The organism is Vibrio sp. RM-69-4, assembly GCF_024743775.1.
GTDB lineage: Bacteria > Pseudomonadota > Gammaproteobacteria > Enterobacterales > Vibrionaceae > Vibrio > Vibrio anguillarum.
On record NZ_JAMQXI010000031.1, the window covers coordinates 57,672 to 104,555 of the forward strand.

At 44.5% G+C, this 46,884-nt stretch carries 39 protein-coding genes (1 of these 39 cut by a window edge); 18 read left to right on the top strand and 21 right to left on the bottom strand.

Annotated elements, in window-relative coordinates:
- The 3 genes in view from NB504_RS03270 to NB504_RS03280 are tightly spaced (each overlapping or abutting the next) and all read right to left on the bottom strand, a layout consistent with a single transcriptional unit that may run on beyond the window.
- Nucleotides 1-678: the 5' portion of a sigma-54 dependent transcriptional regulator gene (locus tag NB504_RS03270; RefSeq protein WP_094167572.1), read on the bottom strand. It extends 591 nt beyond the left edge of the window; 678 of the gene's 1,269 nt are visible here — the first part of the coding sequence; the start codon lies at nt 676-678; its stop codon lies off the left edge, out of view.
- Nucleotides 668-3,016 (bottom strand): ATP-binding protein, encoded by a 2,349-nt coding sequence (locus NB504_RS03275; RefSeq protein WP_258428265.1) that lies wholly within the window; start codon nt 3,014-3,016, stop codon nt 668-670. The genes NB504_RS03270 and NB504_RS03275 overlap by 11 nt, the downstream gene beginning before the upstream one ends.
- Nucleotides 3,013-4,365 carry an ABC transporter substrate-binding protein gene (locus NB504_RS03280; protein WP_258428266.1) on the bottom strand — a complete coding sequence of 451 codons (1,353 nt, stop codon included), beginning with the start codon at nt 4,363-4,365 and terminating at the stop codon, nt 3,013-3,015. Before NB504_RS03280 ends, NB504_RS03275 begins: the two co-directional genes overlap by 4 nt.
- Nucleotides 4,366-4,640: 275 nt before the next feature.
- Between NB504_RS03280 and NB504_RS03285 the strand changes: the two genes are divergently transcribed.
- Both NB504_RS03285 and pyk read left to right on the top strand, forming a co-directional pair.
- Complete coding sequence (locus NB504_RS03285; RefSeq protein ID WP_026028333.1) at nt 4,641-6,020, top strand: MFS transporter; 1,380 nt, start codon at nt 4,641-4,643, stop codon at nt 6,018-6,020.
- A gap of 187 nt (nt 6,021-6,207) precedes the next feature.
- A complete protein-coding gene (gene pyk / locus NB504_RS03290) occupies nt 6,208-7,671 on the top strand; it encodes a pyruvate kinase (RefSeq protein WP_019280880.1) in 1,464 nt (487 codons plus the stop codon).
- Nucleotides 7,672-7,814: 143 nt separating this feature from the next.
- On the opposite strand, the gene torS is transcribed toward pyk, so the two are convergent.
- On the bottom strand, nt 7,815-10,712 hold the full coding sequence (torS, locus tag NB504_RS03295) for a TMAO reductase system sensor histidine kinase/response regulator TorS (protein ID WP_258428267.1): 2,898 nt from the start codon (nt 10,710-10,712) through the stop codon (nt 7,815-7,817).
- An 88-nt stretch (nt 10,713-10,800) separates the two neighbouring features.
- Here torS and torT point away from each other — a divergent pair, with 88 nt between their 5' ends.
- Together torT and NB504_RS03305 are read left to right on the top strand one after the other, a co-directional pair.
- Nucleotides 10,801-11,802: a TMAO reductase system periplasmic protein TorT gene (gene torT, locus NB504_RS03300; RefSeq protein ID WP_258428268.1), complete on the top strand. Its 1,002-nt coding sequence runs from the start codon at nt 10,801-10,803 to the stop codon at nt 11,800-11,802.
- A gap of 52 nt (nt 11,803-11,854) precedes the next feature.
- Entirely contained in the window at nt 11,855-12,310 is a 456-nt protein-coding gene (locus NB504_RS03305; protein ID WP_029189757.1) for a methylglyoxal synthase, read from the top strand.
- 103 nt (nt 12,311-12,413) lie between these two features.
- Here NB504_RS03305 and helD read toward each other — a convergent pair whose 3' ends face one another.
- Nucleotides 12,414-14,477, bottom strand: coding sequence for a DNA helicase IV (gene helD, locus NB504_RS03310; RefSeq protein WP_094149880.1), 2,064 nt, complete (start codon nt 14,475-14,477; stop codon nt 12,414-12,416).
- Nucleotides 14,478-14,659: 182 nt separating this feature from the next.
- Here helD and yccS point away from each other — a divergent pair, with 182 nt between their 5' ends.
- From yccS to NB504_RS03340, 6 genes are all read left to right on the top strand, one after another.
- Entirely contained in the window at nt 14,660-16,813 is a 2,154-nt protein-coding gene (gene yccS / locus NB504_RS03315) for a YccS family putative transporter (RefSeq protein ID WP_017048776.1), read from the top strand.
- A gap of 138 nt (nt 16,814-16,951) precedes the next feature.
- Nucleotides 16,952-17,176 (top strand): hypothetical protein, encoded by a 225-nt coding sequence (locus tag NB504_RS03320; RefSeq protein ID WP_013867905.1) that lies wholly within the window; start codon nt 16,952-16,954, stop codon nt 17,174-17,176.
- A gap of 67 nt (nt 17,177-17,243) precedes the next feature.
- A complete protein-coding gene (locus NB504_RS03325; RefSeq protein ID WP_013867906.1) occupies nt 17,244-17,543 on the top strand; it encodes a hypothetical protein in 300 nt (99 codons plus the stop codon).
- A gap of 87 nt (nt 17,544-17,630) precedes the next feature.
- Nucleotides 17,631-18,890: a hydroxymethylglutaryl-CoA reductase gene (locus NB504_RS03330; RefSeq protein WP_170899231.1), complete on the top strand. Its 1,260-nt coding sequence runs from the start codon at nt 17,631-17,633 to the stop codon at nt 18,888-18,890.
- Between the two features lie 185 nt (nt 18,891-19,075).
- Nucleotides 19,076-20,620 (top strand): glycerol-3-phosphate dehydrogenase, encoded by a 1,545-nt coding sequence (glpD, locus tag NB504_RS03335; protein ID WP_019282224.1) that lies wholly within the window; start codon nt 19,076-19,078, stop codon nt 20,618-20,620.
- A gap of 143 nt (nt 20,621-20,763) precedes the next feature.
- The gene (locus NB504_RS03340) at nt 20,764-21,429 is read left to right on the top strand and encodes a flagellar brake protein (protein WP_019282225.1); all 666 of its coding nucleotides are present in this window, start codon (nt 20,764-20,766) and stop codon (nt 21,427-21,429) included.
- 17 nt (nt 21,430-21,446) lie between these two features.
- Here NB504_RS03340 and luxQ read toward each other — a convergent pair whose 3' ends face one another.
- The 6 genes from luxQ to NB504_RS03370 form a co-directional block, all read right to left on the bottom strand.
- Nucleotides 21,447-23,993, bottom strand: a complete 2,547-nt coding sequence (gene luxQ, locus NB504_RS03345) for a quorum-sensing autoinducer 2 sensor kinase/phosphatase LuxQ (RefSeq protein WP_258428269.1) — start codon at nt 23,991-23,993, stop codon at nt 21,447-21,449.
- A gap of 15 nt (nt 23,994-24,008) precedes the next feature.
- Complete coding sequence (locus NB504_RS03350) at nt 24,009-25,109, bottom strand: autoinducer 2-binding periplasmic protein LuxP (protein ID WP_258428270.1); 1,101 nt, start codon at nt 25,107-25,109, stop codon at nt 24,009-24,011.
- A 224-nt stretch (nt 25,110-25,333) separates the two neighbouring features.
- Nucleotides 25,334-26,485, bottom strand: coding sequence for a conjugal transfer protein TraF (locus tag NB504_RS03355; protein WP_017046397.1), 1,152 nt, complete (start codon nt 26,483-26,485; stop codon nt 25,334-25,336).
- A gap of 95 nt (nt 26,486-26,580) precedes the next feature.
- Nucleotides 26,581-26,904, bottom strand: a complete 324-nt coding sequence (locus NB504_RS03360) for a GIY-YIG nuclease family protein (RefSeq protein ID WP_013867913.1) — start codon at nt 26,902-26,904, stop codon at nt 26,581-26,583.
- Nucleotides 26,905-27,558: a YceH family protein gene (locus NB504_RS03365; protein ID WP_013867914.1), complete on the bottom strand. Its 654-nt coding sequence runs from the start codon at nt 27,556-27,558 to the stop codon at nt 26,905-26,907.
- A 57-nt stretch (nt 27,559-27,615) separates the two neighbouring features.
- The gene (locus NB504_RS03370) at nt 27,616-27,819 is read right to left on the bottom strand and encodes a hypothetical protein (RefSeq protein ID WP_026028336.1); all 204 of its coding nucleotides are present in this window, start codon (nt 27,817-27,819) and stop codon (nt 27,616-27,618) included.
- Nucleotides 27,820-28,009: 190 nt separating this feature from the next.
- Between NB504_RS03370 and NB504_RS03375 the strand changes: the two genes are divergently transcribed.
- Both NB504_RS03375 and NB504_RS03380 read left to right on the top strand, forming a co-directional pair.
- A complete protein-coding gene (locus NB504_RS03375; protein ID WP_010319897.1) occupies nt 28,010-28,327 on the top strand; it encodes a DUF496 family protein in 318 nt (105 codons plus the stop codon).
- Between the two features lie 307 nt (nt 28,328-28,634).
- The gene (locus NB504_RS03380; protein ID WP_013867916.1) at nt 28,635-28,886 is read left to right on the top strand and encodes a YgjV family protein; all 252 of its coding nucleotides are present in this window, start codon (nt 28,635-28,637) and stop codon (nt 28,884-28,886) included.
- 149 nt (nt 28,887-29,035) lie between these two features.
- Here the strand turns inward: NB504_RS03380 and glpK are convergent, their stop codons facing one another.
- Both glpK and NB504_RS03390 read right to left on the bottom strand, forming a co-directional pair.
- Nucleotides 29,036-30,556, bottom strand: a complete 1,521-nt coding sequence (gene glpK / locus NB504_RS03385) for a glycerol kinase GlpK (RefSeq protein WP_258428271.1) — start codon at nt 30,554-30,556, stop codon at nt 29,036-29,038.
- 52 nt (nt 30,557-30,608) lie between these two features.
- Nucleotides 30,609-31,463 carry an MIP/aquaporin family protein gene (locus NB504_RS03390; protein WP_010319894.1) on the bottom strand — a complete coding sequence of 285 codons (855 nt, stop codon included), beginning with the start codon at nt 31,461-31,463 and terminating at the stop codon, nt 30,609-30,611.
- A gap of 529 nt (nt 31,464-31,992) precedes the next feature.
- On the opposite strand from NB504_RS03390, the gene glpA reads away from it, so the two are divergent.
- From glpA to glpC, 3 genes are read left to right on the top strand one after another with little or no spacing between them, the layout of a single operon-like run.
- Entirely contained in the window at nt 31,993-33,642 is a 1,650-nt protein-coding gene (gene glpA, locus NB504_RS03395) for an anaerobic glycerol-3-phosphate dehydrogenase subunit A (RefSeq protein ID WP_013867918.1), read from the top strand.
- Nucleotides 33,639-34,952, top strand: coding sequence for a glycerol-3-phosphate dehydrogenase subunit GlpB (glpB, locus tag NB504_RS03400; protein ID WP_258428272.1), 1,314 nt, complete (start codon nt 33,639-33,641; stop codon nt 34,950-34,952). Before glpA ends, glpB begins: the two co-directional genes overlap by 4 nt.
- A complete protein-coding gene (gene glpC, locus NB504_RS03405) occupies nt 34,949-36,175 on the top strand; it encodes an anaerobic glycerol-3-phosphate dehydrogenase subunit GlpC (protein WP_194663682.1) in 1,227 nt (408 codons plus the stop codon). The genes glpB and glpC overlap by 4 nt, the downstream gene beginning before the upstream one ends.
- Nucleotides 36,176-36,264: 89 nt before the next feature.
- On the opposite strand, the gene NB504_RS03410 is transcribed toward glpC, so the two are convergent.
- On the bottom strand, nt 36,265-37,356 hold the full coding sequence (locus NB504_RS03410; RefSeq protein ID WP_064626233.1) for a ketoacyl-ACP synthase III: 1,092 nt from the start codon (nt 37,354-37,356) through the stop codon (nt 36,265-36,267).
- Between the two features lie 189 nt (nt 37,357-37,545).
- On the opposite strand from NB504_RS03410, the gene trxC reads away from it, so the two are divergent.
- Nucleotides 37,546-37,980, top strand: a complete 435-nt coding sequence (gene trxC, locus NB504_RS03415; RefSeq protein WP_194575178.1) for a thioredoxin TrxC — start codon at nt 37,546-37,548, stop codon at nt 37,978-37,980.
- A 193-nt stretch (nt 37,981-38,173) separates the two neighbouring features.
- Nucleotides 38,174-39,334 (top strand): MFS transporter, encoded by a 1,161-nt coding sequence (locus tag NB504_RS03420; RefSeq protein WP_017047243.1) that lies wholly within the window; start codon nt 38,174-38,176, stop codon nt 39,332-39,334.
- Nucleotides 39,335-39,350: 16 nt separating this feature from the next.
- Here the strand turns inward: NB504_RS03420 and NB504_RS03425 are convergent, their stop codons facing one another.
- Nucleotides 39,351-39,755, bottom strand: coding sequence for a nitrous oxide-stimulated promoter family protein (locus tag NB504_RS03425; RefSeq protein ID WP_405054801.1), 405 nt, complete (start codon nt 39,753-39,755; stop codon nt 39,351-39,353).
- A 97-nt stretch (nt 39,756-39,852) separates the two neighbouring features.
- On the opposite strand from NB504_RS03425, the gene NB504_RS03430 reads away from it, so the two are divergent.
- The gene (locus NB504_RS03430; protein WP_010319684.1) at nt 39,853-40,053 is read left to right on the top strand and encodes a DUF2986 domain-containing protein; all 201 of its coding nucleotides are present in this window, start codon (nt 39,853-39,855) and stop codon (nt 40,051-40,053) included.
- Here the strand turns inward: NB504_RS03430 and NB504_RS03435 are convergent.
- The 6 genes from NB504_RS03435 to NB504_RS03460 form a co-directional block, all read right to left on the bottom strand.
- Complete coding sequence (locus NB504_RS03435) at nt 40,042-40,515, bottom strand: NYN domain-containing protein (protein WP_010319683.1); 474 nt, start codon at nt 40,513-40,515, stop codon at nt 40,042-40,044. The genes NB504_RS03430 and NB504_RS03435 overlap by 12 nt on opposite strands.
- Before the next feature lie 63 nt (nt 40,516-40,578).
- Complete coding sequence (cobA, locus tag NB504_RS03440) at nt 40,579-41,334, bottom strand: uroporphyrinogen-III C-methyltransferase (protein ID WP_019283178.1); 756 nt, start codon at nt 41,332-41,334, stop codon at nt 40,579-40,581.
- Nucleotides 41,335-41,402: 68 nt separating this feature from the next.
- Complete coding sequence (locus NB504_RS03445; RefSeq protein WP_094167933.1) at nt 41,403-42,215, bottom strand: formate/nitrite transporter family protein; 813 nt, start codon at nt 42,213-42,215, stop codon at nt 41,403-41,405.
- Nucleotides 42,216-42,357: 142 nt separating this feature from the next.
- Nucleotides 42,358-42,693 (bottom strand): nitrite reductase small subunit NirD, encoded by a 336-nt coding sequence (gene nirD / locus NB504_RS03450; RefSeq protein ID WP_047689635.1) that lies wholly within the window; start codon nt 42,691-42,693, stop codon nt 42,358-42,360.
- 2 nt (nt 42,694-42,695) lie between these two features.
- A complete protein-coding gene (gene nirB, locus NB504_RS03455) occupies nt 42,696-45,284 on the bottom strand; it encodes a nitrite reductase large subunit NirB (RefSeq protein WP_258428274.1) in 2,589 nt (862 codons plus the stop codon).
- Between the two features lie 606 nt (nt 45,285-45,890).
- Nucleotides 45,891-46,757, bottom strand: a complete 867-nt coding sequence (locus NB504_RS03460; RefSeq protein WP_088728983.1) for a hypothetical protein — start codon at nt 46,755-46,757, stop codon at nt 45,891-45,893.
- Between the last annotated feature and the right edge of the window lie 127 nt (nt 46,758-46,884).

A 46,884-nucleotide genomic window follows, 5' to 3' on the forward strand; every position in this document is an offset into this window, starting at 1 on the left:
TTCGATGTGGTCTATTAGCAATGTACCGTTTTCACTTGCATCTAATTTTTGTTCAATCTGTGTGAGCGTGGTCGCTGATGAAACGGTTAATTCCACCAGCGATGAAGAATGATTACCCTGTGTCAGTTGGTGGATGAGATATGCAATAGTATGCCGTCCAACACCCGATTCTCCACAAATAACAACATGACTGTTGAGCATTGAATACTGAGCAACATGGTGGCGAATTTGCCCCATTTGAGCGGATTTTCCGATGAGTTCGCATTTGATTGAGTTGGCCATAGCCGTTTTTTGTTGTACAAAATGACGACGAATATCGAGATTTTTCTTCACTAAGCTCAATAACTCCGCAGGATTGATTGGCTTTTCAAGAAAATCGCATGCCCCTATTTTGACCGCCTCTACCGCCATAGGAATGTCTCCGTGGCCAGTAATGACAATCACAGGAATATGCTCATCAATCGATTTAATCGCTTTAAGCAATTCAATGCCGTTCATTTGTGGCATATAGACATCAAGCAATATCACTCCAGCCCAATCAGAATGGATAAACTCACACGCTTTGGTGGGGTTAAGAAGTGCTTTTGACGGCAAATTAGCTATCGACATAAGATGCGAATATGAGTCAAGGACATCTTGGTCATCATCAATCAATAAAACAGAATAATTATGATTCATAAGGCAACTCCAGCACGACCATTGCACCTCGACTGACTGTCGAGGCAAGATAAATTTGACCCTTTATTTTTCCTATGAGCGAGCGGCAAATATTCAGCCCTAAGCCCAAACCTACTTCTTTGGTCGTGGTAAAGGGCGTAAAGAGTTTTTCAACGACATCATGAGCAAATCCAGCCCCTGAATCGCATACTGCAACAACGTGATGCGTTGGCGTACTCGACAGCAATATCACGTCAACTTTTTTGTGCTCACATCCCACAACCGCTTCACAGCCATTTACCAACAAATTAATCAATACCTGTTCCAAGCCGATTTGATCTGCAATGACTTGAATTGGTTGATGAATATGGCTTTGCAATACTATCTGTTGACGTTTCGCTTTCGTTTCAACCAACAACATAGCCTGACCGATAACATCAGTAATCAAGACAGGGGTAAGGGTTTCATCACTGCTACTTTTACGAGAAAAATGACGTAACCCATTGATGATTTTGCCCATTCGCTCTGTTAAATGTTCAATATGATCGATGGAATGTCTGATTTGCTCTGTTTTCTTCTGCTCTAAAGCAAGGTTTACGCTATAGAGATAAGTCGACATCGCGCTTAATGGTTGATTCAATTCGTGCGCTAAACTGGTCATCGTTTGCCCGACCACCGCCATTTTAGCGGCTTGTACTAACTCACTTTGTGTTTTTTTAAGATGGTTTTCGGTCCGGTGGTGCTGCTCAATTTCAGCGAGTAACTGATGATTTTTTTCACGTAATGAATGAGTTTTTGCTCGAACTCGCTCTTCTAATAATCGATTAGCGTGCTCTTGATCGGTAACATCCGTAATCGTGATGATAACTTTATCGCTTAAACCGTGGGTATACTTACGTAAATACAAGCGCAAGTAATAAGGTTTATTTACATCGCCTAACGATAACGTAATGACATCTGCACCATTTTCGATCAACTTAGCCTCTGGGTTAAACAGTGCTTGCAACTGCGATTGAGTTGACGTTGAAAAACAGAGCCAAAAGGCTTTCGGGTCCTCATTCTGGTCTATATTCAAGCGAACACGAGCGCTTAAGTTAGCCGATTCAATATAACCATCCAAATCACAAGTGATTAAACTCGCTTGCGTATTGTTAATCAAACTCAGTGCGTTGGTTCGGTCCATTTCCTCCACTTTTTTACCATACTGAACCAATTTTTCACTGATCCGGCCAATTTCATCTCTGCCGTCTACCACAATAGGGTGTGATAGATCATTATGAATGATGGCATCTAAACTGTCGCTAAGGCGGTTAAGTCGGCCCACAATCCGACGATTGATGAAATAGTAAGTCAAAAACAAACTGATAATGATCGATAAGCTAAAGCAGACAAACAGAATACGGTTACCATGAGAAACCAGTTCCGTGGTCTCTTTTTTCGCTTGAACAAACGACTCATCGGCGTTGGCGACCAACATCGCAATATCAGTATGTTGGTGGAGAAGCTGTTGCTGAACTTCAGCTCGAATATCATCAAGCTGGGCATTTAAACGCACCATAGAACGTAAGTTTTGATGGAAAGAGCCATTCAAACTCAATACATCCATTAGCTCACTGAGTAATTGTTGATAGGCGATGGTTGCAGGTTGTGAAAAAATCGGCGCACTCTGTGCGTACAGTTCTTCAAGACGGAACTGTAGTACTTTCATGCCATTATTCACTTGGCTAATATGCTTAGATTGGATGAGCTCTTTTGCGAACATAAACGTTTGAGCCTCACCATCTAGGATAGACTGGACAGCCCCTAAACTCGCAAACAGCATGTCGCTTTCATTACCTTTCATTTTACGCTCTAGCTGCCACTGTATTTCTTGGCGCAGCGGAGTCAACTCAGAACCAATATCTTGATGTAGCCATTGGATCTGCTCTTGAAGTAACTCAATTTGACGACTTTGATCAATCCGTTGCCCGACCAAAAGACCGAATTGCTCACTAAGATTACGTAGCCGTTGATATCCAGCAAGCAACCGTTGCTGCTCGCTGTTCAATTCAATCTCGCTTAATATTTTGCTGATCGTCGTTAAATCGTTATCCAAACGTTGCCGTTGCTCATCCAACTCAACTTTGTTACGCGTATTTGAGATGATTTCGATCCGTCTTTTAATTTCCGAACTACTGCTTTCGAGCAGATAACTGGCATTATATTTAGGAACACTTTTATCAAGCAGCTCGCTCACTTGATTATCTAAACTATTCCATGTTCCCCATGCGATGATGCTGACAATCGTCAACAGCAAGGTACTACACGCAAAGGCTAAAACCAGTCTCGCGCCAATCGTGTTGTATTTCGGAAAAATCATGGCGTATCGACCCGGTCCAAGTTTTTTAGATCGGACAAAGCTTCTTCTAAGGTTAATGCCAACTGCATCTTCCAACGATGCGTCAGTTCCGCTACTTGCATAGAAATGGCGGCGGAGTGTGTCTCATACTGCGCCTCATCAACACTGATTTTTTGCCATGACTGATATACCACGGCTAACTCTGTTTCGGTCACAGGTAAAGAGAACACTCGAGTTTCAATATTTTCAATGAGCTTCAGAGCGGGTTCATTGTGTGCGTACTTGGTTTTAGCATGATTGATTGCGAGCCAAGTGTCTTTTAACTGAGGTAAGCGTTTGGTAATCGCAATTTCAAACAATAAGTTAACTAACTCCTCACGATGTGTAATGGATGCCATGGACAACTGTGTATATGCCTCATTAAACAGGGATTTATCGTTTATCGCATGTTTAGAAAAATTATTGCTATCCATATTCGTTTGTACCGCTTTTGACATCAATAAATCGATGAATGCCTTCGCATATTGATCATTTTCACGCAGGCTCACTTGGGCGACGTATGTGGGCATTAGGGTAAAACTTTCATCATAGCGAAATTGAACGTGCTCAAATTTTCGTTCTAATATGCTGGCATAGCTATCAATCGTTGGGCCTATCCCAAATTGCCCTTTGGCTACATAATCACTCACACCAAAACTGCGTGAGGAAATTGTCCCTAAATTTGCCCCCACGTTCAGTAAAATCCGCCACCCTTGTTGCCAACCATATTTAGCAAGAATGCTCTCGACCATTAACTGAGTAGTACCCGAACGTGTTGGGGTACTCATCGTGATGTGGTCAAAATAGATAAAATTAGCCAGATCGGTGAACGACGTAGGCATCGGTAAATGATGTAAGCTGAGATAGTCACGATTCCATACCAAACCAGCGCCAGAATAGCCTATCGTCACGACTTTATCGGTTGGCGGTAACATATAGGGTTTTAACCATTCTGGTGGTTGCAAATGGGCAGGTAAGGTTGCGAGCTTATTGCTATTTGCTAAATGCTGCATTAAAAAAGGCGATGAGCTCAGCACTACATCAATATTCTGGATATAGCTTTTATTAAGCAGTTGAATACTCGATTGTGCTCTACGGTGGACAACTTGCACATCAACCTCTTGATACTGTTTGCTGAACTCTTCAATAAGAGGTAGCAAGGGTTCACGTGAAAATGTGGTCAGTATGACTAACTCATTCTCTTTTGCATAAGCGGTATTGATAGCCGCCGCTATCGATCCTAGTAGCACCATCCATTTGCACCAGCGTAATAAGGTACAAGAACGGGAAACCGCTTTTAAATCATAAAACCCTAAAAATTGTGCGTTCACTCAAAACTCTACCGTTTAGCTAAAAATAAATTATTAAACATTTGTGTCAGTTATGACGCAAAACAGCGTATTACAATTTCAATTTTATCAGCAAAACATAATTTACCCTTCGCTGAATTCCCATTTTTGACCCATTCACACTCTCAATTTGAGTCATTTCTGCCTCAAATTGGCACTTTTGAGCCCCATACCCATTTGTTTGAAGATGCATTCCGACAACGAAACAACCCTATTTAGTAATAACCCTATTTAGTATTTGATGAATGGAGAGCTCCATGCTTAACTTTTTTAAAACTCGCCCAGATCTACCGCTATCGGATAGCTCTGAGGGCGCAATGCAATCGCGTTTCAAAAGTTTTCAATGGCAAGTATTCTTAGGCTTAGTCTTTGGATACGCCATGTTCTATGTAGTTCGTATGAGTTTAGGTGTCGTTAAAAAACCGATGCTTGATGCCGGCATCGTATCGATAGAAGAACTCGGGATCATGGGATCAGCCTTCTTCTTCACCTACGCATTTGGTAAGTTTTCGAACGGTTTCCTTTCTGACTACGCCAACATCGGCCGATTTATGTCGTTCTCACTACTGCTTTCCGGTGCCACTGCCATATTCATGGGGTTGAACACCACGGCATTCTTCTTTGTGTTACTTTGGGCCGTCAATGGTTGGTTCCAATCGGTGGGTTCTGCGCCTTCTTGCGTCTCGCTTTTCCAATGGTTCTCACCTAAACAACGCGGAAGCCGTTATTCAATTTGGGGAGGATCTCGAAATATCGGCGAAGGCATCACTTGGATCCTAACAGCAACGCTAGTGAGTTATTTAGGCTGGCAAGCAGGTTTCATCGGTGCGGGCATTGCTGCCATCATCGCTGCATTGATTATGTTCTTTGTACTGAAAGATCGTCCGCAAACCTATGGTTTACCTGATGTTGCAACAGCATTTGGTGAAGAGCCCGAGTTCAAAAAAGCCAACGATCCAAAGGAAACACGTCGCGCTCAACTGTTCATTTTGAAGCAGCCGACTGTCTGGCTGATTGCCGCTGCTTGTGCCGCGATGTATATCTCTCGCTATGCGATGTCTTCTTGGGCGGTGTTATACCTACAAGAAACCAAAGGCTATTCACTGATTGATGCTGGTTTTGCAATGTCCACTTACCCTATTGCAGGCCTCGCGGGCGCTATTTTGTCTGGTATCATTTCAGATAAAGTATTCAACGCTAACCGTCATATCCCAACGCTACTTTACGGATTTGCCAACATTGCAGGTATGTGCTTGATGTTCTTCGGCCCCGATAACCGTATGGTAGATGCTGTTGCTCTAGGCTTAATTGGTTTTGCGATTGGTGGGCTTGTCGTATTTCTTGCTGGCCTAACGGCTTGTGACTTAATGCCTAAAAATGCCGTCGGTGCCGTAAAGGGCTTTATTGGTTTGTTCTCTTACTTAGCCGCTTCGGCTCAAGAACTGGTGTCTTCATCATTGATTAAAATGACGGAAGTAGATGGCGTAACCAAATATGACTTTACTCAAGCACAATATTTCTGGTTGGCCGCTGGCGTGATTTCTTTACTGCTTGCGACTACGGTATGGAATGCCAAGAAAGTAACGGATATTGATGCTCCTACGGGCCAGATACTGGAAACGAAACCAAGTCTCTAATCTATAACACCCTTGATACAGGGGGGATAATCCTCCCTGTTATTTTCTTATTTTCATTCTTATTTTCTATATCCAAATCACTTGAAAAATCGACCAAATGTCGGCCGAGAGCAATGGACAAGTGCAATTTGCACCACCATAACTTCAAGTAAAATGGCTATAGCGAGTGTCGTTATAGGATACCACTATGTGTAAAACAAAAATCGTTGCAACGCTTGGCCCTGCAAGCCAAAGCCGTGAGATGATCACCAAGCTCATTAATGCTGGTGTTAACGTTGTACGTTTAAACTTTTCTCACGGCACCGCTGACGAGCATATTGAACGCGCGATGTTAGTACGTGACATTTCACAAAAGCTTGGTGTCAGTGTCGGCATATTAGTCGATTTACAAGGACCTAAGATCCGTATTTCCTGTTTTGAAGACGGTGCGATCACTCTAAAAGCGGGTGACTCATTTATTCTCGATGGGCTTCACCCCACAATGGCTGGTAACCAAGAACGTGTGGGCTTAGATTACCCGCAGCTGATTCAAGACTTGAAGTTGGGTGATACTTTACTGCTTGATGATGGCCGAGTACAACTCCGGGTCGAAGAACTCAACAAACCACAGCAGTGGGTAAAAACTCGCGTCATAAACAACGGTAAGCTGTCTAATCGCAAAGGCATTAATTTGCTCGGTGGTGGCCTCTCCGCGCCGGCACTGACGGACAAAGACAAACGAGACATCATCACTGCCGCGAAACTCCAAGCCGATTTTCTAGCCGTCTCATTTCCACGTAATGCCCAGGATTTACATGAAGCGCGCCGGTTAGCGGTACAAGCCGGATGTCATGCACACATTGTCGCCAAAGTAGAGCGAGCCGAAGTGGTGAGCGATCAAAAAAATATGGACGCGGTCATCAATGCATCCGACGTAGTGATGGTTGCTCGTGGTGATTTAGGCGTTGAAATCGGTGATGCTCGCCTACCCGGCGTACAAAAAGCGTTGATTGCGCGCTCAAACTATTTAGGCAAACCCGTTATCACCGCAACACAAATGCTGGAGTCGATGATTGACAACCCGCTGCCAACACGCGCAGAAGTGCTTGATGTAGCAAACGCGATTATTGATGGCACTGACGCTATTATGCTATCAGCAGAATCAGCGGCGGGAAGCTATCCCATTGAAGCAGTAGAAGCGATGGTGCGTATCGCTCATGGTGCAGAACAAGAGTTAGGCTGTGCGCAAAATTCATGGGATAAACTGCATCATTTGTGCAGCGATGCGGGCAAAAGCTTCGCGCTTTCCTCCATGATATCGGCGACTAAGGTTCATAAAGATCTTGGGGTCGCCATTTTAACTCAACAGGGAGAAACACCCCTGTTGATGTCTCGCTGTCAAAGCCAAGCTACCATTTGGGCACTCTCCGACAGGCCTGAACTGCTGCGTAAATTAACCATTTTGCGCGGCGTTACACCAACCTATATTCCATCATTAGCGACACAAGCGGATTTGCTGTCTCAGCAAGTGCTTAACGCTCTGGCACAAGACGCGGCTAACCGCCATATTTCATCCATTTTGATGACACAATTAGAATCGATCGAAGGCGTGGGTAATATTAACGTCTGTCGTTTATTGACGTTGCCAGTAGTAAAAGAATTAGCCGCGTAGAATGTAGGGTTCTGCGCCGCTAATCATGAGATCATTAAAATTATTCAGTGATCTCAACACCTCCCCCTAAAAAACCTTGCTCCACAGGGAACTTGGCCTGCGCTTGTCGCAGGCCCTTTTTAATGATGCCAACAGCCAATTATTTATATAAACAGTAACCTGAGTGAATGAATGGATTGAGCGGCTAAGGCTTCTAATTTCGCTTGTAGCTCTTGATACGTTTGCGCAGAGTCAGCACTTTTCTCAATGACTAAACACAGATCAAACAAGGCATGCAAACCTAAGCTGCCAGCTGAACCTTTCAATTTGTGTGCTAACGACTTAACGATCTGAGCCTGTTCCCTAGACTGGCGAAACTCGTGTAGGTATTCATGCGTGCAATCGGCGAACAGCTCAATGATTTCATTCATCTTGTCACGCCCTAGCACCTCAATATCCGCGAGTAGGATCCGCTCGTCCATAATCGGACGAGCGGATTTTTGGCTATCAGAGGTTACGTGCGTAGGCACAATCAACTCAACGGGTAAGGTATTGTGTTCAATACGTTGCTGGACAAGTTGTGCAAGATCTTCTTTGACTAAAGGTTTGGGCAAATAGCCATCAAAACCAGCTGCTAAATAGCTTTCCACCTCTTCATTAAACACATGAGCCGAAATAGCAATCATCGGTGTGGGGCGTAGATGCGAATACTGTTCACGTTCGATAAGTTTGAGCTGCGCCAACAGCTCAACACCATTAACGTCAGGTAGATTAATATCGAGCAGTGCAATATCAAACCTATACTCACTAAACAGAACCCGAGCTTCAGCGCCTGTTTTCGCGGTGAGCACATTATGACCGAGACTGGCCAAAAACCCCTCAGCAACCATGCAGTTGACAGGGTTATCCTCCACCAGCAAGATGTTGGCCTCTCGCGTCGCGGCTATCGGCCTTTTAACCACTGCATTCACTGCCTCTCCTCGCTGTAAAGGAACAGTAAACTCAAAACGGCTTCCTTTGCCTAAATCTGATTCAAGCTTAAGCTCGCCGCCCATGGCTTCAACAAGCCGTTTGCTGATAGCCAAACCAAGCCCAGTACCGCCTTTGTAACTTTGCTCACTGGAAGCTTGAGTAAACGCATCAAACAGCCTGATTTGATCCTGTTCACTGACTCCAACACCGGAATCCGACACTTCAAATGTCACTTGATTAGACATTTCAGCATCAAGACTGACATAAATATCCACATAACCTTGATCGGTAAATTTGATGGCATTACCCACAAGGTTCGTCAGCACTTGACCTAAGCGAGTCATATCACCCACCCAAAAAGAAGCAACATCCAGTTCAATCTGCTTGGTAAATTCAAGCGACTTTTCTTCAGCACGTCCTTTCATCAGTTGGTAAACATCGTCCACCATTTGATGCAAATTAAAGTTGGCATTGCGAATTTCTAAGTGTCCGGCCTCAATTTTTGAATAATCCAGCACATCATTCAAAATGGACAACAAGGTGTGGCCGCTGCGGTTAATCACGTCCACATACTGGCGCTGTTGAACGGTTAATGGCATCTCTTGTAATAAACGAGCCGTGCCTAATACGCCATTCATTGGTGTGCGGATTTCATGGCTCATGGTGGCCAAAAATGCCGATTTAGCGCGGCTGGCTTGCTCGGCTAAGTTGCGAGCTTTGGCATGATTCAACACTTCCATATTGAGTTTCTCATTGGTGTGTTGTAATTGTTCTGTTCGCTCGGTAACCACTTCCTCTAAGTGCTCTTTATGTTCTTGTAACGCCTCTCTCGCCTGCGCTTCACTTTCCGCCACCACTTTAAGAGACTGCGCGGTATTGCGAGCCGTGATGATCGCCTGCCCCATTTGCGCCAGTTCATCCTCTCCTTGGACTGCCACTTCAACCTGCAGTTGCCCTTTTGCGATGGATAACAGTGCCGATGAATATTCGGCTAAACGTTTTACCACCGACAGATAGACGACCTTCCACATAATGAAAGCTGCAATGAGAAGACCAACCAAGGTTAATAAGGTCAATGTATACTGTGCCATGTTCAAGGTTGTAGAGAGCTGCTCAACAGCGCGGGTCGTTGTACGATTGGAGTCATCCACTAAGCGGCTGACGGTAGTATTGAGATCTGAAAACTGTACTAAGGTGTTTTGTGTGAGCGATTTCGCGACCTGTTCGTTATCATAACGTTGCTGCAAAACACTAAAAACCACTTTGCGCTTTTCTAACTCATTAAGCAGCTCTGTCATTTGCTTCGAACGCGCCGGGTCTTCTACCGCGCGTACTCTGCGCTGCATGATGGTGAGGTTATGCAAAAACTCTGTTTGGATTTGTTGGATTCGCTCAACATCGGTAACCGTGCGTGTCTCTTCGATGTGACTGAGCATTTTGAACGCCAGCAAATGAAGCTCATGCAAGCGCTCTGAAAGATCGAGGTCAACTTCCACTAAAGCGTCTAACGCTTTGTACGCTTGTGATGTTTTATCGGCTTGCAGCAAGTCATAAATGTGCGTCACATTCGCCACTGCGATGGTACTGGTATTGAGCACTTGAGTGCGCGTCAGCTCTTCCAATTGCAGCGCCAGTTGTCGCATCTCTTCCACTCGAACACTTAAGTCATGTGCCAGATACAACTTACGCTCAACCGTAATACCAAGCTGAGCCAATGTATCGATAACGCTTTGAACATCATTTTCTAGGCGCGTCAGCAGTTCTGAATCAAAGGAATCGGCACCCAACTGCTTGATGTGATTAAGCAAAGATTGAAGCTGATCGAAAAGCGCTTTGCCATACTGCTGGCGCTCTTGCTCTGTTTTAGAGTTGGTTAACATTTGCACAGACGTAATGATTCGTGTGCTTAACTCCGACACTTGACGCGCTTCCAGCATCGAAGGAATGGCAGAATTCACCACATTACGTTCGGTTTTAGCCACCAGCGAAAAACCAAACACGCCGATCAACGCCGATAACAAAACGAGCAGGGCCATTGCCGAAAAGGACAACATTAATTTTCGGCCAATACTGGCTTTGGCTAACAACATGGCACCCAACCTCAAACATTACTTCTTAAGCAACACGGAATGGGCTATATTTTGCAGTGTTTACTCACGTTATGCCAACGAATAGCGAATGCAATTGATCTTAAACCTTATTTCCCCAACGCTTTTACTGCTGATTTTAAGCTTGATTAGCAGCACAACATTCGCCGAACCCCATAAGAAAGTCTGCGCTTTATACCCTCACCTCAAAGATTCCTATTGGTTATCAGTCAACTATGGAATGGTTGACGAGGCGAGAAAACAGAAGTTGAATTTACGCGTGTTAGAATCGGGTGGTTATCCTAATCACGAACGACAAAAAGAACAGCTTTCATTGTGCGTTCGTTGGGGCGCTGATGCGATCATTCTCGGTACAGTTGCGCCGGATCTTTACACAACGGACTTAAGTACATACGTCGCTTCTACGCCTGTGTTTGCAACGGTTAATCAACTCATTCTGAATCAGCAGCAGTCTGCGCGGCTACAAGGTCAAGTGGGTGTCGATTGGTATTGGATGGGGTACTACGCGGGAAAATATCTTGCTGACAAGCACCCACAAGGCAGTGGTAAAACTAAGATCGCTTTACTACTTGGTCCAAAAACAAGTGGAGGAACAAAACCTGTTAGCCAAGGTTTTTATCGCGCAATACAAGGTAGTGATATAAACGTAGTCGAAAACTTATGGGCAGATAACGATAAAGAGCTGCAGCGTAATTTAGTGCAGCAAGTGATGGAGTATCCCGAACTTCGCTATATTGTGGGCAGCGCCGTCGCGATTGAAGCGGCGATCAGTGAATTGAGAACCTCAGGGATGACAAACCACATCGGTTTGGTGGCAACCTATTTAAGTCATGGCGTCTACCGCGGGCTACTGCGTGGCCGAGTCGAATTTGCGCCAACGGATAAAATGGTCGAGCAAGGCAGGCTTTCCATTCAACAAGCTGCGGCTTTTTTCAATCAGCAACCTTATGAAAAAAAAGCTGCACCGATTATCGAATCCTTAACGCCTATGTCACTCAATCCGCAGATAATTGCAGATTCGTTATCTCCATCTGAATATAGGCCGACTTTTAGCGTAAAAGAGATTGAATAAAAGTGGCGATTTCGCTATTTAACATACTGATTTGAATCATAGGGACTCTTCAATGCAAACAACGACTCGGACTATGCCTGCGCATAAGCATGTCGCTCTCGTCGCTCACGACAACTGCAAACCGGAACTACTTCGCTGGGTAAAAGAAAATAAAGAAAAACTACAGCGCCATTTTTTATACGCGACAGGAACCACTGGCAGCATGCTCAGCAAAGAGACTGGCCTTGCTATAAAAAGCATGATCAGCGGTCCGATGGGTGGCGACCAACAAATTGGCGCGTTGATTTCTGAAGGCAAAATTGATGTATTGATCTTCTTCTGGGATCCACTCAATGCCGTACCGCATGATCCCGATGTAAAAGCTCTGCTACGAATTGCCAGCGTTTGGAACATTCCAGTTGCCACAAACCGCGCCAGTGCTAAATTTTTGTTCTCTTCACAGTTGATAGAGCAAGAGGTCGATATCGAGATCCCTGATTACCAAGCTTATCTAGCTGAACGCATGTAACCTATAACCTTCACATACGCACAGAGACACACAGTCAAAATCCAAATCACCACATAAGACAACTTGATCGCCTGCGTGAACGCATCCTCTTCCAAAGGATGCGTTATTTCTGCTTCACCACTGGGTAATCCCCTGATAGCAATTCGCGAACAAAAACCGAGCCACTGCCCGAGTGCGTGATCCACACTTTCTCTTTAGCGCGGGTCATTGCAACGTAGAATAAACGGCGCTCTTCGGCGTAGGGGAAATCATCATTCGATTGGCTCAATGCACTATCGATATGCAGCGCTTTCACTCGAGCCGGAAACTGCCCCTCATCAACACCGAGCACAATCACAAAATCGGCTTCTTTACCTTTACTGGCATGACAAGTCATAAATTCTATATTGAGTGAGCGGTAATGCTTTTTCCAGTCGTTAAGAAGTTCTGGTTTATGGTAATGGTTTCGTCCAAGCAATAGCACAGATTGCGTACTATTCGCTTGGCGATTGAGTTGATCCAAGATCTTTTCAATGTTGTTGCTTGGTGCAATAAAAACTGATTTTTGCTTTTGCTGCTTGAAGCTGTTAAGTGTTTTTGGTAACTGATTCGGATTGGCTTGAATAAACTGGTTAGCCACCGCACCCAACTGATCATTAAAACGATAAGTCGTATCCAGATAATGAACCGTCGAGTGTGGGAAGCGCTCACTAAACCCAGTCGTAAGATCAACGTCAGAACCAGCAAATTGATAGATTGACTGCCAATCATCACCCACTGCAAACAAGTTACACGCTCCTGGCTGCTGCTCACACAAAGATTGGATCAACGCCAATCGCTGTGGTGAAATATCTTGGTATTCATCGATCATGATGAATTTCCAATTCGATTTAAATTTGCCCTTTTCAACGTATTCCGTTGCGCGGCTGATCATCATATTAAAATCGATTTGATTTTGCTCTTTGAGCATTTGTAACCAAGCTTGGTAACATGGCCAGCACAAAGAGAGCTCACTGTTCAGCCTTGAATAGTCTGGATGGTCAATCAAACGTTGTTGCAGCTCCTTTTTCCCAAGACCAAGCATAGCCAGTTGCTCAAGCTGCTTTTCCAACCATGCAATCAGCTTTGGGTTTTCAACATGGCTGCCCAGTTCATCATCACCAGCTAAATAAGCAATTGGCCATTTAGATAAATGCTTCTGCCAACGCTTAAAATTGGTCGGCGTCATCCAATGTTTCTTCAACCAATCAATACACCATGCCAACTTTAAGTTACTGTCTAGAGCCACTGGCGAAATGATCGCTTCTCGCCCTTCGACCTCGTTTAAAATTTTCAGCCCTAACTGATGGAAGGTATTAACGCGAACGTGTTCCGCCGCCATGCCGATTTTGCTATCTAATCGCTGTTCCATCTCTTTCGACGCATCGCGACCAAAAGCCACCAGTAGAATTTCGTGGGCCTGTGCAAGGTGACTTTGGAGTAGATACGCAACACGCGCCGTCAAAACGCTGGTTTTGCCCGAACCTGCACCCGCTAGAATGAGGTTGTGATCATCATTGAGTAGCACTGCGTGTTGCTGCGACAAATTAAGTGGAGAACTTTCGACTTGAGAGAATAAGACTTCCCAGTTTTGACGTTCCAATTCAAGCCAGTGTTGATTTCGTTGGGCAAGGGACGCCGAGCGATCCGTAAGCCAAGGCGAGAGCTGAGCAATAGCATCAGGTAGCCGTTGACGTGCTTCGGCTAATTTCATGTCCATCGTCGAAAAATCAGCTTCCACTTGCAAAGCCCAAACATCCAATAAGGAGTGCGGCAAAAAAGAGGGTAAACGCTTCAAGCGATTGAGCTCTTGCTCCCAGCGAGGCAGATACTGACTCAACTGCACACATTGACGATTGTGCCATTGTTGATAAGCCGCTACCGCCGTATGGGCAAACTGTCGGCACTCGGGCCAAGGCAAACCTTGCACCAACCATGATTGCTGAACGCCTTCATCTTCATGCGCAAAAAACTGCAATGCTCCCCAAAACAAACCACGCTTAACACGGACTTTACCGTTCCAAACCGTGAACGGGATCCGCTCTTCGCTGACAGCCGAGGAGATAATCAAACGCTGTTGGTCAAGTTCAACTTGGTTATATTCGTCTTGAATGAGAAATTGTGCAGGCTTATTTGCGCTCAGCTGCATGGTTTTATGCTCTTTTATAAGAATGTGAATATGATATACCAATCACAGTGGGCATTGAAAAATTAATGTCAAGATTGCTGTTGTTGATTTTGTAATCAAGTAGACTTTTTTCTTTATCTTGATCAGAGTGTTAATCAACGCTTCTGCTACACTATGGTTTTCTTTTTGGATGTTGAAGTATCGTGCCGCTCTCTAGCAAAATTCGCCTTTATTGGGCGAATAAAACTGTCAATTACAGCATTCTCATTTTGATCACTCTATTAGGCGTGGTCATTCCTGCGTGGCACTACAACCTCAATACTTGGATTACGCCACTGATCCTTGGCGTGATTGCCGCAGCACTGGCTGAAAGTGATGACAGTTTCAGTGGACGGTTAAAATCCCTCACTCTGACATTTATCTGCTTTGCTATCGCTGCATTTTCCATCGAACTACTTTTCCATACCCCGCCACTGTTTGCGATTGGGTTATTTATCTCCTCGTTTGGTTTTATCATTCTTGGCGCAATTGGCCCACGTTATGCCAGCATCGCCTTTGGCTCCTTACTTATCGCCATCTACACCATGTTGGGTGCACACCAAAGCGTGAATTTGTGGTTTCAACCCGTTTTGCTCCTGACGGGTGCCGCTTGGTATTACTTCATGTCGATGATTTGGCATATGTTTTGGCCAATGCAACCAGTACAGCAAAGCTTAGCGAATGTTTTTTTGCAATTGGCCAATTATCTTGAGTCCAAAAGCCATCTCTTCCATCCCGTATCGAACTTAGTCCCTCAGCCATATCGAATTGCTGAAGCCAATTTAAACGCGGCAACGGTTACCGCACTCAATCAATGTAAAGCCACTTTGTTGAGTCGTTCAAAAAGAGGCCATATTGATGGTGCCAGCGACCGATTTCTCAACATCTATTTTATGGCACAAGATATCCATGAACGTGTCAATTCAAGTCATTATCGCTATCAAGAGCTTGCCGAACACTTTGGCCGCTCAGATGTGCTGTTTCGCTTTAAACATTTATTAGAAACACAGGCTAAAGCCTGCCGTGAAATAGCCCAATCGATTCAGTTAGGGCGAAGCTATCAGCACCATTCAGAGTCAATCATGGCTCTGGATGAATTGCAAAGCTCATTAAACTACCTACAAGAACAACAACGCCCTGACTGGCGAGTGTCACTAGCGCAATTAGGTTATCTTTTCAATAACTTAGCAACAGTAGAAAAGCAACTCAATAACGTTAACAACCCTGATGCTAACAAGCTCGAAGAGGGTATGTTGTATGATACAGAAGCCCACACTCTTAAAGCCATGTGGTTACGGGTGAAGGCAAATCTGCATAAAGATTCCATGCTATTTCGTCATGCGCTGCGTATGTCTATCGCACTCACTATCGGTTACGGAATCATCCAAGGTTTTGGTATTGAACGAGGCTATTGGATTTTACTCACGACACTGTTTGTTTGTCAGCCAAACTACTCAGCCACTCGGCAAAAACTGACGGCCCGAATCATTGGCACGTTATCGGGGCTGTTTTTAGGCGTGCTGCTATTAACCTTGTTCCCATCGCCAGAAAGCCAATTGGTCTTTATCGTACTATCAGGTGTGATGTTTTTCGCCTTTAGACTAAACAACTACGGCTATGCGACTGGCTTTATTACTCTTTTAGTGCTGTTTTGCTTTAATCAATTGGGTGAAGGTTACGCCGTGGTACTGCCTCGGCTTGCCGATACTCTGATTGGCTGCGCATTGGCCGTCGCAGCGGTAGTGCTGATCCTCCCTGACTGGCAATCAAAACGATTACATAAAGTCATGGCGGATGCGATCGATGCCAACAAAGCCTATTTGGGACAGATTATTGGTCAGTACCGCATCGGTAAAAAAGACAACTTGAGCTATCGCATCTCACGGCGCAATGCCCACAACCAAGACGCAAATTTAACCGCAGCGATCAGTAATATGCTGGCAGAACCGGGTAAATATCGCGCGGCAATCGATGAAAGTTTCCGTTTTCTGACACTGAACCATGCACTGCTCAGCTATATCTCTGCTCTTGGCGCCCATCGGACACGCATCGAAGATGAAGCAACGCACCAACTGGTACTTGAAACTCACCGAGTGATCCACCAACACCTAGATGTGTTGCATAAACAACTTTATGAACATTGTGATGAATGCGATACCAGCGACATTGACGACGCAGGCTTAGAGAAACGCTTAGCCGAATGGCGTGAAGAAGATGAAAGCTCGGTAAGAATGGTCTTACAACAGCTGCACCTTATTTATCGCATGCTACCTGAGCTTCACTCTCTCGCAAGTAAGTTTGCCGTCCGTGTAAACTAGCGATTGTCGTAATAATGAGAGCGGCTCAATTTCGGGCGCCTCTCACCTTTCTCTTGTTATAACTTGACATTTTTCGGACAAAAAATCGCCACATCGAGAATAATCTCAGACTAAGTATTTTCTTACAGGTGTAAGGCCATGAAAGGACATCAAACTTACCGCGGTGAGAAGGCAGCGCATTTTTTACTGAGGCATGAGTCGATGACGCATAATCAATTTGAGTCTTTAAAATCACAATTACAGCATTTAACACCTCAACAACTGCGTTTATTACAAGGCGAGATAAAGCACTCTTTGGAAAATGAATCGAATAATTTACTCACTGATGATGAGCTGAATGTGCTTTCGAGCCTCTTTTCCTAGTCACGAATTTCTTCTTGTGCAAAAAGTAAACGGAGCCTAAACTTTAGACATCGACGAGGGTAAGCTTATGTCTATATCTGGTGTTCATTCTGGCTATCAACTGATCAATCAGTCAAATAAAATGGCTGAGGATGCGGCTCGTGAGCTCAATATGGAAAAAGACATCTCTCCTGTTGATAAAGCGGACAAAGCGCTTGCTTTTAATAAAGTTGAGTTTGATAAAGTTGTTGCTAAAGCTGAAGAAAAACCTGAAGAAATTGATAGCCTACTAAAATTGAACCAAGCTACACAATATAACCGCATTGGCACCAATATTATCCAACGAGATCAAGACATGCTGGGTTCAATATTGGATATCCAAGCCTAACTCTTCACACAACTTGCAACACAAGCAAATATTGTGTTTATGTGCATGGTTAGTACAATGCCCGCAAATTCTTTACCATGATTCGCTATGCCTAAGCTAAACCTGCATCGAAGAGATTATGTTTCTATTTTGGGTGGTGATATATCAGCCCAGCAGCTAGAGCAAATACTCCAACCCAAGCTCACTTCTCCAACGCTCAAATTAACACCAAGTCCGTATTTAACCGCAAAAAATGTAGAACGCCGTTGGCAAGTACTTAACACGCGAACGAACAAAAGTGCGCTTTTAGATGACTCAACAGAGCAAGATATGCTCAGCTACCACAAAAATATTGAGCATTTTATTGGCACAGTCAAAGTTCCAGTTGGGATCGCAGGGCCATTACGAGTCAACGGACTGTTTGCCAAAGGTGATTATCTCGTCCCGCTAGCTACAACCGAAGCCGCTTTGGTTGCCTCTTATCATCGTGGTGCAAAACTGCTCACTGCGGCAGGAGGTGCAAGCGCCATGTTGTTAAATGAAGGCGTTACTCGCACGCCAGGCTTTGCATTTTATAACTTAATCGAAGCTGGGCAGTTTGTTGCGTGGATAGTGACTCAATATGACCACTTTAAACAAGTTGCAGAAAACACGACAGCACACGGAAAACTGTCAGACATTAATGTCAATATTGAAGGGAACCATGTCTACCTCGTGTTTGAGTTTTTAACTGGCGATGCATCAGGGCAAAACATGGTCACTATTGCCACCAATGCCGTGTTCCAAACCATTCTGGCGAATACTCCTGTGCAGCCTGAATACGCATTCCTTGATGGCAACCTATCGGGTGATAAAAAAGCCACTAGCCAAACACTGCGTAGTGTGAGAGGAAAAAAAGTGACTGCCGAGGTGCATTTATCTGCCGAACTCATCCATAAACATCTGCATACGACGCCACAGTCTATGATGCAATTTGGCCAAATGACGACTGTTGGTGGGGCATTAAGCGGCTCGATAGGCATTAACGCGCATTACGCTAATGCACTCGCTGCTTTGTATATTGCCTGTGGGCAAGACGCCGCTTGCGTTGCTGAATCGGCAATTGGTATGACACGCATGGAAGTGGACAAAAATGGTGGTTTGTACGCCAGTGTAACCTTACCCAATTTAATGTTAGGGACCGTTGGTGGCGGTACAGGGTTACCGAGTCAAAAAGCATGTTTGGATATTCTCGGTCTGCACGGTACTGGTCATTCGCAAGCGTTAGCCGAAGTGGCAGCATCACTCTGTCTGGCTGGTGAACTTTCTATTGTCGGTGCGTTCTGCGCTGGCCATTTTTCACGCGCCCATCGCAAACTCGCTCGTTAAGGTATTGCCTCTCACAATAAAAAAGGCGCTACGTATTCACGTAACGCCTTTTTTATTGGTTAAGTGAGCATATGCATTAGAAAATAATGATCGAGATCAAAATAAAAAAACAAAAAACTAACTATTTCGACTAAAAAATGGTTTCATACGAACATTACAGAACAAAAACGAAATAGGTACGCTCAATGAACAACCATTCTGTTTGCAACTCGATTGAAGCCGAAAACAATGTGCTCGACATTATTGTTGTCGGTGGCGGTATCAATGGGGCAGGCATCGCCGTAGATGCTGCTGGCCGAGGGCTGAAAGTTGGCCTGTATGAAGCAAAAGACTTTGCTAGCGCTACCTCTTCTGCGAGCTCAAAATTAATTCATGGTGGGTTGAGATACCTAGAACATTATGAATTTCGTTTAGTCGGTGAGTCATTGGCTGAACGCGAAGTACTGTTGCGCAAAGCGCCTCACATTGCAAAACCAATGCGATTTCGTCTACCACACCGCCCTTTTCTAAGACCTGCTTGGATGATTCGTGCCGGACTTTTTCTTTATGACCATTTAGGCAAACGCACCTCACTACCTGCCAGCAAAAAAATAGCCCTTAACGCGGGTGTGGTGACTAAAAATGAGATGAAAATGGGTTTCGAATACTCAGACTGCTGGGTCGATGATGCTCGTTTAGTGATACTGAATGCGATGCAAGCACGTGAACTCGGTTCCGAAGTAAAAAACTATTGCCGCGTTGAATCAGCTCGTCGTGTTGACGAGTTATGGCATGTGACTTTGTTTGATGAAAAAACACAAACTCGTTTTACTCGCCGCAGTCACGCGCTTGTCAACGCAACAGGTCCCTGGGTTAAACAGTTCATTGATGAGCAGATTGAAATTACTTCTCCCTACGGTATCCGGCTTATCAAAGGATCACATATTATCGTGCCGAAAATTCACGATGAAGAGCAGGCGTATATTTTACAAAACGAAGATAAACGGATCGTCTTTGTGATCCCCTATCTTGATCACTATTCAATGATAGGCACCACCGATGTCGAATACCGAGGTGATCCTCGTCAAGTGAAAATTAGCGTCGAAGAAAAACAGTACTTATTGGATGTGGTGAATAAGCACTTTATCCATCAGCTCACATTAGATGATATTGTGGCTGACTTCAGCGGTGTACGCCCGCTTTGTGATGACGAGTCTGACTCACCACAAGCCATTACTCGGGACTATACACTCTCATTGGATCAACAAGCTGATAATGCGCCACTACTTTCTATTTTTGGTGGAAAGTTAACCACTTATCGCAAGTTAGCTGAATCTGCTATGGGTCAATTAAAACCATTTTTTAATCAAATGTCTGACAGTTGGACTGCAAACAAACCACTGCCTGGTGGAGAAGCCTTTTATCCAGCACAGCTCAAACAGCAGCTTGAGCAGCGCTTCCCAGATCTTGATAAAGCGACCATTAACCGCTGGATCACTAATTATGGTAGCCGAGTTTCGGTGATGCTCGATAATGTTCAAAGTAGTGCTGATCTGGGTAAACATTTTGCGTTTGGGCTCTATCAATGCGAAGTCGATTATCTCTTACATTATGAATTTGCTTCTTCATGTGAAGATATACTATGGCGCAGAAGTAAACTCGGCTTAACATTTAACACTGAACAAATTGATCAGTTAAATGATTATATCGACCAATCATCAACTTGCGAATGTCAACGCATCAGTGCTTAACACAAGATGTAGCCACTAGAATTAAACTTGAGAAAAGCTCTTAGAAACATGATCTTCTGAGAGTTTTTTACTTTTTCTTAGTAGGTGACGTAAAAATCACGGGGTATAGTAAAGCTATATTTCCGTAACGACGATGCCACTCAATGCCAATTCCGAATACTAACAGCGACGATCTCATCAAACTCCTTAAGCCATGCATGAAAATCCTCGTCACTATTGAATTCGGACCTGAGGATTCTTACAGCTTTTCAACGACAATTGTCGGATGCAAACGTGAAAGATACGTACTGATCGATATGCCCGTTAAAGCTCGTGAAGACTTGGTGATGCGAAAAATAGTTAATATCCAAATCATTTTGCGTGGGATTTGTGACACTGAATTAGGTCATATACTCGCGTTCAAAACCTCGATTATTCGTAGTATTTCTAAACCGTTCGGATTACTGTTTATCAAGTTTCCTAAGCACTTTGTGACCAAACCAATCCGTGAGCACGAGCGCTATAAACTCTCTTTGCCAGCCGTTATGCATGAAGGAGAGCATCAATTTAAAGGGAAATTGATCGACTTTTCTATTTCTGGCTGCGCGCTATTTATTCCTGGCTTGCACCATTTAGAAAAAGATATGTTTATTGAGATAAAGTCCACACTCTCCCCACTTCTACCACAAGATCTCGCTTGCCAAATCGTCAGTGTGCGTCAACAAGGTAAAGGAATGTTAGTAGGCGTTAAATTTCTTGAATCAATTGCAATGACAGCTGCATTGAAAAAAGAAATATTAGAACGCGCTTTTATGGCTGGTAGCGTATAAGAATGTTGCGCGGTGCTTTATTTCTGCCGTTTTTGGAAGTGACAAAAAGCCTCATGCAATGCTTTCTCTTTGATAGGTTTAACTATCACATACTCTGCACCTGCGGCCATAAATGCTTCGTTAGTCGATTGCATACCATCAGCTGTACACGCATAAATAGGTACATCCATCATCAACTCATGTTTGATCAAATGTGTTGTTTCAACCCCACCTAAGTAAGGCAGTTGGTTATCCATTAAGATAAGATCCACTGGATGATCTTTCACATAATCAATCGCCTGTAGACCATCCTCTACTCTTGTCACTTCCATACCGTATTTTTTGCAAAATGCTTGAGCAATAAAAGCGTTGGTATGATTATCTTCGACTAGCAACACTTTGATTGGTTTTTCAAACATTTCATGTGGCGGCGCGCGCTCATAAGATGGTATATCCTTCCCGCAGTCACTGACGACAACCAGCGGGAGTTCAACAGAAAATGTAGTACCTACTCCAAATTGGCTTTTCACGTTTACGGCACCACCAAGCATCTCAATTAAGCTTTTGACAATCGCAAGCCCCAAACCACTACCGCCGTATTCTCGTGTGGTGTTTGATTCTACTTGAGTAAAAGGCTCAAAAATAAGCGCGAGATCTTGCTCTCTGATGCCGATACCTGTATCACTAATCGAAATAAACAATTGGTGGTTATTCTTTTGCTGGAACTCAATGCTAATCAACCCATGATGGGTAAACTTAGTCGCATTATTTAATAAATTAAACAGAATTTGGTTCAGGCGAACTTGATCGCTATGGATCATCATATCAGGCGGAATATTGCTCTTTAGGCTGAACTCAATCTCTTTTTCGGCACATAATGGCCGATAGATACTTTCCACGGCAGAGATGACCTCAACCAGCTTAAAGTCAGACTCTTGAATTCTAAACTGTCCTTGCTCTATCTTTGAAAAATCAAGGATATCATTCAGCACCGCCAATAAATGTTCACCACTGCTGCATAACACATTCACTTGTTCAAGTTGCTCATGGTCACTGATTTCACGCTTAAGTAATTGAGAAACACCTAAAATTCCATTCAATGGTGTTCTCAGCTCATGGCTCATTTTTGCAAGAAATTCAGCACGAATACGCGCCGACTCTTCCGCTTCTTGCCTTGCGAGTCGGCTCTGTTTGGCCGCCTCGGCGATTGTCGTAATATCTTGCCCTTGAGTGATGATTGACTCAATTCTCTGCTCAAAAATAATGGGGGATAAATTCCAGCGAAAAACCTTATTGCCAACTTCAACGTTTATCTCTCGGAACGTTTCTTGTTCAACCGCAAGGCGTATCTTTGGCTGCAGTTCTTGCTTTAATGCATCAAGAATGCATTGCTGTTGATCATTGCGACGCATGAAATATTTCTTTGCTGATGGGTTCATTTTGATGATATCACCGTCGATACTCCATACTATGATGGGCGAAAGTGAAAAATTGAACAGATCTTCAAATTGTTTTTCTTGCTCAGATAAACGTTGAAATGTGTGTTCTAGCGTTCTGCCGAAGTGATCAAATTCATAGATTTTAGAACCAGAAAAAAGCTCATAACTCCCAGCTTCTGCAGCTTTGTGGGTGTAATTCATCAAGCTACTGATTTCATTTTTCACTCGCTGCTGTAACCACCAACGTGTCAAAATAGAGACTATCACCATCGCAAAAAGAGCAAAAATCATCCAAAAAAAATAATTTTCACGTAATTGCAATACGTTCTCATTGCTCTGCACACTGAGGACGTTAATATAAATTGGTACGCCTTCTATGGTTAACGCGGTACGGCTTACCATGTAATCGGCAAAACTATAGGCGTCAAAATTATCTTCTAAAACATCACGTTCCGTGTAGGTCTCATCACCATTAATTGTTGAGGCTAAGACCTTTTCACCCGTCGTCATCACGAGATTTTCTGAGTTACTCCCTTCACGTAATGTTTCTGCCAGCACGTAATTGTTGTTAAGTACGGTAGCAAGATGCAAAAAACCAATCACCTCTCCGGACTGCGAGTCAATAACGGGAGTACGTCTGACCATTAGGTAGGCATAGCCCAATTGAGAGGGCGATTTGATCATATGCCAGTTATGACTTAACGCGACTTTACGAGACATGTTTACCAGCTCGTTTTGTTCAATACCATAAAACTGAGCATTGCCATCTTCCCACATCAGGCTGTCAGAATCAGAAATGAAACGAATGTCAGGCGTGTTGGCTACTTCTAGCTGGTCAACTCCAAAAAAGAACTGATCAATGCTGTCATTATCGCCCTTACGAATTGCTTTAACTAAACCTGCATTTTTTGCGCTGCTATCTTGGTTTATCTGCAGTAATGAAAGACGGAAGTTAAAGAGGTTCTGGATGAGACTAGAGGTTTGAGAAGCCGTACGTTGCACTTCTTGAGCAATGATTTTGCTACTGATCTGATAACTTTGAAATAAAACGCTGAGCGTCAATGCGCCAATCACCGCAATCATTGATTTGGTGATCACGGTAGCTATCTTTTGTTTTTTCTTGACGGTGCTTGACCTTAAACTCATTGATGGCTCGATATATCAATAGTCAGAGTAACGAAATGCTCGTTTTTTGAGCTTTTCAATATACGCTGAAGAGACCTCTTTGGTTACCAACTCAAAATCACCTGAGTAAACCGTAGGTACAGGCTTTCCTTCAAGATCCCACTTAATGGCTTCCGCCATAGCAACACCGGCATCATCATTGATGCGCATGATAGTCACATCAAGTGTGCTATTTTGCAGCGCGTCCAATTCAGCCTCACCACCGCCCCAGCCGTTTAACGTAATATCTTCTCTATTTTGCTGCTGCAACGCATCCATGGCACCGAGTGCAACATCAGTAGAGCATGCGTAAATAAAATTAATATCTGGCGTTTGTTTAAGAATACGCAAAGTTGCATCAAATGCACTATCTCGTGTCGCTTTTGTATAAAACGAAGAGGCCAAGTGATATTTGCTGTCTCGACTCATTTCTTGGATAAAACTATCGCCGCGTGCATCGCTAACATAACCTTCAGAATAATAGAGGACGGAATAAGCACTATTCTTTGGCGCCGACTTTTTGTAGTAATCCACCAGTTTCATTGTGCCAATTTCATGATCAAACCCCACGTACATAAAAGGCTGACGATCTCCCCAACTTTTTACTGGCGTAGTGATATTTTGCAGAATAATTTTGGTTTGATTTGAACTTAACAGCTGCTCGATAAATTTACGGTGGCGGATGGTATCAAGCGTAAACACCAAGTAATCGGATTTGTTTCTGATCGCTTCCATCAACGATAAACTTTGTTGGCGAATATCGACATTCGGACGAGTGAATACTTGGTTAATTTGGTATCTAATCCCAAGTTCATCTAAACGCATCTCAAAGGCTTTGATATTGCGCGCCCAATAATCGGAAACTTGTTGACCTGGATAAACAACAGAAATATGAATAGGTTTATCTTGCTCTATTGAGAGTACAGCGGGAGGTTGACGCACTGCCTGTATCATCTGGTCGGTAAGAGCCTGTTGCGCAGGATGAAGATCTAAAAACTCTTGATATCGCCAATAACCATTTAAAACTTGCGCTGCAGCCTGAGTGGAGGCTGCCAAACTGACACTGAACACAAATGAAAGGAGCAGGATTTTTCTCATGGCATTCTCATTACACTAACTTCTGGATTTAATGACACACAATGGCTGATTTCGCACTCATCATATTCTCGGACTACCCAATGAAGGATCAAACAAGTAGCCCGTATATCATCTTGATTATTAAGTATGTTCCTCATAAATGATAGTGCAAACCACTAAAAAAGCTGACTTGCACTCATAACCGCTCATTTACTAAACAAAAGCATCAGAATGCTTTCCTATACTTAAAAGGTGAAAGCTAAATTTCCAGAAATGCCAAATTGATTATCTCCAGCATAGTTTCCTGCAAGATCGAAACTGACAAGATCTCCGGGGCTGATGCCAATGCCAAACGTCACGGCGTTGTCCAAAGTATCTTCTAAATCGATTTCATAACCCGCACGAAGCTGTGCCCATCCCCAAGCATTACCTTCTAAGCCAAAGCGTAGGTATTGTGTATCATCTTTTTGGTCTTGGAAACGACTCTGCTTTGTTGCATCTAAATCGATTGCAGCAGTGAAAAACTCAGTGACATATCCACCCGAGATTGTGACTTGCGTATCCAAATCATACGAGCTTAAACCATCAATGGTTTTTAATTCTTGAGCAAAAAGATCCTTTACCGCAACACCCACTCGAAAATCGTTAATTAACCACACAGCCCCTAAATCAAGATTGAAGGCATTATCGTTCGTTTCGCTTTTGTCATAATCAGCAAGATCGAATTCTTTTACCGAAACATTTTGCTTATAGGTTCTTAATTGTTGAATTTTTGGCGTAATGCCAAATGAAAATTGTTGACCACGAATGTTGTATATTTTGGCCAGTGCTAGGCCAAATTCTGAGTAACCAAATGCAATCAGATCAACGGTTGAATTTTTATAACGATTCTCAACGTCGGTGCCGCTACTGCCTGTATTTGCCGCAATATCAGAACGTGCAATCACCTCCGCGTGCCCACGCGCAAAAATATTAAGTGAAACTAGATCGAGAGGAATTGCTATCGCCATACCAATGCCCGCCGATGCAGCAAGAGGCTTGTCATCGGCAAGCTGGTCCAAATACTGATTGAGCTTATCAATATCACTTTGATTGGGTGTACCGGAATTTTCAAACGCTTTGATGCTATCTTGCAGGTCATCAATGGATTTTAGGCTTTTGTCTGGGTCTCTAGCCGCACCACCTACCGCAGGGAAAAGCACGCCAAACGTGTCATTATTCCGATACACGGCCACCAAAGCAGGATTATAGAATGGGGCTAGCAGATAATCGGCCGTTGTTACGCCAGTATTCCCCATTCCATTACCACGTGCGTCAGCTATCGTGTTCGCCGCTTGCGCAGAAGCACAAGCCAACAAGAGCAACGAGACCACTGACCATTTGTTGTAACTGTTCATATTGCAACCAACCTTGTTGTTATTATTCCCTAAACAAGGTTAATACAATTTTTTACATTGCACATGAAATTGGCGAATAATGCCGCTGACCAAACCTAATCGTCACCAAAATCATCCATGCCACTAACAGAGAAATGAACATTCTCTTGCCCTGCCACCAACTGTTCTTTTTGCAATTTGGTCAGTTTTTTAATCGCTAGCTCAGTTTTTAAAGCGAGGCTTTTACCGCCTTCTACACGTTGAGACCAAACCAATAATAACGGCCCTTTACCTCGTAACGCTTTTGCACCCTTCCCTGTTTGGTGTTGTACAAAGCGTCGTTCAACATCCGTTGTAATACCGCAATACAGTGCTTGATGGCGGGTTCGAACCAAATAAACCCACCAGTCCGGGCTATCTTTGTGGGAAACCTTATTCACTTACAGTAAGCTTTCCACCAAAGCGCGTAACTCGGCGACTTCATTTTTTAATGCGTGAACCTCCTGTTCAAGCTGATCAATACGAGCAGTCGCCCCACCTTCCGGAGCATGAGCAAAGGTTTGCTCTAAACTTTCAACGTCAACCTCTCCAGAAAAGAGATGTTGATAACGCGACTCTCGCTTACCCGGTTCACGCGGCAGCTTCACCACCAGCGGGCCTGATTCACGGTTGGCTAAACCGTCTAAAATAGTTTCGACTTCTTTTACATCGGTAAAACTGCATAATCGGTTAGTGCGAGTACGCAACTCTCCCGGCGTTTGTGGCCCACGCAGCAGCATGCAGCACACCAAACCAAGCTCTTGATTTGAAAGCTTTAAATCGCCAAATTCGGTGTTGCAGAAACGGTGCTGATATTTGCTCACTCGGCTATTAAAACCACTTTCATCACTCATCAGGTGACGAGCGATCAAGCCCTCAGCGGCATCTTGAACCTCAGCTTCGGTTAATGACAGCACTGGCTCACGGTTACTTTTTTGGTTACATGCGGTGGTCAAGCTGTTGAGCGTTAATGGGTAGTAATCAGGCGTGGTCACTTCTTTTTCAATTAAGCAGCCAATAATTCGTGCTTCTAGGGGAGAGAGCTCAATGTTCATTATAATTTCCTTTTTTCTAAGCGGAGTTTCCTAATCGAGGCCACAATCGATGTTGCATTAGTGTTCTAACAACAGTGAAATTCGGATGATTTTCCCATTGCTATCAATCATCACAATCTTTGCACGGTTTAACTCTAACTCGGTCATCTCCAGCTTCTCACGTTCGCTAATATAAGCTTCACGCAATTTAACACTGTGATGCAGTTCAGCGTTTGCAGGTACATCTTTTCTTTTAGGTACTAAAATTTCTGAAAGTTGCATCTCTAAATACCATAAGATAGCGATTTGAAAGGTACATGATATAGCGCCTATCCGTACCAATACAATCACTCATGACTAGAGTGATTATTTCTTAATCAAGAGTGAGTCAGGATTGATCTAAAGGCTGTTATGAATCAGCTCGATATGATTTAATCAATGGCATTGACATTCAAGTTGGGAAAAGGAACCTATGAGTATCGTATTTGAAATTGTTAACCAAGCTCGCCGTAAAAATAAACTGAAACGTGAACTGCTAGATAACGAGAAAAAAGTTCGTGATAACCGTAAAAGAGTTGAATTGCTTGAAAACTTACTCGATTACATGAAACCGGATATGACCCACGAAGAAGTCATGGCGATCATCAATAACATGAAAGCCGATTACGAAGATCGCGTCGATGATCACATCATCAAAAGCGCAGAAATTTCAAAAGAGCGCCGTGATATTAGCCGTCGTATTCGCGAGCTGACCGATAAAGATAAACAAATGACTCAAGGCAAAAAGTAAAATTGATGCCGACCATCTTCGAAACCCGTCTTAAGACGGGTTTTTTTATGACCAAAACATTCACAAAACAAATCAATATTTCTATCAACAAAAAGTGCGATAAATTTTATGTGATAGACATTAAACGTTTGCGTAATCGCTAACCTTCACCGAACCTAGTTTTGAGTCTTTTATCACATATTAGCTATTGTTATATTTATACACAGTAAATCAATTATGACCATTCGAGGCACGGAGCTTCCTCACTTATCTCACGGCGAGAAGATTGGTACCGACATCGTTCGGCATATATTAAGAGGGTCAAATTATGGAAATGAATGTGGTTGAAATTTTGGGCTATGCAGCTTCGATCATGGTGGCAATCTCGCTGACAATGAAAGATATCGTTAAACTGCGTATTCTTAATTTTGTTGGTTGTGCACTGTTTACCGCTTACGGACTAATGATTGATTCATGGCCTGTAGTGCTCACCAACGGTTTTATCGCCTGCGTAAACATCTACTTTTTAGCAAAGATGCAACGAGAAAAAAAAACGGCTGACGCCAAAAGCGCTGCATGATAAACCCAAAATAATAAAAATTGACGTGTAAAAAAATGCTCTGCCACGATGACAGAGCATTTTTTATCGATAAATCAGAGAGCAAAAGCATAAATAACCAAGCAAAAAGCCTCTAGTAGGGGGATACATAGAGGCCATAAGGCTAAGTATTACTCTTCGTCATCGTGCATAGTTGCCCAAGCTTGAGCACATTTCACCGCACGTTTCCAACCTTTATAACGACGATCGCGCTTCTCTTCATCTTGATGAGGAACGAATGTTTTATCGATCACGGCTTTATCAGCAAGCTCATCCAAGCTTCCCCAAAAGCCAACCGCAAGACCAGCTAAATAGGCTGCTCCTAGCGCGGTCACTTCCGTCACTTTAGGACGGTGTACTTCGGTATCAAGCACATCTGATTGGAATTGCATTAAGAAATTATTGGCTACCGCGCCACCGTCTACGCGTAATGCTGACAGTTTGATGCCAGAATCAGCTTGCATTGCATCAAGTACATCACGTGTTTGGTAAGCGACACTTTCCAAGGTCGCACGAATAATATGGTTCGAATTCACGCCACGCGTTAAACCAACAATCGTACCACGGGCATAAGCATCCCAATACGGCGCGCCTAAACCAGTAAACGCTGGCACAACATAAACGCCGTTGGCCGTATCAACTTTCGTAGCGAAATATTCTGAGTCATGCGCATCTGAAATCAGTTTCAACTCATCACGCAACCATTGAATCGATGCACCACCCATAAAGACTGCACCTTCAAGCGCGTAGTGAGGTTCACCAGCAGGGCCACAAGCTAGAGTTGTTAGCAAGCCATTATGTGAGGTGACTTTATCTTTACCTGTGTTCATCAATAAGAAACAGCCAGTGCCGTAAGTATTTTTTGCTTGGCCCGCCTCAACACACATCTGCCCATAAAGCGCAGCTTGCTGGTCACCCGCAATTCCAGCAATAGGAATACGTGTCCCGCCTTTACCACCAATGTTGGTTTGGCCGTAAACTTCGGAAGATTTCTTCACTTCAGGCATCATAGACAAAGGAATATCAAACTCTTTTAGGATTTTCTCATCCCAATGCAAGTTGTTGATATTGAAAAGCATAGTGCGAGATGCATTGGTATAATCCGTAACGTGAACACGGCCTTGTGTCATGTTCCAAACGAGCCACGAGTCAATTGTACCAAACAGTAGTTTTCCAGCCTCGGCGTCTTCACGAGCCCCTTCGACATTATCCAAAATCCATTTGATTTTGGTGCCAGAGAAGTAAGGGTCAAGCACTAGGCCTGTATTCTCGCGAATGTACTCTTCTAGCCCTGGGCGTGCTTTCAATTCTTCACAAATGGATGCGGTACGTCGACATTGCCATACAATCGCGTTGTAGACTGGCTTACCCGTTTCTTTGTTCCACACCACCGTAGTTTCACGTTGGTTGGTAATACCAATCGCCGCAATTTCATCACTGCGAATACCTGCTTTGCCAAGTGCTTCTACTAGCGTCGAACTTTGCGTCGCATAAATTTCCAGTGGATCATGTTCAACCCAGCCAGCTTGAGGGTAGATCTGGGTAAATTCACGCTGAGAAACACTGACAATGTTAGCATCATGATCTAACACTACAGCACGTGAGCTTGTTGTTCCTTGGTCAAGGGCAACAATATATTTCTGCTCAGTCATGGTCTTTTCCTTATCTTTCACGTTAATCGTTTTATAAAGTGTTGTCGTTATTTTAGACGTGAGCTTGCTCACTTTCTTCTACGTCATCACACTGGTTTGGAATGGTGCAGCCTACGCCGACAGTAGGTAAGTACGCGCCAATAAATTTAGGGTAAGCCCATGCCCCAAAACAGGCACCAGCAATAGGAGCAATGATAGGTACGATGAAGTATGGGATATCTTTTGCACCTGTTAGTGCGTAGTCCCAGCCAGCTAAGTAGGCAAACAATTTAGGGCCAAAATCACGCGCAGGGTTCATTGCAAAGCCAGTCAATGGGCCAAGTGAACCACCGATAACCGCAATCAGAATACCAATCAGCAATGGGTTCATTGCATTGCGATGTGCGCCGTTATTTTCATCACCTAGTGCCAAAATAGCGAACATTAATACTGCTGTGATGACAAATTCGACCGCCAATGCACCAACAAATGATAATGAAGCATTAGGGTAGGTAGAAAAAATACCCGCTGTGGCTAACGCTTCTTGACTGCTACGTACAAAATTGTGTGCGATTTCATAATCAGTAAAAAGGTTGCTGTACAAGCCGTAAACCAGAGCAGCAGAGCAGAATGCACCGAGCATTTGCGCCGCAATATAGGGAAGTACTTTTGCTTTGTTGAAGCCGTGGAAGGCGGCCAGTGCAATGGTCACCGCCGGATTAATGTGAGCTCCAGAAACACCCGCAGTGCAATAGATGGCAATTGCCACACCTAAGCCCCACATGATGCTGATTTCCCACTGACCAAATTGTGCGCCAGTAAGAACTAAGGCAGCAACACAGCCTACACCGAAAAAAATCAGCAATCCGGTGCCGATAAACTCCGCGATACACTCTCCGAGAAGAGTATGTTGTTTTGTTCGAGTCATAGTAAGTGTCCTTGTTTATTTTTTGTGTACACAATGTTTGTGTGTGGCAAATTTTGCACATTTTTCTTCCCACGAAAATTAAAAAACAGCATTTATGAGCGTTCGAACACAATTTTGTTACTTGCAATATCGTTTTTTGTTAATTAACTCATTATTTTGATCTTCTGCTCATTAACGCAGAGCTTAACAAATGATAGGAAACTAAGGGTGTCTCTATAAACAACGACATAATCAAGTGCAATAACGGATAGAGATATGATTTCATACTGCTAAGATAGGTATGATGATGAAGTCATCGGATCAGCTCGTAAGCGCATTTGTTCTCTAAAATCCACTTCAGTTGTTAAATTAACCCAACCTAAATTGTTAAACCGTTCATCATTTTGATATAAAATAACATACAAAGATAAAATTACCGCCAAAATGAAACACAATTTCGCTCATTCGCGCTTTTGTGAGCAACATATCGAACATTTTCTATTGAAAATGCCACACTAAATATAAGTTTTTCATCGAATAAGGTTTCACCATGACCACAACCACACGATTTGAAACCGATGTTGTTATCATTGGTGGCGGAGCAACCGGTACTGGGATCATGCGCGACTGCGCACTGCGCGGCATTGCGTGTATTTTGCTAGAAAAGGATGATATTGCTTCTGGTACCACCGGGCGAAATCACGGTTTATTACACTCAGGGGCACGTTACGCAGTTACCGATCCTGAATCGGCCAAAGAGTGCATCCAAGAGAATCAAATTTTAAAAAATATCGCCAGACATTGTGTAGAGAAAACCGACGGCCTGTTCATTACTCTGCCTGAAGACGATCTTGCTTTTCAAAGCACGTTTATCGACGCGTGCGCTCAAGCTGGGATTACAACCGAGCCGCTTTCTGCCAAAGAAGCACTGCGTTTAGAGCCTCACGTTAACCCAAACCTTGTCGGCGCGATCAAAGTACCCGATGGCACACTCGATCCTTTTCGTTTATGTGCTTCCAATGTACTAGACGCCAAAGAGCATGGTGCGCGGATCATGAACAAAACCATTGTAACGTCGCTGATCCGCCAAGGTGACACAGTATTAGGCGTACGCTGTTTACAGCTCAACACTCATCAACAATATGAGATTTTCGCCAAAGAAGTGATTAACGCAGCTGGAATATGGGGACAAAACATCTGTGAATACGCCGATCTCAACATCAAAATGTTCCCCGCAAAAGGCTCATTGTTGATCCTTGATTATCGTATCAACAACCTTGTGATCAACCGCTGTCGCAAGCCTTCTGATGCCGATATTCTTGTCCCTGGTGATACCATTTCACTGATCGGTACTACCTCTGAACACATTGACTATGACCAAATTGACAACCTGCACGTGACTGAAAAAGAGGTCGATATACTACTGGCCGAAGGCGCGAAACTGGCCCCCATCATGGCGAATACTCGTGTATTACGCGCTTATGCGGGTGTGCGTCCATTGGTCTCTATTAATGATGATGGCAGCGGCCGAAACATCAGTCGCGGCATCGTATTACTTGACCACGAACAACGCGATGGATTGAAAGGCCTCACCACTATTACAGGCGGTAAATTAATGACTTACCGCCTAATGGCAGAATGGGCGACCGATTTAGTCGCTAAAAAACTGGGCAATAATACCCCTTGCGAAACTCATACTCGCGCCCTACCCGGCTCCAACGAAACCCCAAAACAGGTGAAAAAAACCGCCAGCATTGCCAAACCCGTCTATGAATCGGCTATTTATCGCCATGGCGAACGCGCACAAAACTTCTTATCTGATGATGCGAAGAGCCAAGCGGTTATTTGTGAATGTGAAATGGTGACCGCGGGCGAAATTGAATACGCAATTAAACAACTCGATGTAAATAACTTGGTCGATTTACGTCGCCGCACTCGTTTAGGTATGGGGCCGTGCCAAGGAGAGCTTTGCAGCTATCGCGCCGCCAGCTTATTTCAAGAATATGGTCACGTTTCGGGAAACCAATCGAGCCAACTGTTGGTTGAGTTTTTAGAAGAGCGCTGGAAAGGCATTAAACCGATTTTCTGGGGAGATGCACTGCGCGAGGCTGAATTCAGTTACTGGATTTACGAAGGCTTGTTCGGAGCCAATGACATTCCAACGCAACACAAGCAAAATGAAAGTGAGGAGACGTTATGATGAAATACGACGTCACAATTATCGGTGGTGGAATTGCAGGTTACAGTGCAGGTCTTCGCTGCTTACAAGCGGGCCTAAAAACAGCACTGATCAGTCAAGGCCAAAGTGCTCTGCATTTTTCATCCGGTTCCATCGATGTTCTGGGTAAACTGCCTAGCGGCGAAGCGGTTGAATCCCCTTTGCTCGCCATGGAAGCATTACGTCAACAAGCCCCGAATCACCCTTACAGTAAAATTGGCTCTGACACTATTTCGCAAGGGTTAATGTGGTTTCAAAAAACGCTGCAGCAACGCGGCATGCCGCTGACACACCAAGCGGATAATAGTAACCACTATCGCATAACTCCGATGGGGACATTGAAAGCCACTTGGTTATCACAACCTTATGTTTATCAACATAAAACGAATGCTGATTTCAAGCGTATTGTGCTGCTCGCCATCGATGGTTATCGAGATTTTCAACCACATATGCTGCAAGATAACTTACGCGCTCTACCTGCATTTTCGGCTATCCCAAGTGAGATCATTAATATCACGATTCCGGGTTTCGAAGCACTTCGCCATAATCCCAACGAACTGCGATCCATCGATATTGCTCGTTTGCTCAAACAACCACATGCATGGCGCAGTTTTTGTGATCAACTGATCCGTCATGCCACTGTGCAAGATCTAGTGATCCTACCTGCCATCATGGGCAATGGTGATGGGTTAACCTTACTGAACAAACTCAAATTGGAAACCAACTTGCAGTTGCATGAAGTCCCGACCATGCCGCCATCATTAATGGGCATCCGCATTGAAGAGACACTCAGCCGAGCTTTTTTAACTATGGGTGGTACTCATTTAAAAGGCGATAAAGTCATCAGTGGTGAATTTGATGGTAACCGTTTGACCGCCATTCATACTCAAAATCTCAATGATATGCCGATTCAAGCTGACCATTTCGTGATGGCTACAGGGAGCTATTTCAGCCAAGGTTTACAGGCTTCTCATCACGGTATTAGCGAACCCGTGTTCCAATTAGAGACGGAGAGCTGCCATGATCGCGCTCTATGGCGAAATCATGCCTTTTTCTCAGCAAACTCTCACCCTTTCATGACCTTTGGTGTGCTGACCAACACGTCACTGAACCCAACTCATCAAGGTAATATCATTACCAATTTATACTGCTGTGGTTCGATGCTCGCGGGTTATGATCCTGTCTTTGAAGGCAGCGGTGGAGGCGTTGCTATTGCCAGCGCTTACCACGCTACCTCTCAAATTATGGCTCAAACTCAATCTCGACCAGCCATTCAGGAGGTATTAGCATGAGCACCTCTTTTGTTGAAGCCGCACCCAAAAATACCTCTTTTGATCAATGCATCAAATGCACTGTTTGTACCGTTTATTGCCCGGTTGCTAAAGCAAACCCACTCTATCCGGGGCCAAAACAGTGCGGACCGGATGGCGAACGCTTGAGGATTAAAAGCGCAGAGTATTATGACGACCTACTCAAGCTCTGCACCAACTGCAAACGGTGTGAAACCGCCTGTCCTTCCGGAGTGAAAATTGGCGATATCATTGCTGTGGCACGTGGCAAACATGGTAAAAAAACGCTGAGTCCAAAGCTGGTGCGTGATTACGTGCTGAGCCATACCGATCTTTTTGGCACGATCGCCACACCATTTGCACCGATAGTGAACGCTGCTACGGCTATGCCGATGGTAAAAAAACTGATGCACAAGACCATTGGTGTGCACGATCATAAATCACTTCCCAAATACTCACACGGCACGTTTCGTCGTTGGTTTAAGCAGAACTGCACACGCCAACCCCTGTATAACCGGCAAGTGACCTATTTCCACGGCTGCTACGTTAACTATAACCACCCGCAGTTGGGTAAAGATTTTGTCTCTGTGATGAATGCGATGAATATCGGCGTACGGTTACTGGATAACGAGAAATGCTGTGGTGTACCGCTGATTGCCAATGGTTTTCACGATAAAGCACGTAAAAATGCGCTATTGAATGTGAAAAATATCGAAGCCGCGGTAGTTGATCGTCAAACGACGCTCCTCTCCACCTCATCAACATGTTCGTTTACCTTACAACAAGAATATCCTCATGTTTTAGGGGTTGATAATAGTAAGGTGGTCAAACAAATCGAGTACGTCACGCGCTTTCTACTCAAAGAGTTCATGAGCGGTAATGCGCCTAAAATGAAACCCGTTAACTTGAAAGTGGTTTACCACACCCCTTGCCACCTTGAACGCAGCGGTAATGTCATTTTTACCATTGAATTATTAAAAATGATCCCAGGATTGGAGTTAGTGGTCTTAGACAGCGAATGCTGCGGCTTAGCGGGAACCTACGGTTTTAAAGAAGAGAACTATGACGTTTCAATGAAAATTGGCGCGCACCTGTTTGATGCAATCAAAACATCGCAAGCTGACTATGCGATTACCGATTGTGAAACCTGTAAATGGCAAATTGAAGAAAATACCGCGTTAGAAACCATTCATCCAATTAGCCTACTCGCCATGGCGATTACCTAGTTTACACACCTAGCATTGAGAGTAAAACAGGCCACATTGTGGCCTGTTTTCATACTGCTTGTACTGTGTGAACATTCGTTTTCTAAACGTTATTTAGATAGCGGGCGCTGCTGGCAGTGCTCAATTGCATTGGCCAATAATTCTAACGCACTGGACTGACACTCTGGTAACTGCGCTTGGCTACGGCTAATCGCGGTAACACGCTCGCCCCATTTGATGTGCCCAGCCCCCCAAGTTAAGCCCGCCCCGAAAGCGGCCACCAGCAGGTTATCATTCGGTTTGATTTTCCCTTGTTCAACCGCTTCACACAATGCAATAGGTACGGTCGCGGCAGACGTATTACCATAGTGTTGAATGTTAACGAATGCTTTATCTTGGCTAATACCCGATAAGTCACACAAGGTTTGAATGATACGAATATTCGCTTGATGCGGGATCACCACATCAACTTGCTCGGTTGAAAGACCGGAACGCGCCAGCACAGTTTGCGCCGCTGCGCCCATGCCTCGAACCGCACGTTTAAAAATCTCTTTCCCAACAAAATCAAAATCCCAATACCCATTGTCAGCGGCAAAACGATCCATCGAAGAGCCAAATTTAGGCACCGCCAAAATATCACGCCCTTCGGCATCACAACCGATTTGTGCATCTTGCAAACCCACTACTTTATCGGTTTTACTCAAGACAACGGCACCAGCACCGTCACCAAATAACACGGCGGTATCACGTTTGGTCCAATCAATGTAAAAAGAGAGACGCTCAGCACCCACCACTAACGCATGGCGGTAATGGCTTGCTTGCATTAAACGCGTCGCAGTTTCTAATCCATAAACAAAACCGGTACAGGCTGCATTTAAGTCAAAAGCGGCTGCATTTTTAATCCCAAGGTTCTGCTGCACTTTCGAGGCAATATTTGGGATAAGAGAATCTGGCGAACAGGTTGCGATGATGATGAGATCAATCTCAGTTGCATCAATCCCAGCACAAGCAATGGCGTGTTGGGCGGCCACCGTAGCTAAATCAGAGGTATTCACATGGCTAATGCGGCGCTGTTCAATCCCGGTACGAGTTTTAATCCACTCATCGGAAGTTTCAATAAAGGTGCTAAGATCATGGTTTGAGAGCGTTGCAGGTGGTAGGCATTTACCCCAACCTGTAATTTCGGCATAGAATTTTGTCATTGTTAACCTGTTTTTGTTGTATTTTCTAATGCAATCCAAAGACCTAAAATTAAAAACTCATTGTATGAAAGAGAAATGAGACTCAAAAGGTCCTTTTGATGTCAGTCAGTATACGCGCTTTTGCTCCGACGTTAAGTCTAGTGCGTTAAATGCGACTGGAGCAAAACACAAAAATAAAGAGAGGAAACCATGTCAACATTCAATACTCGTTGTCCTTCGTGTCACGCAATGAACCGAGTTCCGATAGAACGAGTAACAGAAAGCCCGAATTGCGGTAAATGCCAAGCTCCCCTATTTGATGGAGCGCCTATTGAAGGGACGGAAGCCAATTTCGAAGCACTGCTTAATAGTCGCCAACCCGTTGTCGTCGATTTCTGGGCATCTTGGTGTAATCCGTGTGTGGGTTTTGCTCCTGTATTCAGTGATGCTGCGACGGAACGAAAAGGAAACATTCGCTTTATAAAAATTGATACTGAAAGTGAACAAAGCCTCGCCACAAAATTTCAAATTCGCAGCATTCCAACCATTATGGTGTTTAAAAATGGTCAACGAGTCGATATGATCAATGGCGCTTTACCAAAAAGTCAATTTGATCAATGGTTAAACCAAGCCATATTGAAATAATCTATCATTATAACCAATAATAAAGTTGGCATTTTTTATCGATTTATGCCAACTTTACTGCTCATTTCTCTTGCTTTATTTTCGATTAATAAAATTAATCGTTAAGAACATAATTTTTCGTTTTACCTTTCTCAATATCAGCTCCATATTCGCCGCAAAATATCCCATCAATTCTGGTTTTGAGGCAAAGTCAATGGACAACATTACTGTGAACGCGTCTTCACCTCGCATTTCCGTTCCGGTCATTGCGCTATCGCTTTATGCGATTGCCTCAGGCTATTTAATGAGCCTGATCCCATTGATGTTGCCGCACTACGGGCTTGAGAGTTCATTGGCAAGCTGGCTTGCCAGTGCCTTTTACGCTGGCTTATTGATCGGCGCATTAGTCGTTGAACCTGTTGTCAACCGCGTTGGCCACCGAAACGCTTTTGTATGGTGCTTAGCGCTACTCATGTTAACCATTTTTGCCTTACCTGCTCTGCACTATGCCAGTGCTTGGTTAGTGGCACGTTTTGTTGCTGGTATTGCGGTGGCTGGTGTCTTTGTAGTCGTCGAGTCTTGGCTATTGCATGGTGATGAAAAAGGCCGAGCAAAACGCCTTGGTATTTATATGGCGGCGCTTTACGGCGGCACGGCATTGGGCCAATTAGGGATTGGTTATTTAGGCGTATCAGGCGGCGTGCCTTTCATTGCCATCATTACCTTGCTATTAATCGCCAGTGTGGTGCTGATTTATGGCGAATCTGACCAACCGTCAACGCAGCATGCCGTCAGCCTATCACTGAAACAGGTACTCAAACTAAACCATGCGGCCTTGCTCGGTTGCGGAGTTTCAGGGCTCACTTTGGGGGCTATCTACGGTCTAATGCCTGTTGAATTGGAACAACGCGGTATCAGCCATACCGATATTGGTAGCTTAATGGCGCTTGTAGTTTTGGGTGGCATGGCGGTGCAACCTATGGTGCCTTGGCTATCAAAGTTTTTGGGCCGAACACTATTAATGGCACTATTTTGCTTGATTGGATCTGCAGCGATTACCATAACCTTGTTCGATTCAACGATGATGATATTAGCTGCCAGCTTGTTTTTCTTAGGCATGGCGACGTTTGCCCTGTACCCAATCGCCATCAACTTAGGTTGTGATAAGCTCGATGCCAATTACATTGTCTCAGCGACACAAGTTATGCTGTTTAGCTACAGTATCGGCTCTGTGGTTGGCCCCGTGATCGCTGATTGGTTTATGCAAAGATCGCAAGGCTTAATGGGTTATCTCTTTATTGCTTTACTGGCGACTTGTATTTATATGTTGGCTTCAAGCCTCAAAACCAAACGCCAGTGGGTGGCGGGGAAATAAGTCGCAGCAAAGCGGATCATATTTTATCGCAAGGCGCACGGTTTAATCGTTGGTGACGATTTGACTCGTGCGCTTTTGGTTTTTCTGGTAGTGCACGTTTTTCATGCAGTAGATGGCGGATCGCCAATATAGGGTGAGAGAGCAACATTCTTGGCCCTGCGTAACGCATCACCAATCTCATTTGTTCTTTCGGCTCAGGCTTATAGCAATGAATTGGGCAACGGTTACAGGTGGGTTTATGTTGGCCATAAGGACAGCGATCTAAACGTACTTGCGCATATTCCAACAAGGTTTTGCAACACGTACAGAGGCCAGATTGACAGCGATGATGGCGCTGACAATAAATGTTCACCATCGCCTCTACGGTGCGAAACTCACTGAGCAGCTCTCCCGTTAAAAGATCGCTATGCATTTTTTCCATTGCCAATAACTCCCATTGAGATCGCAGATAAAAACAAGTATCCTGCGCCACCTTGTTCCTCATGTACCCAAGACTTTGTGTCAAAGAGCAGACGACTATGAACCGCAAAAAGAAAATTAACCAAACACTGCAAAAGCATCTTAAAAAGAAGCATGCCAAGCTGCACGGCAGCAATAAGCCTCGTTATATTTCAAAAGCTGAACGTGAAAAATTAGACGCAGAGCAAGCCGCTTCAACCAGCACGGTAGATACCCAACATAGTGAGATTGTGCCTGCTGAAGGTGAGCTACAACAGTAAGTCTTGCTCGATTGGAACAAACTGGCTGGCGACATCAATAAGGCTTTGAGCCGTCAGCCTTGGTACTCCGTACACTTCTACTTTTTTGTTAAAACGCTGTTTAATCCGTTCGACCAATAGCTCGAAATCACCATCTCCTGATACCAGAACAATCACATCCGCTTGCTCTGCCAGCTCAATCGCATCGAGAGTAATACCGACATCCCAATCCCCTTTTGCACTACCATCACGACGCTGAATGAAGGGCTTAAGCTGAACTTCAAAACCAATACCGCGCAAAATATGGTGGAACTGGCGCTGCTTAGGATCTTGGCTAGCAATCGCATAGGCATTGGCTTTGATCACCTCTCGCCCTTGAGTGGCTACATACCAAAATTGGTTGTAATCAAAATGCTGGCGGTACTTCTCTTTACAGGTGTAATAGACGTTTTGAACGTCGACAAGAATGGCAACTTTTTCCATGAGCTCTCTTCTCAAATAGAAACAAAAACAGCGGCCTGTTCGCCGCTGCTTTGCAAATTGCGCCTAGTATACGCCAAACCACTTCAATTTGTCGTGCAAGCGAGTCACACTGCCGACCACAATCAAGGCTGGGCTTTGTGCTTGTTGCGCTAAAAGGGGTAAATCGTCAAGCGAGCCCGTCAATACTCTCTGTTTATCTGTAGTGCCGCGTTCGATAATCGCGCAAGGCGTTTCTGCGCTCAGGCCAGCATCCAACAAGTTTCGTGTGATATTCGGGCACTGCTTTAACCCCATATAAAAAACCAAGGTTTGATTATCTTGCGCTAAACATCGCCAATTGATCGCTTTACCTTCTTTTTGTAAGTGACCCGTAATGAACTGCACACTTTGCGCGTGATCACGGTGCGTCAGCGGAATCCCCGCGTAAGCCGTGCAGCCTGCTGCTGCCGTGATCCCCGGAACCACTTCATAAGCGATATGATGTTCAGCCAGCGTTTCGAGCTCTTCACCACCTCGGCCAAAAATAAAGGAATCGCCGCCTTTCAAACGGACAACTTTTTTACCTTCTTTGGCTTTATCGACCAGAATTTGGTTGATCTGATCTTGCGGCACACAATGAAAATCCAACTGTTTGCCAACGTAGATCATCTCCGCGCGGCTTGGCGCCAGATCTAAAATCGCTTGCGAAACTAAACGATCATACACCACCACTTGCGCTTGGCTGATCACGCGTAGCCCCTTAACCGTCAGTAGATCGGGATCGCCTGGCCCTGCGCCTACTAAAGAGACAAAACCGCGACTCGTTACACTGCTTACCATGATTACTCTCTACCTTATCGACAAAAGGATATCGTCATTAAGCGAGGTTAAACCTCACTTAACAATGGTTAGCCAAGGTTGCGTTGTGGCAAGGTTTTACCGTGAGTCATGTAAAGGCTTAACCCGGTAAATAACAAGCCGCCCACTAAGTTACCCAATGTGGCCGGAATTTGGTTCCATACTAACCAATCGACGATGGTGAATTTAGCGCCCAACATCATGCCAAGTGGGAACAGGTACATATTCACTACGGCGTGTTCAAAAACCAAACCGAAGAAAATAAAAATAGGTAGCCACATCGCGACCACTTTGCCGCTCACAGCAGTTGATGTCATAGCACCGACAACACCTAGACACACCATCCAGTTACACAAGATGCCTTTCACAAACACGGTGATCCAGCCATTAATACCGTGTTCGGCAAAGCCAAGAGTGCGAGCAGTAGACGCTTTGATAAACGCTTGCCCAACCGAGCTCGGCTCGATACTGAAATTCATGGTGAAGGTTAGCGCCACTAAAAAGGCGACGGCAACGGCACCGATTAAGTTACCTAGCCCAACCAAGCCCCAATTCCGTAGAACGCCCGCTTTGGTTACTCCGGCGCGTTTTTCAAACAAAGCTAAAGGCGCTAAAGCAAAAACACCCGTTAATAAATCAAAGCCCATTAGGTTCAAAATACAAAACCCCACAGGGAAGACCAGCGCGCCAACAATAGGCACTCCGGTTTGCACAGCCGCAGTAATAGCCACAGCGACAGCGATAGCAAGAATTGCCCCCGCCATAATGCCGCGAATCAGGGTATCGCGCGTTGACATGAAGATTTTGCTTTCGCCAGCGTCAATCATTGTTTGCACAAAATCGGCAGGTTTTACATAAGACATAATGGTCCTTATTGTCACCAAAGTTAAAATTAAAAAGGGAAATTGAATAGATAAAGGCTCCCAGCCATCGATGCTTCACCAAGAGAACTCGATGAACAAGGAACCTTTTTGCTATTGAATCTCATCGTCTCAAAAGCGGCTGTTAAGCCGCGACTTCGACCACACCGTCGGTGACTCGCACAGCATAAGCTTTCACGCTAAAGCGTTCATCTTCCATACATTGGCCTGTTATGAGATTGAAACGCTGCTTTTTAAGCGGGCTTGCTACCCAGAACTGCTCTTGATGTTGGCAAATAAAACCGCGTGACAACACATTGGCTCGAGCAAAGGGATCCATATTGCTTATCGCCATCACTTCTTGCGCCTCAGTCGGACGGAAGAGAGCCACTTGCTCACCATTCACCAGTGCACACACACCCGTTCCGGGAACAATGTCATTAATGTCACAGATGGCTTGAAATACTGTGTTATTGGCCATCGTTATTTCTCCAAGACAGGGGTAGAGATTGCCGAATCAGCAAGCGCAATGTGGAATATATCGCCTTTCGCTTCTGGGTGTTTTTCGCTATAAGTCGCAGGACGGTGCTGCTCACGAGCGCTGACGAACACGACGTTCTCATCTCGTAAATCAGAATTAATGAAGTGAGTAAAACGAGTTAATTGCTCAGGATGATTAAGCGTTTCTGTCCATTCACAGCGATAATCAACAATAAGCTTCGCCACATCCGCTTCGAGTTGATCGTTAATGCCCAACTTATCGTCCACAATCACTTCACGCAGGTAATCAACGCCACCTTCCAGGTTGTCTAGCCACACTGAGGTGCGTTGTAATTTATCGGCTGTGCGAATGTAGAACATCATGAAACGGTCGATGTATTTCAGTAGTGTTGCTTCATCTAAATCAGAGGCCAGCAGATCCGCATGTCGAGGCTTCATACCACCATTACCGCAGACATACATATTCCAACCCGCATCGGTCGCAATCAAGCCTAAATCTTTCCCTTGCGCTTCGGCACATTCGCGGGTGCAACCTGAGACACCAAACTTCATCTTATGTGGTGTACGGATACCTTTGTAGCGGTTTTCAATCAACACACCCAAACCGACGCTGTCTTGCACACCAAAACGACACCACGTACTACCGACACACGTTTTTGCCATGCGCAGAGCTTTGGCATAGGCTTGGCCTGTCTCGTATCCAGCATCAATCAGTTTGCGCCAAATCTCAGGTAAATCGTCTTTTTGAGCACCAAACAGACCAATGCGCTGCGCGCCCGTCACTTTGGTGTAAAGTTTGTATTCTTGAGCGACATTCGCCAGCACCGCAAGCGCTTGTGGTGTGACTTCACCACCCGCCATGCGTGGGATCACCGAATAAGTACCGTCTTTTTGCATGTTACCCAAGAAGTTATCATTGGTGTCTTGCAAACTGACCAGCGATGGCGAGAGCACATGATCCCCCCAACACGAGGCCAGAATCGAACCAATTGTTGGCTTACAGACTTCGCACCCATAACCGCGTCCATGTTTTGCCAACATCTCATCAAAACGTTTGATACCGTTAATGCGGATCAAATGGAACAGCTCTTGGCGTGAATACGCAAAGTGCTCACAAATGTCGTTTTTGACTTCCACACCCGATTTAGCCAATTCAGCATTCAGAACCGACGTCACTAAAGGCACGCAACCACCACAACCTGTTCCGGCCCCTGTCACCGCTTTAATCGCGCCGAGCGTATGATGACCATCGGCCACGGCTTGGGCAATTTTCGCTTTAGTCACATCAAAACAAGAACAGATCACAGCAGTATCAGGTAGTGAATCCGCGCCTAATGCCGGTTTTTCAGCGCCAGCATGCGCGGGTAGGATCAAGGTGTCTGGGTGTTTGGGTAGCTCAATATCATTGAGTTTGAGTTGCAGTAAATCGCCGTAATCTGACGTGTCGCCAACTAAAACTGCACCAAGCAGTTTTTTACCATCTTCAGAAACGATAATGCGCTTATAAACTTCATCTTCTTCATTTTGATAGACGTAGCTTTTACAACCCGGAGTTCGTCCATTGGCATCACCAATCGATCCCACCTTCACACCCAGCAGTTTGAGCTTGGCGCTCATGTCTGCACCACTAAATTGGCTCTCATTGCCCACAAGATGATCAACCGCAACCGTTGCCATTTTGTAACCAGGAGCGACCAGACCGAAGAAAGTTTGATTCCAAGAAGCACATTCGCCAATCGCATAAATATCAGGATCGGATGTTTGGCAGTGATCGTTAATGGCAACGCCACCACGCGGTGCGATGTCTAGACCCATATCACGAGCTAATTTGTCCTGAGGACGTATCCCTGCGGAAAATACGATAAAGTCAACTTCCAAATCCGAACCGTCGGCAAACTTCATGGTATTACGAGCGGTCTCGCCTTGAGCAACGATCTCTAGCGTATTTTTGCTAGTGTGAACTTGCACCCCCATCCGCTCAATTTTATTACGCAGTTGTAAACCGCCTTGCAAGTCAAGTTGCTCAGCCATTAATACCGGAGCAAACTCAATCACATGGGTTTGTACGCCCAACGCTTTCAGCGCGCCAGCCGCTTCAAGGCCAAGTAAACCACCGCCTATCACTACGCCACTTTTGCTCTTTTTCGCGCACGTTTCGATGGCCTTTAGATCTTCAATGGTGCGGTAGACAAAGCAGTCTTTACTTTCATTGCCTTTGATCGGCGGTACAAAGGGATAAGAGCCCGTCGCCAAGACTAATTTGTCATAGCTCACTTCACGGCCAGTATTTGAATAGACCACGCGCTTTTCGCGATTAATGTTAACCGCCCGCTCGCCCATCAAGACATTAATCGCATGCTTTTGATAGAAACCCGGCTTAACAAGCGAAAGCTCTTCAGCGGTATGGTGTGAAAAGTAGGAAGAAAGATGGACGCGATCGTAGGCAACACGCGGTTCCTCACAAAAAGCCGTGACATCAACAGCCGATGCCTCCATTTTTTCGACCAAATCTTCGATATAGCGATGGCCAACCATGCCATTACCGATAACAACCAGCTTCATCCTGCTCATATGGGTTCCTAATTATGGTAACGTTTCATTGAGCGAGATTTTTAATTATGAAAGAAAATGAATTACTGATGTAAATCAATTACAAACTCAAACTACCCTAAAGAGGTAGCCATAAAGAGGAGTATCAGAGAAAAATAAACACCTTACCGTGAATACTAGGGGCCGACAGGTATAGGAAGATAATTTATATAGTATGATCACTTCCAATCAAACCTGATCATTTACAACAAAACTTGTCAGTTTTCCTCTGTCAAAACACTTGGCAGAAGTTATATAAACAACTTAAACACGCTCATTATGCTTTAGAGTAGAAGCTTATGACGGCGTTGTTCCTCCCCCCTTTTAGGGGGAGGGAATTAATTTCGTGAGTATTGGGTATGCTATTTATGATGAGCGATATAGGTTGTTGGAATGTTTTTGCCCCTTTCTGCCTTAGACCTGTTACTCTCAAGATTCTTCACTATCGAAATTTGACCTGATTTTTCTAATGTAACACGATATGTTTAGTTGATTAATGTTCTGACTGACCTTGGATAATCAACTTGGGTTCAGACCACTCTATAAAGAGAAAAAAGAGACATCATATTGATGTCTCTATAGTTTTGACTAAGCTCTCACCGATACCGATTTGGTTCGAGTTTTTATAATGTCTGATATTGAAAACCAGACTATCAAGGCCACCGAACTGCTTATCAACATTACCTCTAGGATCGAAGGCTCCGAATATAGCGCCGACTCGAACAAGTAAGAGATCGCAGGAATCACAGATAGCATACAGACCGTAAGTACAGGCTTGGTAACCTCCATTCCTTTCTGAAGCAAAAAGAACGGTAGCACAAAACCAAAAACAGAAAGCCCGAACACCTCTGCCAGACCTACTTCCCCACCAAGGCTTGCACCCGTTGAGAAGGCCACGCCCGTGGCGACAACACCTGACAATAGAAAACGAAATGCCAAGATCTCATCAATAGACAAATCACCCATAAACTTTGCGTTCGACTTTAATGAAATTAGTGCAGCACCGATTCCGGCCAATGCAGCCAAAACCAAGCCCAGCAGCAACGCTGCATCCATCACGTTTGCCTTAACTGCAAACAATAGAGTTAGCAAAGCGATGGTGAAAGCCTGCGCCAACCTGCCTAAAGTTTCACGAGTAATCACAGACACTACAACCACGGCTACTGCCGACTCAAATAGAGCCGCGCTGGATGCTGGGATATAAGTCAAAGCCAAATGAAACGAGAAGAATGCTAGCAAGGTATATAAATTCATCTTAGCTAACGACAGTACCTTATCCCTAGTGAGATTCAGCTTTCTGGTAACCACCAGCTTGCACAGAAAAAATATCGAGCACAAGAAAAAGGAGGTCGCAGAGAAAATCATAATCTCCCCACTACTGAATTGGAAACTAACACGAGACAACGCAAATGCCTGTAGAGTCACCGAGGCCAAAATAAACACAAAACCCAACATATCTAATCCCTTATGCCGTATAAACCATCATGCTCCAAGATCTTTAGACGCATCAGAGTATTCTCAAACACATCCTTCGAGTCATGAGCAATATACGCGATCCCAAAGTCTCCAGTTGTAAGCTTAG

Bases quoted from the DNA above. Each gene is read 5' to 3' on its own strand.
- torT (WP_258428268.1), top strand. From the start codon at position 10,801: ATGCAATTGATCTTAAACCTTATTTCCCCAACGCTTTTACTGCTGATT.
- NB504_RS03330 (WP_170899231.1), top strand. From the start codon at position 17,631: ATGCCTAAGCTAAACCTGCATCGAAGAGATTATGTTTCTATTTTGGGT.
- NB504_RS03350 (WP_258428270.1), bottom strand. From the start codon at position 25,109: ATGAGAAAAATCCTGCTCCTTTCATTTGTGTTCAGTGTCAGTTTGGCA.
- NB504_RS03430 (WP_010319684.1), top strand. From the start codon at position 39,853: ATGAACCGCAAAAAGAAAATTAACCAAACACTGCAAAAGCATCTTAAA.
- NB504_RS03460 (WP_088728983.1), bottom strand. From the start codon at position 46,757: ATGTTGGGTTTTGTGTTTATTTTGGCCTCGGTGACTCTACAGGCATTT.
- luxQ (WP_258428269.1), bottom strand. From the start codon at position 23,993: ATGAGTTTAAGGTCAAGCACCGTCAAGAAAAAACAAAAGATAGCTACC.
- NB504_RS03365 (WP_013867914.1), bottom strand. From the start codon at position 27,558: ATGAACATTGAGCTCTCTCCCCTAGAAGCACGAATTATTGGCTGCTTA.
- NB504_RS03355 (WP_017046397.1), bottom strand. From the start codon at position 26,485: ATGAACAGTTACAACAAATGGTCAGTGGTCTCGTTGCTCTTGTTGGCT.
- NB504_RS03325 (WP_013867906.1), top strand. From the start codon at position 17,244: ATGTCTATATCTGGTGTTCATTCTGGCTATCAACTGATCAATCAGTCA.
- torS (WP_258428267.1), bottom strand. From the start codon at position 10,712: ATGTTGTTAGCCAAAGCCAGTATTGGCCGAAAATTAATGTTGTCCTTT.
- pyk (WP_019280880.1), top strand. From the start codon at position 6,208: ATGTGTAAAACAAAAATCGTTGCAACGCTTGGCCCTGCAAGCCAAAGC.
- NB504_RS03380 (WP_013867916.1), top strand. From the start codon at position 28,635: ATGGAAATGAATGTGGTTGAAATTTTGGGCTATGCAGCTTCGATCATG.
- NB504_RS03375 (WP_010319897.1), top strand. From the start codon at position 28,010: ATGAGTATCGTATTTGAAATTGTTAACCAAGCTCGCCGTAAAAATAAA.
- NB504_RS03390 (WP_010319894.1), bottom strand. From the start codon at position 31,463: ATGACTCGAACAAAACAACATACTCTTCTCGGAGAGTGTATCGCGGAG.
- trxC (WP_194575178.1), top strand. From the start codon at position 37,546: ATGTCAACATTCAATACTCGTTGTCCTTCGTGTCACGCAATGAACCGA.
- NB504_RS03445 (WP_094167933.1), bottom strand. From the start codon at position 42,215: ATGTCTTATGTAAAACCTGCCGATTTTGTGCAAACAATGATTGACGCT.
- nirB (WP_258428274.1), bottom strand. From the start codon at position 45,284: ATGAGCAGGATGAAGCTGGTTGTTATCGGTAATGGCATGGTTGGCCAT.
- NB504_RS03370 (WP_026028336.1), bottom strand. From the start codon at position 27,819: ATGCAACTTTCAGAAATTTTAGTACCTAAAAGAAAAGATGTACCTGCA.
- NB504_RS03435 (WP_010319683.1), bottom strand. From the start codon at position 40,515: ATGGAAAAAGTTGCCATTCTTGTCGACGTTCAAAACGTCTATTACACC.
- glpA (WP_013867918.1), top strand. From the start codon at position 31,993: ATGACCACAACCACACGATTTGAAACCGATGTTGTTATCATTGGTGGC.
- glpC (WP_194663682.1), top strand. From the start codon at position 34,949: ATGAGCACCTCTTTTGTTGAAGCCGCACCCAAAAATACCTCTTTTGAT.
- glpD (WP_019282224.1), top strand. From the start codon at position 19,076: ATGAACAACCATTCTGTTTGCAACTCGATTGAAGCCGAAAACAATGTG.
- NB504_RS03420 (WP_017047243.1), top strand. From the start codon at position 38,174: ATGGACAACATTACTGTGAACGCGTCTTCACCTCGCATTTCCGTTCCG.
- NB504_RS03340 (WP_019282225.1), top strand. From the start codon at position 20,764: ATGCCAATTCCGAATACTAACAGCGACGATCTCATCAAACTCCTTAAG.
- nirD (WP_047689635.1), bottom strand. From the start codon at position 42,693: ATGGCCAATAACACAGTATTTCAAGCCATCTGTGACATTAATGACATT.
- NB504_RS03275 (WP_258428265.1), bottom strand. From the start codon at position 3,016: ATGATTTTTCCGAAATACAACACGATTGGCGCGAGACTGGTTTTAGCC.
- NB504_RS03305 (WP_029189757.1), top strand. From the start codon at position 11,855: ATGCAAACAACGACTCGGACTATGCCTGCGCATAAGCATGTCGCTCTC.
- NB504_RS03425 (WP_405054801.1), bottom strand. From the start codon at position 39,755: ATGGAAAAAATGCATAGCGATCTTTTAACGGGAGAGCTGCTCAGTGAG.
- NB504_RS03285 (WP_026028333.1), top strand. From the start codon at position 4,641: ATGCTTAACTTTTTTAAAACTCGCCCAGATCTACCGCTATCGGATAGC.
- NB504_RS03410 (WP_064626233.1), bottom strand. From the start codon at position 37,356: ATGACAAAATTCTATGCCGAAATTACAGGTTGGGGTAAATGCCTACCA.
- glpK (WP_258428271.1), bottom strand. From the start codon at position 30,556: ATGACTGAGCAGAAATATATTGTTGCCCTTGACCAAGGAACAACAAGC.
- NB504_RS03320 (WP_013867905.1), top strand. From the start codon at position 16,952: ATGAAAGGACATCAAACTTACCGCGGTGAGAAGGCAGCGCATTTTTTA.
- glpB (WP_258428272.1), top strand. From the start codon at position 33,639: ATGATGAAATACGACGTCACAATTATCGGTGGTGGAATTGCAGGTTAC.
- cobA (WP_019283178.1), bottom strand. From the start codon at position 41,334: ATGGTAAGCAGTGTAACGAGTCGCGGTTTTGTCTCTTTAGTAGGCGCA.
- helD (WP_094149880.1), bottom strand. From the start codon at position 14,477: ATGCAGCTGAGCGCAAATAAGCCTGCACAATTTCTCATTCAAGACGAA.